This window comes from Kitasatospora sp. NPDC059146, assembly GCF_042786665.1.
In the GTDB taxonomy this organism is placed as follows: Bacteria; Actinomycetota; Actinomycetes; order Streptomycetales; family Streptomycetaceae; genus Kitasatospora.
In genome coordinates this window covers 1-57425 of record NZ_JBHZCY010000027.1, presented here as the reverse complement: position 1 = coordinate 57425, position 57425 = coordinate 1, and the positions used below count along the sequence as shown (strand labels likewise).

At 73.2% G+C, this 57425-nt stretch carries 51 protein-coding genes and 1 pseudogene (1 of these 52 running past the window's edge); 47 read left to right on the top strand and 5 right to left on the bottom strand.

Annotation, left to right across the window (positions count from 1 at the left end; genetic code table 11):
- On the top strand, positions 1 to 908 hold the 3' portion of the coding sequence (locus tag ACFXPX_RS14935; RefSeq protein ID WP_380525278.1) for an ATP-dependent 6-phosphofructokinase. Its footprint begins 118 nt before the window's first position; 908 of the gene's 1026 nt are visible here — the last part of the coding sequence; its start codon lies off the left edge, out of view; the stop codon is at positions 906 to 908.
- Positions 909 to 946: 38 nt separating this feature from the next.
- Positions 947 to 1744: a bifunctional hydroxymethylpyrimidine kinase/phosphomethylpyrimidine kinase gene (thiD, locus tag ACFXPX_RS14930; protein WP_380641448.1), complete on the top strand. Its 798-nt coding sequence runs from the start codon at positions 947 to 949 to the stop codon at positions 1742 to 1744.
- Positions 1745 to 1901: 157 nt separating this feature from the next.
- Here thiD and rpmB read toward each other — a convergent pair whose 3' ends face one another.
- The gene (gene rpmB, locus ACFXPX_RS14925; RefSeq protein WP_014138233.1) at positions 1902 to 2087 is read right to left on the bottom strand and encodes a 50S ribosomal protein L28; all 186 of its coding nucleotides are present in this window, start codon (positions 2085 to 2087) and stop codon (positions 1902 to 1904) included.
- Between the two features lie 281 nt (positions 2088 to 2368).
- On the opposite strand from rpmB, the gene ACFXPX_RS14920 reads away from it, so the two are divergent.
- The 10 genes from ACFXPX_RS14920 (at position 2369) to mutM (ending at position 12327) form a co-directional block, all read left to right on the top strand.
- Positions 2369 to 4000 carry a DAK2 domain-containing protein gene (locus tag ACFXPX_RS14920; protein ID WP_380525276.1) on the top strand — a complete coding sequence of 544 codons (1632 nt, stop codon included), beginning with the start codon at positions 2369 to 2371 and terminating at the stop codon, positions 3998 to 4000.
- A 49-nt stretch (positions 4001 to 4049) separates the two neighbouring features.
- Complete coding sequence (recG, locus tag ACFXPX_RS14915) at positions 4050 to 6281, top strand: ATP-dependent DNA helicase RecG (RefSeq protein ID WP_380641446.1); 2232 nt, start codon at positions 4050 to 4052, stop codon at positions 6279 to 6281.
- Positions 6282 to 6385: 104 nt separating this feature from the next.
- Positions 6386 to 6919: a hypothetical protein gene (locus tag ACFXPX_RS14910; protein WP_380641444.1), complete on the top strand. Its 534-nt coding sequence runs from the start codon at positions 6386 to 6388 to the stop codon at positions 6917 to 6919.
- Positions 6920 to 7051: 132 nt separating this feature from the next.
- Positions 7052 to 7636 (top strand): 16S rRNA (guanine(966)-N(2))-methyltransferase RsmD, encoded by a 585-nt coding sequence (gene rsmD, locus ACFXPX_RS14905; protein ID WP_375891739.1) that lies wholly within the window; start codon positions 7052 to 7054, stop codon positions 7634 to 7636.
- 49 nt (positions 7637 to 7685) lie between these two features.
- On the top strand, positions 7686 to 8177 hold the full coding sequence (gene coaD / locus ACFXPX_RS14900; RefSeq protein ID WP_380641442.1) for a pantetheine-phosphate adenylyltransferase: 492 nt from the start codon (positions 7686 to 7688) through the stop codon (positions 8175 to 8177).
- Between the two features lie 195 nt (positions 8178 to 8372).
- Complete coding sequence (locus ACFXPX_RS14895; RefSeq protein WP_380641440.1) at positions 8373 to 9605, top strand: cell division initiation protein; 1233 nt, start codon at positions 8373 to 8375, stop codon at positions 9603 to 9605.
- 162 nt (positions 9606 to 9767) lie between these two features.
- Entirely contained in the window at positions 9768 to 10412 is a 645-nt protein-coding gene (locus tag ACFXPX_RS14890; protein WP_375891745.1) for a DUF177 domain-containing protein, read from the top strand.
- A 2-nt stretch (positions 10413 to 10414) separates the two neighbouring features.
- The gene (rpmF, locus tag ACFXPX_RS14885; protein ID WP_030056747.1) at positions 10415 to 10588 is read left to right on the top strand and encodes a 50S ribosomal protein L32; all 174 of its coding nucleotides are present in this window, start codon (positions 10415 to 10417) and stop codon (positions 10586 to 10588) included.
- Between the two features lie 20 nt (positions 10589 to 10608).
- Positions 10609 to 11397, top strand: coding sequence for a ribonuclease III (gene rnc / locus ACFXPX_RS14880; RefSeq protein WP_350508254.1), 789 nt, complete (start codon positions 10609 to 10611; stop codon positions 11395 to 11397).
- A 54-nt stretch (positions 11398 to 11451) separates the two neighbouring features.
- On the top strand, positions 11452 to 12327 hold the full coding sequence (gene mutM, locus ACFXPX_RS14875) for a bifunctional DNA-formamidopyrimidine glycosylase/DNA-(apurinic or apyrimidinic site) lyase (protein WP_380591568.1): 876 nt from the start codon (positions 11452 to 11454) through the stop codon (positions 12325 to 12327).
- Positions 12328 to 12363: 36 nt separating this feature from the next.
- Here the strand turns inward: mutM and ACFXPX_RS14870 are convergent, their stop codons facing one another.
- Positions 12364 to 13284 carry a hypothetical protein gene (locus ACFXPX_RS14870; RefSeq protein ID WP_380591566.1) on the bottom strand — a complete coding sequence of 307 codons (921 nt, stop codon included), beginning with the start codon at positions 13282 to 13284 and terminating at the stop codon, positions 12364 to 12366.
- Between the two features lie 318 nt (positions 13285 to 13602).
- Between ACFXPX_RS14870 and ACFXPX_RS14865 the strand changes: the two genes are divergently transcribed.
- The 5 genes from ACFXPX_RS14865 (at position 13603) to ftsY (ending at position 21232) form a co-directional block, all read left to right on the top strand.
- Positions 13603 to 14952, top strand: coding sequence for a hypothetical protein (locus ACFXPX_RS14865; protein WP_380525270.1), 1350 nt, complete (start codon positions 13603 to 13605; stop codon positions 14950 to 14952).
- Between the two features lie 124 nt (positions 14953 to 15076).
- Positions 15077 to 15376 (top strand): acylphosphatase, encoded by a 300-nt coding sequence (locus tag ACFXPX_RS14860; protein ID WP_380525269.1) that lies wholly within the window; start codon positions 15077 to 15079, stop codon positions 15374 to 15376.
- Between the two features lie 411 nt (positions 15377 to 15787).
- Positions 15788 to 15991 (top strand): hypothetical protein, encoded by a 204-nt coding sequence (locus ACFXPX_RS14855; protein ID WP_030243474.1) that lies wholly within the window; start codon positions 15788 to 15790, stop codon positions 15989 to 15991.
- A 157-nt stretch (positions 15992 to 16148) separates the two neighbouring features.
- Positions 16149 to 19772, top strand: coding sequence for a chromosome segregation protein SMC (gene smc, locus ACFXPX_RS14850; protein ID WP_380641438.1), 3624 nt, complete (start codon positions 16149 to 16151; stop codon positions 19770 to 19772).
- A gap of 239 nt (positions 19773 to 20011) precedes the next feature.
- Positions 20012 to 21232: a signal recognition particle-docking protein FtsY gene (gene ftsY / locus ACFXPX_RS14845; protein ID WP_380641436.1), complete on the top strand. Its 1221-nt coding sequence runs from the start codon at positions 20012 to 20014 to the stop codon at positions 21230 to 21232.
- A 125-nt stretch (positions 21233 to 21357) separates the two neighbouring features.
- On the opposite strand, the gene ACFXPX_RS14840 is transcribed toward ftsY, so the two are convergent.
- Positions 21358 to 22035, bottom strand: coding sequence for a bifunctional DNA primase/polymerase (locus tag ACFXPX_RS14840; RefSeq protein WP_380641434.1), 678 nt, complete (start codon positions 22033 to 22035; stop codon positions 21358 to 21360).
- Between the two features lie 595 nt (positions 22036 to 22630).
- Here ACFXPX_RS14840 and ACFXPX_RS14835 point away from each other — a divergent pair.
- The 7 genes from ACFXPX_RS14835 to ftsH all read left to right on the top strand — a co-directional run bounded on the left by ACFXPX_RS14835 (position 22631) and on the right by ftsH (position 33221).
- Positions 22631 to 24127 (top strand): hypothetical protein, encoded by a 1497-nt coding sequence (locus ACFXPX_RS14835; RefSeq protein ID WP_375891824.1) that lies wholly within the window; start codon positions 22631 to 22633, stop codon positions 24125 to 24127.
- Positions 24128 to 24463: 336 nt separating this feature from the next.
- Positions 24464 to 25861, top strand: a complete 1398-nt coding sequence (locus ACFXPX_RS14830; RefSeq protein ID WP_375891760.1) for an ammonium transporter — start codon at positions 24464 to 24466, stop codon at positions 25859 to 25861.
- On the top strand, positions 25861 to 26199 hold the full coding sequence (locus tag ACFXPX_RS14825; RefSeq protein WP_350508264.1) for a P-II family nitrogen regulator: 339 nt from the start codon (positions 25861 to 25863) through the stop codon (positions 26197 to 26199). The genes ACFXPX_RS14830 and ACFXPX_RS14825 overlap by 1 nt, the downstream gene beginning before the upstream one ends.
- Before the next feature lie 160 nt (positions 26200 to 26359).
- Positions 26360 to 28795: a [protein-PII] uridylyltransferase gene (locus ACFXPX_RS14820; protein ID WP_380641432.1), complete on the top strand. Its 2436-nt coding sequence runs from the start codon at positions 26360 to 26362 to the stop codon at positions 28793 to 28795.
- Between the two features lie 145 nt (positions 28796 to 28940).
- On the top strand, positions 28941 to 30509 hold the full coding sequence (gene ffh, locus ACFXPX_RS14815; RefSeq protein ID WP_380525289.1) for a signal recognition particle protein: 1569 nt from the start codon (positions 28941 to 28943) through the stop codon (positions 30507 to 30509).
- A gap of 136 nt (positions 30510 to 30645) precedes the next feature.
- Entirely contained in the window at positions 30646 to 31188 is a 543-nt protein-coding gene (locus ACFXPX_RS14810; protein WP_380525265.1) for a GNAT family N-acetyltransferase, read from the top strand.
- Between the two features lie 113 nt (positions 31189 to 31301).
- Positions 31302 to 33221 (top strand): ATP-dependent zinc metalloprotease FtsH, encoded by a 1920-nt coding sequence (gene ftsH / locus ACFXPX_RS14805; RefSeq protein ID WP_375891766.1) that lies wholly within the window; start codon positions 31302 to 31304, stop codon positions 33219 to 33221.
- Positions 33222 to 33285: 64 nt separating this feature from the next.
- Here the strand turns inward: ftsH and ACFXPX_RS14800 are convergent, their stop codons facing one another.
- Positions 33286 to 33990, bottom strand: a complete 705-nt coding sequence (locus tag ACFXPX_RS14800; protein ID WP_375891768.1) for a class I SAM-dependent methyltransferase — start codon at positions 33988 to 33990, stop codon at positions 33286 to 33288.
- A gap of 392 nt (positions 33991 to 34382) precedes the next feature.
- On the opposite strand from ACFXPX_RS14800, the gene proS reads away from it, so the two are divergent.
- The 18 genes and pseudogenes from proS (at position 34383) to ACFXPX_RS14710 (ending at position 50893) form a co-directional block, all read left to right on the top strand.
- On the top strand, positions 34383 to 35795 hold the full coding sequence (proS, locus tag ACFXPX_RS14795; protein WP_380525263.1) for a proline--tRNA ligase: 1413 nt from the start codon (positions 34383 to 34385) through the stop codon (positions 35793 to 35795).
- A 444-nt stretch (positions 35796 to 36239) separates the two neighbouring features.
- The gene (locus ACFXPX_RS14790) at positions 36240 to 36818 is read left to right on the top strand and encodes a hypothetical protein (protein WP_375891771.1); all 579 of its coding nucleotides are present in this window, start codon (positions 36240 to 36242) and stop codon (positions 36816 to 36818) included.
- 374 nt (positions 36819 to 37192) lie between these two features.
- A complete protein-coding gene (rpsP, locus tag ACFXPX_RS14785; protein ID WP_375891773.1) occupies positions 37193 to 37621 on the top strand; it encodes a 30S ribosomal protein S16 in 429 nt (142 codons plus the stop codon).
- 2 nt (positions 37622 to 37623) lie between these two features.
- Positions 37624 to 37863 carry an RNA-binding protein gene (locus ACFXPX_RS14780; RefSeq protein WP_030056773.1) on the top strand — a complete coding sequence of 80 codons (240 nt, stop codon included), beginning with the start codon at positions 37624 to 37626 and terminating at the stop codon, positions 37861 to 37863.
- Positions 37864 to 38052: 189 nt separating this feature from the next.
- Positions 38053 to 38613 carry a ribosome maturation factor RimM gene (gene rimM / locus ACFXPX_RS14775; protein ID WP_375891775.1) on the top strand — a complete coding sequence of 187 codons (561 nt, stop codon included), beginning with the start codon at positions 38053 to 38055 and terminating at the stop codon, positions 38611 to 38613.
- Positions 38614 to 38768: 155 nt separating this feature from the next.
- Positions 38769 to 39587 carry a tRNA (guanosine(37)-N1)-methyltransferase TrmD gene (trmD, locus tag ACFXPX_RS14770; RefSeq protein ID WP_380525288.1) on the top strand — a complete coding sequence of 273 codons (819 nt, stop codon included), beginning with the start codon at positions 38769 to 38771 and terminating at the stop codon, positions 39585 to 39587.
- A 154-nt stretch (positions 39588 to 39741) separates the two neighbouring features.
- A complete protein-coding gene (gene rplS, locus ACFXPX_RS14765) occupies positions 39742 to 40092 on the top strand; it encodes a 50S ribosomal protein L19 (RefSeq protein WP_030243502.1) in 351 nt (116 codons plus the stop codon).
- A 77-nt stretch (positions 40093 to 40169) separates the two neighbouring features.
- Positions 40170 to 41102 (top strand): signal peptidase I, encoded by a 933-nt coding sequence (lepB, locus tag ACFXPX_RS14760; protein ID WP_380591559.1) that lies wholly within the window; start codon positions 40170 to 40172, stop codon positions 41100 to 41102.
- 136 nt (positions 41103 to 41238) lie between these two features.
- Positions 41239 to 42045 carry a signal peptidase I gene (gene lepB, locus ACFXPX_RS14755; RefSeq protein ID WP_380527406.1) on the top strand — a complete coding sequence of 269 codons (807 nt, stop codon included), beginning with the start codon at positions 41239 to 41241 and terminating at the stop codon, positions 42043 to 42045.
- Positions 42046 to 42287: 242 nt separating this feature from the next.
- A complete protein-coding gene (gene lepB, locus ACFXPX_RS14750; RefSeq protein ID WP_380641429.1) occupies positions 42288 to 43292 on the top strand; it encodes a signal peptidase I in 1005 nt (334 codons plus the stop codon).
- 145 nt (positions 43293 to 43437) lie between these two features.
- Positions 43438 to 44193 carry a signal peptidase I gene (lepB, locus tag ACFXPX_RS14745; protein ID WP_375891784.1) on the top strand — a complete coding sequence of 252 codons (756 nt, stop codon included), beginning with the start codon at positions 43438 to 43440 and terminating at the stop codon, positions 44191 to 44193.
- Positions 44194 to 44305: 112 nt separating this feature from the next.
- Positions 44306 to 44779: an NUDIX hydrolase gene (locus tag ACFXPX_RS14740; RefSeq protein ID WP_375891786.1), complete on the top strand. Its 474-nt coding sequence runs from the start codon at positions 44306 to 44308 to the stop codon at positions 44777 to 44779.
- Positions 44780 to 44834: 55 nt separating this feature from the next.
- On the top strand, positions 44835 to 45161 hold the full coding sequence (locus tag ACFXPX_RS14735; protein ID WP_030056781.1) for a DUF2469 domain-containing protein: 327 nt from the start codon (positions 44835 to 44837) through the stop codon (positions 45159 to 45161).
- Between the two features lie 168 nt (positions 45162 to 45329).
- Positions 45330 to 45857, top strand: coding sequence for a YraN family protein (locus tag ACFXPX_RS14730; RefSeq protein ID WP_375891788.1), 528 nt, complete (start codon positions 45330 to 45332; stop codon positions 45855 to 45857).
- A gap of 1 nt (position 45858) precedes the next feature.
- Entirely contained in the window at positions 45859 to 47574 is a 1716-nt protein-coding gene (locus ACFXPX_RS14725; protein ID WP_380641427.1) for a YifB family Mg chelatase-like AAA ATPase, read from the top strand.
- Complete coding sequence (dprA, locus tag ACFXPX_RS14720; protein ID WP_380641425.1) at positions 47571 to 48755, top strand: DNA-processing protein DprA; 1185 nt, start codon at positions 47571 to 47573, stop codon at positions 48753 to 48755. Before ACFXPX_RS14725 ends, dprA begins: the two co-directional genes overlap by 4 nt.
- 670 nt (positions 48756 to 49425) lie before the next feature.
- Positions 49426 to 50196, top strand: a pseudogene (whiG, locus tag ACFXPX_RS14715) (RNA polymerase sigma factor WhiG); the annotation flags it as partial.
- A gap of 112 nt (positions 50197 to 50308) precedes the next feature.
- On the top strand, positions 50309 to 50893 hold the full coding sequence (locus tag ACFXPX_RS14710) for a TetR/AcrR family transcriptional regulator (RefSeq protein ID WP_380641456.1): 585 nt from the start codon (positions 50309 to 50311) through the stop codon (positions 50891 to 50893).
- A 106-nt stretch (positions 50894 to 50999) separates the two neighbouring features.
- On the opposite strand, the gene ACFXPX_RS14705 is transcribed toward ACFXPX_RS14710, so the two are convergent.
- Complete coding sequence (locus ACFXPX_RS14705; protein ID WP_380641423.1) at positions 51000 to 51740, bottom strand: peptidoglycan DD-metalloendopeptidase family protein; 741 nt, start codon at positions 51738 to 51740, stop codon at positions 51000 to 51002.
- A 597-nt stretch (positions 51741 to 52337) separates the two neighbouring features.
- Between ACFXPX_RS14705 and rpsB the strand changes: the two genes are divergently transcribed.
- From rpsB to ACFXPX_RS14680, 5 genes are all read left to right on the top strand, one after another.
- Complete coding sequence (gene rpsB / locus ACFXPX_RS14700) at positions 52338 to 53237, top strand: 30S ribosomal protein S2 (protein WP_380641421.1); 900 nt, start codon at positions 52338 to 52340, stop codon at positions 53235 to 53237.
- Between the two features lie 129 nt (positions 53238 to 53366).
- Entirely contained in the window at positions 53367 to 54206 is an 840-nt protein-coding gene (tsf, locus tag ACFXPX_RS14695; protein ID WP_380527420.1) for a translation elongation factor Ts, read from the top strand.
- Positions 54207 to 54468: 262 nt separating this feature from the next.
- Positions 54469 to 55233 (top strand): UMP kinase, encoded by a 765-nt coding sequence (gene pyrH, locus ACFXPX_RS14690; protein WP_030056790.1) that lies wholly within the window; start codon positions 54469 to 54471, stop codon positions 55231 to 55233.
- A 96-nt stretch (positions 55234 to 55329) separates the two neighbouring features.
- Entirely contained in the window at positions 55330 to 55887 is a 558-nt protein-coding gene (gene frr / locus ACFXPX_RS14685) for a ribosome recycling factor (protein ID WP_360233219.1), read from the top strand.
- Positions 55888 to 56138: 251 nt separating this feature from the next.
- A complete protein-coding gene (locus ACFXPX_RS14680; protein ID WP_380641419.1) occupies positions 56139 to 57353 on the top strand; it encodes a phosphatidate cytidylyltransferase in 1215 nt (404 codons plus the stop codon).
- Positions 57354 to 57425: the final 72 nt, after the last annotated feature.

Below are 57425 nucleotides of genomic sequence, written 5' to 3'. Positions count from 1 at the left end.
GCTTCCTCGGGCTGATCGAGGGCAGAACCCGGCCGGTCTCGCACGACGACGTCACCGGTCTGCTCACCCTCGGCGGCACCATCCTGGGCTCGGCCCGGGTGCAGCGCGAGCGGATCGCCTGGGCGGTGGAGAACGCCAAGACGCTGGCCCGGGACATCGGCATCGACGCGCTGGTCGCGATCGGCGGCGAGGGGACGCTGACCGCCGCCAAGCTGTTCAGCGACGCCGGACTCCCGGTGGTCGGGGTGCCCAAGACCATCGACAACGACATCGACGCCACCGACGTCACCTTCGGCTTCGACACCGCGGTGCACGTGGCGACCGAGGCGATCGACCGGCTCAAGACCACCGCCGAGTCCCACCAGCGCGTCATGGTGGTGGAGTTGATGGGCCGGCACACCGGCTGGATCACCCTCACCGCGGGCATGGCCGGCGGCGCCCACGGCATCCTCATCCCGGAGAAGCCCTTCGACATCGAGGCGGTGGCCCGGATGGTCGAGGACCGCTTCGCCCGCGGCAAGAAGTTCGCCATCATCGCCGTCGCCGAGGGCGCCGCCCCGACGCCCGGCACCATGCGCTTCGACCACGGCGAGGTCGACCAGTACGGCCACCGGACCTTCGGCGGGATCGGCAACCGGCTCGCCCACGAGCTGGAGAACCTGCTCGGCAAGGAGGCCCGCCCGGTCATCCTGGGCCACACCCAGCGCGGCGGCACCCCGACCGCCCGGGACCGGGTGCTCGCCACCCGCTTCGGCTGGCACGCGGTGGAGGCCGTCCACCGGGGTGCGTTCGGGCACTTCACCGCGCTGCGCCGGACCGGCATCGAGCTGCTGCCGATCGGCGACGCGGTGACCAGGTTGAAGACGGTGCCGCAGGACCGCTGGGCGGAATCGGAAGCGGTGCTCTGACGGCGGCGCCCCGAACGCGCGCGGGTAGGTTGGGGGCCATGGATTCGACCGCACCTCCCCGCGTCCTCACCGTCGCCGGTTCCGACTCCGGCGGCGGCGCCGGCATCCAGGCCGACCTCAAGGCGATGCTCGCCCTCGGCGTCCACGGCATGAGCGTGATCACCGCCGTCACCGCGCAGAACTCGCTCGGCGTCCAGGGCTACTGGGAACTGCCCGCCGAAGCCGTCCGGGCGCAGTTCCGCAGTGTGGTGGACGACATCGGGGTGCAGGCGGTGAAGACCGGCATGCTCGCCTCGATCGAACTGGTCGAGATCGTCGCGGAACTGCTCGCCGGGGTGGCCGCCCCGGTGGTGGTCGACCCGGTCGGCGTCTCCAAGCACGGGGACGCGCTGCTGGCCGCCGAGGCGGTCGCCACCGTCCGCGAGCGGCTGCTGCCGGTCGCCACCGTGGTCACCCCCAACCTGCACGAGGTGACGCAGCTCACCGGCCGGACCGTCGAGGACGAGTCGCAGATGCTGGCCGCCGCCGAGGCGCTGCTGGACCTCGGGCCGCGCTGGGTGCTGGTCAAGGGCGGGCACCTGGCCGGCGAGGCGGCCGACCTGCTGTACGGCGGGCCCGGCGAGGTGCACTGGTACCGGGCGCCGCGCTACGACAACCGGCACACCCACGGCACCGGCTGCACCCTGGCCAGCTCGATCGCGGCCGGCCTGGCCAAGGGGGAGTCGGTGCCCGGGGCGGTGGGCTCGGCCAAGGAGTACGTCACCGGCGCGATCGCCGGGGGCTTCGCCCTGGGCGCCGGGATCGGCCCGGTCGACCACGCCTGGCGCTGGCACTGACCCGCGGCCCCGGCCGGAACGCGGCGACGGGCGGACCCCCGAGGGGGTCCGCCCGTCACGTGTGCGTCCGGAAAGCCTGACCGGTCCCGGAAACAGCGAAGCCGGTCCATCCGGGGATGAACCGACTCACTGGAGGACCGGCATGCCGGTCTGCGCGTCAGCGCGAGACCTTACCGGCCTTGATGCACGAGGTGCAGACGTTGAGCCGCTTCGGCGTACGCCCAATCACAGCGCGCACCGTCTGAATGTTGGGGTTCCAACGACGGGGGGTACGGCGGTGAGAGTGGGAGATGCTGTTGCCGAAGCCCGGCCCCTTGCCGCAGACGTCGCAGTTGGCAGCCACAGGAGTCACTCCAAGACTTCAGATCAGATACTTTCGAAAACCCACTCACCCACCAGAACACTCGCGTGCACCGGACCGGACAAGGGGGTGAGCCTGGACGGTTCCAGGCAACCGGAAGAGCATACAACGCTTGCTTCCGTCCCACGAAACTACCATGACCGGCCGGGTGATCGCTCCGGTCAGGGGCCCCGGCGGCCCTCCCCGAGCCCCGATAACCTGCCGGTATCACCCCTCGCCGCGGCCCCCGGGCCGGTCCGGCGGCCCGTCCCGGAGGAGACCTGGTGCTGCACACGCTCGACGCCCCGGCCGTGCGCACCTGGTGCCAGCTCGCCCTGCGGGCGCTCGGCCAGGCCCGCGAGGAGATCGACGCGCTCAACGTGTACCCCGTCCCGGACGGCGACACCGGCACCAACCTCTACCTGACCGTCGAGTCCGCCGCCGCCGAGGTGGAGAGCCGCTTCGCCGACCCCGAGTCCGGGCCGGCGCCCGGGCTGGCCGACGCCGTCCGCGCGATGGCCCGCGGCGCGCTGATCGGCGCCCGCGGCAACTCCGGGGTGATCCTCGCCCAGTGGCTGCGCGGCACCGCCGAGACGCTGGCCGAGGGCGGCGGCGCCGACCAGCTTCGGGCCGCCTTGCTGCGCGCCGCCGACTCCGCCTACCAGGCCGTCGCGGAGCCCGTCGAGGGCACCCTGCTCACCGTCGCCCGGGTCGCCGCCCGCGAGGCGGTGCGGGCCGGGGACGGGCTCGCCCAGGTCGCCGACACCGCCCACCGGGCCGCCCGGGACGCCCTGCGGCACACCCCCGAGCAGCTCGCCGTGCTGGCCGAGAACGGGGTGGTGGACGCCGGCGGGCGCGGCCTGGTGGCCGTCCTCGGCGCGCTCGCCGACGCCGTCGCCGGGCAGCAGCCGATGGGGCCGGTCGCACTGCGCGGGGACGTCCGGGCGGTGGAGAGCTGCGAGCCGCACCGGCGGCCGCCCGGCCCGGGCCACCCCGCCTTCGAGGTCATCTACCTGCTGGACGCCGAGGACGAGGCGCTGCCCGCGCTGCGCGAGCGGCTCGGCGGGCTCGGCGACTCGCTGGTGATCGGCGGCGGCGACGGCCTGTGGAACGTGCACGTCCACGTGGACGACGCGGGCGCCGCCGTCGAGGCCGGGGTCCGGGCCGGGCGCCCGCACCAGATCCGGATCACCCACTTCGCCGAGGCCGCCGCCCGGTCCGGCACCGCGGCCGAGCGCGGCGAGCGCGAGCACCGGACCCGCGCGGTGCTCTCGGTGGTGTCCGGCGACGGGCTGGCCGACCTGTGCGAGCAGGCCGGCGCCGTCGTCCTGCACGCCGACCCGGACCGCCGCCCGGCCAGCGCCGAACTCGCCGACGCCGTCCGCGGCGCGGCCGCCCGCGAGGTGGTGCTGCTGCTCAACGACCCCGAACTGCGCGCCGCCGCCGGGGCCGCCGCCGACCAGCTGCGCGAGGAGGGCGTGCGGATCGCCGTCCTGCCCACCCGCTCGCCGGTGCAGGGCCTGGCCGCGCTCGCCGTGCACGAGGGCGGCCGCCGCTTCGACGAGGACGTGGTCGCCATGACCTCGGCCGCCGGGGCCACCCGGTACGCCGAACTCGCCGTCGCCGAGGGGGAGTCCTGGACCATGGCCGGGGTCTGCCAGGCCGGCGACGTGCTCGGCCTGATCGACGGGGACGTCGCGGTGATCGGCGCCGGACTGGCCGAGGTCGGCGAGAGCGTGCTCGACCGGATGCTCGGCGCGGGCGGCGAACTCGTCACCCTGATCCTCGGCGAGGGCGCCGACCGGGCGCTCGCCGACCGGCTGGTGGCGCACGTCCGCCAGCAGCGGCCGGAGGTGGACTCGGTGGTCTTCCACGGCGGCCAGGAGTTCACGCCGCTGCTCATCGGCGTGGAGTAGCGGTCCGTTCGTCGGTGTTCGTCGGTGCCTTGGTGTAAACAAGGGCCTGATGGGCGCTCTCGATGAACCACTGACCAAGCTCGTCGGCGACCGCACCGCGAAGGTGCTCGCCGACAGTCTCAAGCTGCGCACGGTCGGGGACCTGCTGCACCACTACCCCCGCCGCTACGTCGAGCGCGGCCAGCTCACCAGCCTGGACGAGCTGGAGGTCGACGAGCACGTCACCGTGCTGGCCCGGATCGAGAAGGTCACCCTGATCCCGTTCCGCGGCCGCAAGGGGGACCGGCTGGAGGTGGTCGTCACCGACGGCCGCAGCCGGCTCTCGCTGGTGTTCTTCAACCAGGGCTGGCGGCAGAAGGAGCTCAGGGCCGGTGCCCAGGGCCTGTTCGCGGGCAAGGTCGGGGTCTTCAACCGCAGCCGCCAGCTGGTCTCGCCCGACTACCAGCTGCTCGACGAGGAAGCGGGCTCCGATGCGGCGAAGCAGTTCGCCGGCCGGCTCATCCCGGTGTACGGCGCCAGCGCCCAGATGCCCAGCTGGAAGCTGTCCATCTGCATCGAGACCGCGCTCACCAAGCACCTCGGCGACGTCGGCGAACCGCTGCCCGCCGAACTGCGCGAGCGCCACGACCTGATCCCGCTGCCGGAGGCGCTGGAGCTGATCCACCGCCCGGGCAGCCAGGCCGACCGCGAGCGCGCCCAGGGCCGGCTGCGCTGGGACGAGGCCTTCGTCCTCCAGGTCGCCCTCGCCCAGCGCCGGGCCGCCGACTCCGCGCTGCCGGCCAAGCCCCGGGTGGCCCGGGCCGGCGGCCTGCTGGACGCCTTCGACGCCCGGCTGCCGTTCACCCTCACCGAGGGCCAGCGGAAGGTCTCCGCCGAGATCGCCGCCGACCTGGCCACCGAGCACCCGATGCACCGGCTGCTCCAGGGCGAGGTCGGCTCCGGCAAGACCTTGGTGGCGCTGCGGGCGATGCTCGCGGTGGTGGACGCCGGCGGCCAGGCCGTACTGCTGGCGCCCACCGAGGTGCTGGCCCAGCAGCACCACCGCTCGATCGTCGAGATGATGGGCGACCTCGCCCAGGGCGGGATGCTCGGCGGCTCCGAGCACGCCACCCGGGTGGTGCTGCTGACCGGCTCGATGGGTGACCCCGCCCGCCGCCGGGTGATGTCCGACATGGCGTGCGGGAACGCCGGGATCGCCATCGGCACCCACGCGCTGATCCAGGACAAGGTCCAGTTCCAGGACCTCGGCCTGGTCGTGGTGGACGAGCAGCACCGCTTCGGCGTCGAGCAGCGGGACGCGCTGCGCGCCAAGGGGCAGCAGCCGCCGCACCTGCTGGTGATGACCGCCACCCCGATCCCGCGCACCGTCGCGATGACCGTCTTCGGGGACTTGGAGACCTCCGTCCTGGACCAGCTCCCGGCCGGCCGCTCGCCGATCTCCACCCACGTCGTCCCCGCGCTGGAGAAGCCCAACTTCCTCACCCGGGCCTGGGAGCGGGTCCGCGAGGAGGTCGGCAAGGGCCACCAGGCGTACGTGGTCTGCCCCCGGATCGGCGACGAGGAGCCGGCCGCCGACCCGAAGGCCGCCAAGAGGAGGCGGAAGGCCGCCGAGGAGGACTTCGAGGAGGTCGGCGACGCCGACGCCGGCGCCGGGAGCGACGAACGGCGGCCCCCGCTCTCGGTGGTGGAGACCGCCGAGAAGCTGGTGAAGGGCCCGCTGGCCGGACTGCGGGTGGAGATCCTGCACGGCCGGCTCGCCCCCGACGCCAAGGACGACGTGATGCGCCGGTTCGCCGCCGGGGAGGTGGACGTGCTGGTCGCCACCACCGTCATCGAGGTCGGCGTCAACGTCCCCAACTCCACCGTGATGGTCATCATGGACGCCGACCGCTTCGGCGTCTCCCAGCTCCACCAGCTGCGCGGCCGGGTCGGCCGGGGCAGCGCGGCCGGACTGTGCCTGCTGGTCAGCGACATGCCGGCGGCCAGCCCCGCCCGGGCCCGGCTGGACGCGGTGGCCGGCACCCTGGACGGCTTCGAGCTCTCCCGGATCGACCTCGAACAGCGCCGCGAGGGCGACGTGCTGGGCCAGGCCCAGTCCGGGGTGAAGTCCTCGCTCAAGGTGCTGTCGGTGCTGGAGGACGAGGAGGTCATCCTGACCGCCCGGACGGAAGCCACCCGGCTGGTCGCCGAGGACCCGGAGCTGGCCGCCCACCCGGAGCTGCGCACCGCGCTGGAGAGCCTGCTCGACGAGGATCGCGCCGCTTACATGGAGAAGGGCTGAGCGGGCTCCGGCACCGCCCGACTGTCAGACCCCCGGGAGAGAATGTAGTTGTTCAGGGCGCACCCCCAAGGTGCGTTCCTGGCACGACACTTGGGGGTCCTGCCATGGCATTCCGTCATCTCAACGAGCTCCCGCTGGGCGACAAGGTCTTCCGGATCGAACTCGCCAGCGACGACGACCGCGAGGTCACCCTCACCCTCTCCGGCTGGCGTGAGGGGGCGGCCGCCGCGCCGCTGGCCTCGGGCAAGCTCCGCCTGCCGGTCGAGGACGTCGCCTCGCTGCGGATCGCGCTCAACCGCGCGCTGCGGGCGCTGGCGATCGTCGCGGACGTCGCCGAACCCATCCCCGACCGCGACGTGCTGCGCGAGCTGTACCCCGGACACGGCGCCCCGTGGGTGCCGCAGCACGAGGAGGAGCTGGTCCGGCGCTTCCACGACGGCGAGACCGTCGCCCGGATCGCCGCCCGCTTCGGCCGCACGCCCGACTCCGTCCGGACCAAGCTGCGCGAGCTCGGGCACGACCCGCGCCGCCCCGAGTTCTGCCCGCCCGACGGCTGCCTGTCCTGGTCCCGCTACGCCTCGCCGGCACTGCTCGGCGCGGCGGTCCCGAGCCAGGGGGCCGGCTCCGAGGCGAGCTAGCGAGTGTCCGCCGGGGCCCCGCCGACCCGTCGGCGGGGCCCCGGTCGTTATCCACCGCTCGCCGGCGTTTGCCCGCTCGCAGCCGGGGCGGGATAGCGTGGTCGGGCAGCGACGAAAGGACCTCCCACCACCATGACCCGCGTGATCGCCGGGGCGGCCGGCGGCCGCCGACTGGCCGTACCGCCCGGCCGGGGCACCCGCCCGACCTCCGACAAGGCCCGTGAGGCGATGTTCTCCACCCTGGAGGCGTTCCGCGGCACCCTGCACGGGGCTCGGATGCTGGACCTGTTCGGCGGATCGGGCGCGGTCGGCCTGGAGGCGCTCTCGCGCGGCGCCGAGCACGTCCTGCTGGTCGAGGCGGACGCCCAGGCGGCCCGGGTGATCCGGGAGAACGTCCGCACGATCGGCCTGCCGGGCACGGAGGTCCGGGCGGCCAGGGCGGAGAAGGTGATCGCCGGGCCGCCCCCGCAGACCCCGTACGACCTGGTGTTCCTCGACCCGCCCTACGTGGTGACGGACGACGAGGTGCGCGAGATGCTGATCACACTGTCGGCCGGGGGCTGGCTCGCGGAGGACGCACTCGTCACCGTGGAGCGCAGCACCCGCGGCGGCGAGTTCGGCTGGCCCGAGGGCTTCGAGGTGCTGCGCTCCCGCCGCTACGGCGAGGGCACGCTCTGGTACGGTCGCGCCGCCGCCGAGGCCAGCGATCAGGAGTAGCGGGCCGCGGCCCGCAGCAGCCGTCACCCCACGAGGGAGCACACACGCCATGCGCCGAGCCGTCTGCCCCGGTTCGTTCGACCCGATCCACAAGGGCCACCTGGAGATCATCGAGCGGGCCTCCAAGCTGTACGACGTGGTGCATGTCGCGGTCCTGATCAACCGCAACAAGCAGGGCATGTTCACCGTCGAGGAGCGGATCGGCCTGATCGAGGAGGTCACCGTCCCGTTCGGGAACGTGGTGGTCGAGTCGCACCACGGCCTGCTGGTGGACTACTGCCGGCAGCGCGGCATCCCGGCGATCATCAAGGGCCTGCGGGCGGTCAGCGACTTCGACTACGAGCTGCAGATGGCCCAGATGAACCACGGCCTGACCGGCGTCGAGACGCTCTTCGTGCCGACCTCGCCGACGTACAGCTTCCTCTCCTCGACGCTGGTCAAGGAGGTCGCCTCGTACGGCGGCGACGTCTCGCACCTGCTGCCGGAGACGGTGCACCGCCGGCTGGTGGAGCGGATCGCGGAGCGTAAGGCCGAGCAGTAGGGCCGGACGGCGGGCCGGGCCCCTTTCTGCCGGTTCGTCATGGCTTGTCCGGGGCGGTGGAGGCCGGTTCGGCGCAGGCGTTGTGAGCTCGCCGCGCGGGGGCCGTACAGTCTGTAGTCCTGCCCTGCGGTGAGGTCCACCGCGCCGGGCCTGCCTCCGCCGGACCGTCGGCGGCACACGGAAAGACGAAGCCCCGTGGACGTGCAGAACAAGGTCGACGAGATCGTGGCGGCGGTCGAGAACGCCCGCTCGATGCCGATGTCGGCCTCCTGCGTGGTGAACCGGGCCGAGCTGATCGGCCTGCTCAACGACCTCAAGGCGGCCATGCCCGCCGAACTCGCCCAGGCCCAGTCGGTGATGGCCGACCACGAGCAGGTGGTGGCCGACGCCCAGGCCGAGGCGGACCGGATCATCCAGGGCGCGCACTCCGAGCGCGGTTCGTTGATCTCCGACACCGAGGTGGTCCGCCGGGCCCAGAACGAGGCCGACCGGATCCTGGCCGAGGCCCGGGCCGACGTCGACACCCGGCGTGCCGAGGCCGACGACTACGTGGACAGCAAGCTCGCCAACTTCGAGGTGGTGCTGACCAAGACGCTCGGCGCGGTCGGCCGCGGCCGGACCAAGCTGCGCGGCGACGCCGGCTTCGAGGTCGAGGCCGAGAGCGATGGCGAGGAGTTCCAGCCGCAGCGGCACAGCCCGAGCCCCGAGGTCGACGAGTACGTCGACGTGAAGCTCGCCACGCTGGAGAACGTGCTCAGCGCGACCCTGGAGGCGGTCGGCAAGGGCCGGGACAAGCTGCTCGGCAAGAAGCCGATCGACGACCTGGGCGCCTACCTGGCCGCCGCCGACGAGGCCCAGCAGGCCAAGGAGCGCGCCGAGGCGGTGGCCGCCGGCTTCGCCGAGGACGCCGACGGCGCCGACCTCGCCTGGTACCGCGAGGACGTCCCGCAGCAGCAGACCTGGCCGGAGCAGACCCCGGCCGCGGCGGGCTGGCAGGCCCCCGGCGCGGACCAGTACGCGGCGACCGCCCAGCACCAGACCGGCCAGCACCAGGGCGACCAGCACCAGCAGCACCAGACCGGCCAGCACCAGGCCGGGCAGTACGCCGAGGTGTACGGGGGCGGCTTCGACCCGGCCGGCCAGGGCGACCCGTACAACACCCAGTGGGGCCAGCAGCAGGGCGGCTACCCCCAGCAGCAGCCCCACTACGACGGCCAGCAGCACCAGGTCCAGCACCAGGACGCCTACGGCTATCCCCAGCAGCAGGACGGCTACGCGGCCCAGCCGTACGACGGCTACGCCTACCCGCAGCAGCCCGCCCTGCCCCCGGCCGTGCCGCACCAGCAGCAGCAGAACCTGGACGAGACCAGCTTCTTCGACACCAGCATGATCGACATGACCAGGCTGAGGGAGCTCGGCGGCCGCTGAGCGGCCGCCCCGGAGCCTCCCGACGGGACCGAAGTTGGGCCTGGCGGGAGACTCCGGTAGTCTGACCACTCCGGCATCCCCATGTCCGGCTGTCGGCTTGCCCTCGCAACGCCGGCGCGTGACGGGGGGCACGGCGTTGATCCCTATGGAAGTCAGGACACCTTGAACCGCCTCGACCACCGCGACCCCCTCGTGTTCGACACGCACGAGCTCGGCCGTCGCCCGGGCTCGATGCGTAAGGTGAGCCGGACCCTGGAGGCCCCCGAGGGCTTCGGGATCATCGACGTGATCGGCGTCCCGGAGAAGAGCCCGATCGAGCTGGAGCTCCGCCTGGAGTCCGTGGTCGAGGGCGTGCTGGTCACCGGCACCGCCGACGCCCACGTCGAGGGCGAGTGCGTCCGGTGCCTGGAGCCCGTCGACTTCGACATCGACGTGGACTTCCAGGAGCTGTACTACTACCCGGAGTCCGACGAGCGTCACCGCGCCCGGACCACCGGGACCGAGGACCTCGACGAGGACTCGGAAGAAGAGACTTACCGCCTGGAGGGCGACCTGTTCGACCTCCAGCCGGTGCTGCGTGACGCGGTGGTGCTCGCACTGCCGCTGCAGCCGGTGTGCCAGGAAGACTGCCTGGGCCTGTGCTCCGAGTGCGGAGCACGCCTGAGCGACGACCCGGCGCACCACCACGACGCCGCCGACCCCCGGTGGGCGGCTCTGCAGGGACTCTCCGCCGCCCCCGGCGACGAGGGTGACGGGATCAAGAACAGCGACACCCGTGAGGGTGCCGCCGAGAACCAGGAGAAGTAGCCGTGGCTGTTCCGAAGCGGAAGATGTCGCGCAGCAACACGCGCCACCGTCGGTCCAACTGGAAGGCCGTTGTTCCGGCTCTCGTGGCGTGCGACCGCTGCCACGAGCCGAAGCTCGGCCACATCGCGTGCCCCAGCTGCGGCACGTACAACCGCCGCCAGGTCCTCTCGGTCTGATCGGCGGGGTGCACGGATCGATGTCGGACGGTAACTCCACCCGCAAGGCGTCCTCTGCCTCGAAGGGTTCTTCGGGCAGCGGCAAGGCCGGTGGGCCGGCTTCGACCGAATACGACGTCCTGGAAGGGCGCCTCGGGTACACGCTCGAGCGCGCCCTTCTGGTACGTGCCCTGACCCACCGCTCGTACGCGTACGAGAACGGGGGTCTGCCCACCAACGAACGCCTGGAATTCCTCGGCGACTCGGTGCTGGGCCTGGTGGTGACGGACACCCTCTACCGCGTCCACCCGGACGTCCCGGAGGGCACGCTCGCCAAGCTGCGCGCCGCGGTGGTCAACTCCCGCGCGCTCGCTGACGTCGGCCGGGGCCTTGAGCTCGGCACCTTCATCCGCCTCGGCAAGGGTGAGGAGGGAACCGGCGGCCGCGACAAGTCGTCGATCCTCGCCGACACCGTCGAGGCCGTGATCGGGGCCGTCTACCTGGACCAGGGCCTGGACGCGGCGACCGAGTTCGTCCACCGACTGTTCGACCCGCTGATCGAGGAGTCCTCTCAGCTGGGTGCCGGACTGGACTGGAAGACCAGCCTCCAGGAGCTCACCGCCTCGGTGGGCATCGGCGTGCCCGAGTACGTGGTCATGGAGTCCGGTCCGGACCACGAGAAGACCTTCACCGCGGCGGCCCGGGTGGCCGGCGAGGACTTCGGCAGCGGCGTCGGCCGCTCGAAGAAGGAAGCCGAGCAGAAGGCCGCCGAGAGCGCCTGGCGCGCGATCAAGGAGAAGTACGCCGACCGGCTGCCCGCCGGGGCCTGACCGGCGAGTAGCCTGGCCTCCTGCCGGATCGTCGTACGCAGGAGGCCTGTTCCCGTGCCCGAACTCCCCGAGGTCGAGGTCGTCCGCCGAGGTCTGGCGAACTGGGTCGCCGGGCGCACCGTCGCCGACGTCCAGGTGCTGCACCCGCGCGCGGTCCGCCGCCAGCCCGGCGGCGCGGCCGACTTCGCGGACCGGCTGACCGGCACCGTCCTCGGCGCCGCGCAGCGCCGCGGCAAGTACCTCTGGGTGCCGCTGGGCGGCCCCGGCGCCGGCTCCTCGCTGATCGGCCACCTCGGGATGAGCGGCCAACTCCTCGTCCAGGACCCGGCGGTGCCGGACGAGACCCACCTGCGGGTCCGGCTGCGCTTCGCCGACGGCGGGCGCGAGCTGCGCTTCGTCGACCAGCGCACCTTCGGGGGCCTGGCCGTCGAGGAGGCCGAGGAGGACGCCGAGGGCACCCCGCTCTCCATCGCGCACATCGCCCGCGACCCGCTCGACCCCCGCTTCGACGACGCGGCCTTCGTCGCCGCGCTGCGCGCCAAGCGCACCACCGTCAAGCGCGCCCTGCTCGACCAGACCCTGATCAGCGGCGTCGGCAACATCTACGCCGACGAGGCGCTGTGGCGCTCGAAGCTGCACTACGACCGGCCGACCGCGACCCTCACCCGCCCGCAGTCCGAACTGCTGCTGGCCAACGCCCGGGCCGTGATGACGGCCGCGCTGGCCGTGGGCGGCACCAGCTTCGACAGCCTCTACGTCAACGTGAACGGCGAGAGCGGCTACTTCTCCCGGGACCTCGACGCCTACGGCCGCGAGGACGAGCCCTGCCGCCGCTGCGGCACCGCGATCCGGCGGGCCGCCTGGATGAACCGGTCCAGCTACTTCTGCCCCCGCTGCCAGCGCGTGCCGCGGGACCGCAGCGGGGACTGACGCAGCGGGGACTGACGCAGCGGGGGCCGATCGCCGCTACTTGTGGGCGAGTTCGGGACGGTCGGCGGGCGTCCCGCCGGGGTTGCCGTGGGTGTCCTGGCCGAAGTAGGCGACACCGACCGCGGAGACCACCGCGAGCAGGAAGCCGGCCACCCCGAGCCAGCCCAGGCCCGCCTTCGACGAGTCGCCGAGCCAGAGCACGCCGATCGCGCCGGGCAGCACCGTCTCGCCGACCACCAGGGCGGCGGTGGCGCCGTTCACCGAGCCGATCTGCAGCGCCACGGTGTGCACGTACATGCCGCCGAGGCCGCCGACCAGGATCGCGTAGAGCGCCGGGTCGGAGATCAGCCGGACCAGGTCGAAGGGCTCCACGCCGTTCAGGACGCGCACCCCGACGCCCAGCGCGCCGAAGCCGAGGCCGGAGAGCAGACCGGCGACGATCGCCCCCTTGGAGCCCATCCGGCGCACCAGCAGACTGCCGCCGGCCAGCAGCACGGTGGTGACGATCAGCAGCCCCCAGTGGAAGGCCATCGACGCGTGGTGGCCGCCCTCCGGGCCGGCCGAGACCGCCAGCAGCACCAGGGCCGAGCAGAGCACGCCGATCGAGGCCCACTCCAACTGCTTGAGCCGGATGCCCAGCAGCTTGATGCTGAGCACCGCGGTGATCACCAGGTTGGCGCTGATGATGGTCTGGGAGAGGAACAGCGGCAGCAGCCGCGCGGCCAGCGCGCCGAGCCCGAAGCCGATCAGGTCGAGCACCGTGCCGGTGATGAACTCCCAGGTCACGGCGGCCTTGGCGGTGGAGGACAGACTCGGGCCACCGTGCTCGGTGGTCGAGCCGGCGGCGCCCTTGGCCGCCTCCTCCCGCGCCGAGCGGCGGGATCCGACGGCCTGGAGGACCGAGCCGGTGCCGTAGCAGGCGGATGCCGCCACAGCCGTGACGAGGCCGATGATCACCGAGCGCTCCGATCGGGAGTTGGGTCAAGAAGAAGTAATGGGACCGGCGGTCCGGGAACAGTCTGCCCCGTCGCGCGGTACGGTCGGGACGCCCCCTCGCACCGGGCCGGAGCGGCCCCCACGGTGCCCCCGGGCCCGCCGGGACGTACGTCCGGCCGCCTCATGTGGTTCCCGCGCCCCACCCGTATCGGGGTCGACTCGGGGAAATGTCATCCGCGAGAAGGGGAGCCGTCCGGCCGGACGGCGGGGAATCTTGTCATCACCAGTATGCGAAGGGTATGGCGTGCTCCGCCGCTGGTCACGGTAGCGTCGGGGGTTATGAGAACCCTTGCACGACGTTCCCGGGGCGCCGGGCCACTTGCCCTGGTGGCGGCGCTGCTCGGGGCGCTGCTCATGTTCGCCCCGGCGGCCTCGGCCGCCGGCGGTCTGAGCGACGCCGCAGCCACCCTCAAGAAGGGCCAGGTCTACGTCGCCCCGGCGATGCAGGACCGGTTCAGTCAGGCCCAGGCGGACGCCCTGACCAAGAAGATCGAGAAGGCCGACAAGCCGATCTTCGTCGCGGTCGTCCCCGAGGCGGCCAACAAGGCCACCATCGGCACCGACCTGCGCACCCTGGTGGGCATCGACGGCGTCTACGCCGTCTGGCACGGCAACGACGACTTCCTGGCCTACTCGGACCGCGGGGCGATGAGCGCCGGCGCGGCGAGCCGGATCGCGGGCGCCGTCCACCGTGCCGACAAGGGCGACATCAACGCCACCCTGAACGACTTCGTCGACCAGGCCGCCCCGCAGACCAAGGGCAGCGGGGTCAACAGCAGCACCTCGATCGCCTGGGTGATCATCCCGGTCCTGCTGCTGGCCCTGGCCGGCGCCGGTGTCTTCTTCCTCTTCCGCCGCGCCAAGAAGCGCAAGGAGGAGCAGGCCCGGGCCGAGCTGGAGCAGCTGCGCCGCGTCGTCGACGAGGACATCACCGCCTTCGGCGTCGAGCTGGAGCGGCTCGACTTCAACCCGCGTGCCGCCGACGCCGACGACGCCCAGCGCACCGACTACAGCCACGCCCTGGACTCGTACGAGAAGTCCAAGCGGCTGATGGAGGAGGCGAAGAAGCCCGAGGACGTCAAGCAGGTCACCGAGGCGATCGAGGAGGGCCGGTTCCAACTGGCCACCCTGGCCGCCCGGCGCGAGAAGCGCCCGCTGCCCGAGCGGCGCCCCCCGTGCTTCATGGACCCGCGGCACGGCCCGTCCGTCAAGGACGTCGACTGGGCCCCGGCCGGCGGCTCCGCCCGCCCCGTCCCGGTCTGCCAGGCCGACGCGGACCGCGTCGCGGCCGGCCTCGACCCGGCGGTGCGCACCGTCGACACCGAGCACGGCCCGCAGCCGTACTGGAACGCGGGCCCGGCCTACGCGCCGTACGCCGGCGGGTACTACAGCGGCTTCGGCGGCGGCAGCCTGCTGGGCGGCCTGCTGGTCGGCACCATGCTCGGCTCGATGATGAGCTCCCCGGCCTACGCGGCGGCCCCGATGATGGAGGGCGGCCACGGCGGTTACCAGGACCAGTACGAGGGCGGCGACTTCACCGGCGCCGACTTCAACGCCTCCGACTTCAGCGGCGGCGACTGGGGCGGTGGCAGCGGCGGCGACTTCGGCGGCGGTGGCGGGGACTGGTGACCCGCTGATCCGCTGATCCGTCCGCGATCCCCACGGCCCCGCCGGTTCCGACCGGCGGGGCCGTTCGCCGTCCCCGGCAGGCCTGGAGCGGTGACCTGCCCCGGGGCCCGTTAGGGTCGGGGGCATGCACGGTCGCGATGCCCACAGTGATGAACCGGTCCGGGTGACCGCCTGGGTCCGGGGGAAGGTCCAGCAGGTCGGGTTCCGCTGGTGGACCAGGGCGCGGGCGCTGGAGATCGGCCTGACCGGCTACGCGAGCAACCTCGGCGACGGCCGGGTGCAGGTGGTGGCCGAGGGCCTGGCCGCCGACTGCGAGCAGCTGCTGGCCCAGCTGCGCGGCCCCGACACGCCCGGCGCGGTGAGTGGTGTGACGGAGATCTGGACCGCCGTCGGCGCAGGTTACGAGGGTTTCGAGATCCGCTGAGCCGTCTCCCCGCGGGGCGCCGCCGTCGCGCCCCGGAAATGATCGGCAACCGTCGGTGTCATACGGTTGCCATTCGGGCAGACTCGTGGTTGACTCCGCATCGAACGATGATCCACGAGCACGTGGTGGACCCGGGCCCGAGACCCCCAGGCGTGACGACACCGCCGGGCAGGTGACAGGGGCGCGGTAGCGTGCGGTGATCGTGTTGACCCTTTCCGTCTTTGGTGAGACGCTTGAAGCCCGCGCACACGATCGCGTTCCCCGGCAGGCGCATGCTCTCGTGAGCCCAGCTCACGGCGGTTGTGCCGTAGTGCCCAGCCAGCACTTCCGGTGCGCGCCGCGCGTGCGTCCCCCTTCCCCCTAGACCTGTACCGTTCCGGTTCGGTCACTCAGCGTGGAGGACCATTCATCATGGCAAAGGCGCTTCTCGGGTACGTCGGCGGCCCCGACCCGCGAATGCTCTCCGAGATGCGACGGCTTCAGCAGCGCGTCCAGGATCTTGAGTCCGAGCTCCTTCGGATGCAGGCTGAGAACGACGCGCTCACCGCTGTCGCTGACGAGCACTCGCTGCTCAACAGCATCGATCTGGACCAGCGGGAGCCGGCGCTCACCTGAGCCCCGCCCCGGTCCTCCCAGATCGACGCCGCTGTGCACTGAGCCGCCCCGAAAGGGACGCAGCTTTGCAAGGGACGCCCGGATGTGGCGTCCCTTCGTCGTGTCGGACTGCGGATACAGTCGGTTCCCGTCGTGAGCGAATGAGGGGACCGGCCGCGTGCACCTGAAGAGTCTGACGCTGCGCGGGTTCAAGTCCTTCGCCTCCAGCACCACCCTGCGCTTCGAACCGGGCATCACCTGCGTGGTCGGCCCGAACGGCTCCGGCAAGTCCAACGTGGTGGACGCGCTGTCCTGGGTGATGGGCGAGCAGGGTGCCAAGTCCCTGCGCGGCGGCAAGATGGAGGACGTCATCTTCGCCGGGACCAGCGGGCGCGCCCCGCTGGGCCGCGCCGAGGTCAGCCTCACCATCGACAACGCCGACGGCGCCCTGCCGATCGACTACGCCGAGGTGACGATCACCCGGACCATGTTCCGCAACGGCGGCAGCGAGTACGCGCTCAACGGCGAGACCTGCCGCCTGCTGGACATCCAGGAACTGCTCTCCGACTCCGGCATCGGCCGCGAGATGCACGTCATCGTCGGGCAGGGCCGGCTCGACTCCGTCCTGCACGCCGACCCGATGGGCCGGCGCGCCTTCATCGAGGAGGCGGCCGGCGTCCTCAAGCACCGCAAGCGCAAGGAGAAGGCGCTGCGGAAGCTGGACGCGATGCAGGCCAACCTCAACCGGGTCCAGGACCTGGTCGCCGAACTGCGCCGCCAGCTCGGCCCGCTCGGCAAGCAGGCCAGGGTCGCCCGCCGGGCCGCCGGCATCCAGGCGGACCTGCGCGACGCCCGGCTGCGGCTGCTCGCCGACGACCTGCTGGCCCTGCGCCGGGCCGTCGAGGCCGAGGTCGCCGACGAGTTGGCCCTGCGGCTGCGCCGGACCACCGTCGAACAGGAACTGGCCCGGGCGGTGCAGCGCGAACGCGTGCTGGAGGCGCAGGTCCAGCAGCTCGGGCCGGGCCTGGAGGCCGCCCGGCAGACCTGGTACCGGCTCTCCGCGCTCGCCGAACGCACCCGCGGCACGATCGGACTGGCCGAGGCCCGGGCCCGGCACGCCGTCGCCGGGGGCACGGTCGAGGAACGCCGCGGCCGGGACCCGGAGGAACTGGAGCGGGAGGCCGAACGGGTCCGCGAGGAGGAGGCCGCACTCGCCGAGGCACTGGAGGAGGCCCAGTACGCGCTGGCCGAGGCGGTCGAGCACAAGAGCGGACTCGAATCCGCGCTGGCCGCCGAGGAACGTCGGCTGCGGGACGCCACCCGGGCCATCGCCGACCGCCGGGAGGGCCTGGCCCGGCTCCAGGGGCAGGCCGCCGCCGCCCGCTCCCGGGCCGGTTCGGCGCAGGCCGAACTCGGCCGGCTCACCGAGGCCAGGGACGAGGCCCTGCTGCGCGCCGGGGCCGCCCAGGGCGAACTGGACGAGCTCCAGCAGCAGGTGGACGGCTCGGCCGTCGAGGACGGACGGGCCGAGGACGGCTACCGGCGGGCCCGGGCCCGGCTGGCCGAGGTCGAACGGGAGCTGGCGGCGGCCCGGGAGGCGGCCGGAGCCGCCGAACGCGAGCGGGCCGCGCTGACCGCGCGGCACGAGGCGCTCTCGCTCGGACTGCGCCGCAAGGACGGCACCGGCGCGCTGCTGGACGCGGGGGAGCGACTGGCCGGCGTGCTCGGCCCGGCCGCCGCGCTGCTGCGGATCGAACCCGGCCACGAGGTGCCGCTCGCCGCCGCGCTCGGCGCGGCCGCCGACGCCGTGGCGGTCGACTCGCCCGGCGCCGCCGCCGGGGCGCTGCGGCTGCTGCGCGCCCAGGACGCCGGGCGGGCCGCACTGTTGGTCGCCGGTGCCGCCGAACTGCCCCGGACCGAGGGCGAGTTGCCCGAAGGGGCCCGCTGGGCCGCCGAACTGGTCGACGGGCCGCCCGAGTTGCTCGCCGCCGTACGCAACCGGCTGGCCGGGGTGGCCGTGGTCGCCGACCTGGACCAGGCGCTGCGCCTGGTCGCCGAACGCCCCGGACTGTCCGCCGTCACCGCCGAGGGCGACCGGCTGGGCGCCGGCTTCGCCCAGGGCGGCTCCGCCGGCGCGCCCAGCGAGCTGGAGACCCGGGCGGCGGTGGACCGGGCCGCCCGGGCGATCACGGAGGTCGACCTGCGCTGCGCCGAGTCGGCCGGGCGGCTGGCCGAACTCACCGCACTGCGCGGGGAGTCGGCCGCCGAACTGGAGCGGCTCGGCGAACAGCGACGGCAGGCCGAGCAGGAACGGGCCCGGGTGGCGGGCTCGCTCGGCCGGCTCGGCGGGCAGGCCCGGGCCGCCGTTGGGGAGGCCGAACGGCTCTCGGCCGCCGCCGCGCGGGCCGAACAGGGCCTGGCCGAACTGCTCGCCGCCACCGAGGAACTGGCCGAACGGCTGGCCGTCGCCGAGGAGTCGGCGGACGCGGGGGAGGACGAGCCGGACCGGGCCGAGCAGCAGCGGCTCACCGAGGCCGCCTCGGCCGCCCGGCAGGCCGAACTGGAGGCCCGGCTCTCGGTGCGCACCCACGAGGAGCGGGTCCGCGCCCTGACCGGCCGGGCCGACCAGCTGGACCGGGCCGCCCGCGCCGAGCGCGAGGCGCGCGCCCGGGCCGCCGAGCGCCGCCGGCGCGCCGAGCACGACGCCCGGGTGGCGAACGCCGTCGCGGCGGGCGCCCGGCAGCTGCTCGCCTGCCTGGAGGTCTCGCTGGCCCGCGCGGACGCCGGGCGGGCGGCCGTCGAACAGGCGCTCACCGAGCGGGAGCGCGAGCTCCGGGAGCACCGCGAACACGGGCGCGGGCTCAAGGAGGAGCTGGACAAGCTGGTCGACGCCGGGCACCGGGACGAGGTGCTGCGGGCCGAGAAGCGGCTGCGGATCGAGCAGTTGGAGGCCCGCGCGCTGGAGGAGTTCGGCATCGACGGCGGCGAGCTGCTGGCCTCGTACGGGCCGGACCGGCCCGTCCCGCCCTCGGCGGCGGCGGAGGACGGGCAGGAGCCGGGGGAGCCGTACCCGTACGTCCGGGCCGAGCAGGAGAAGCGGCTGCGGGCCGCCGAGAAGGCGTACCAGCAGCTGGGCAAGGTCAACCCGCTGGCGCTGGAGGAGTTCGCCGCGCTGGAGGAGCGCCACACCTTCCTCGGCGAGCAGCTGGACGACCTCAAGCGCGGCCGGCGCGACCTGCTGGACATCGTCCGGGACGTGGACCAGCGGGTCGAGCAGCTGTTCAGCGCCGCCTACCACGACACCGCCGCCCAGTTCGAGGGCGTCTTCGCCCGGCTCTTCCCCGGCGGCGAGGGGCGGCTGGTGCTGACCGACCCGGACGACATGCTCACCACCGGGGTCGAGGTGGAGGCCCGTCCGCCCGGCAAGAAGGTCAAGCGGCTGTCGCTGCTGTCCGGCGGCGAGCGCTCGCTGACCGCGGTGGCCCTGCTGGTGGCGATCTTCAAGGCCCGGCCCAGCCCGTTCTACGTGATGGACGAGGTGGAGGCGGCGCTGGACGAGACCAACCTGCGCCGGCTGGTCGGGATCATGGAGGAGCTCCGGGAGAGCTCCCAGCTGATCGTGATCACCCACCAGAAGCTGACCATGGAGTCCGCCGACGCCCTGTACGGCGTGACCATGAAGGGCGACGGGATCTCCCAGGTGATCAGCCAGCGGCTGCGCGAGGGGCACCGGGAGCGGAAAGCACTCTCGGTGCCTCCCCGGCAGCACGACGAGGCGATCACCTCAGGGCCGATGGTCTGATCCAACGGCCCACGCCGGGGCAGATGCTCCCGGACGACCCGATCACGGATACTGGTCGGGTTGTGACTCCTCCCCCTCGCGCGCGAGGGGGCTTCTCACTCAGCCGCTTGACGACCTCATGACGGCCAAGCCCTGACCGGTGCCGGGTGGCACGCGGCCAGCGTAAGGGAGGCGGCGGCGCCCCGTGCGTCGGTGACCGAAGGATCACTCTGTCGTGGGATCCAGTGAAGGAGATTGATGTGGAATACGTGATCCTTGCCGTAGTCATCGCCGTGGTCGCCGTCGGCGCGATCGCGGGCCTCGTCGTTTCCGGCAGACGACGCCAGCAGCTGCCCCCGAAGTCGCAGGCGCCGGTCATCACGGCGCCGAAGACCACCCCGCAGGAGCCCCAGGTCGGCGAGGAGGCCGCGCCGCCGACCGAGGAGCCCCGCCGTACCGTCGAGGAGGTGCCGCTCCCCGAGGCCGTCGAGCCCGCCGAGGAGGTGGCGGTCGAGGCCCCGGCCGAGGCCGAGGCGGCGCCCGCCGTCGAGGTCCCCGAGCCCACCGCCGGCCGGCTGGTCCGGCTGCGCTCCCGGCTCTCCCGCTCGCAGAACTCGCTGGGCAAGGGCCTGCTCTCGCTGCTCTCCCGCGAGCACCTGGACGAGGACACCTGGGAGGAGATCGAGGAGACCCTGCTCACCGCGGACGTCGGCGTCGCCCCGACCCAGGAGCTGGTCGAGCGGCTGCGCACCCGGGTGAAGGTGCTCGGCACCCGTACCCCCGACGAGCTGCGCGCCCTGCTGCGCGAGGAGCTGGTCGAGCTGGTCGGCAAGGACGCCGACCGCACCGTCCGCTCCACCAAGCACGAGGAGGGCCCGGCCGTGGTCCTGGTCGTCGGCGTCAACGGCGTCGGCAAGACCACCACCACCGGCAAGCTGGCGCGCGTGCTGGTCGCCGACGGCCGCACCGTGGTGCTCGGCGCGGCCGACACCTTCCGCGCCGCCGCCGCGGACCAGCTGCAGACCTGGGGCGAGCGGGTCGGTGCGCGCACCGTGCGCGGCCCGGAGGGCGGCGACCCGGCCTCCATCGCGTTCGACGCGGTCAAGGAGGGCATCGCCGAGGGCGTCGACACGGTGCTGATCGACACCGCCGGCCGGCTGCACACCAAGACCGGCCTGATGGACGAGCTGGGCAAGGTCAAGCGGGTCGTCGAGAAGCACGGCCCGGTGGACGAGGTGCTGCTGGTGCTGGACGCCACCACCGGTCAGAACGGCCTGATCCAGGCCCGGGTGTTCGCCGAGGTGGTGGACATCACCGGCATCGTGCTGACCAAGCTGGACGGCACCGCCAAGGGCGGCATCGTGGTCGCGGTCCAGCGCGAGCTGGGCGTGCCGGTCAAGCTGATCGGTCTGGGCGAGGGCGCGGACGATCTGGCGCCGTTCGAGCCGGGTGCGTTCGTGGACGCGCTGATCGGGGACTGACCGGGACTTCCCGTCGGTCGGGGTCCGCTCCTTCGGGGGCGGGCCCTTTCGCCTGTCCGGGGTCCGGGGAGGCCGGGGGCGGGTGCCGGCGTCCGGCGTCCGACGTTCGGCGTCCGAGAGGAGTCCTACGAGGCGATCCAGGCGGGCTCGGCGGTGCGCTCGCGGCTGCGGTGGCAGGCGTACGCGAGGGTGCCGAGCAGCAGCCGGGCCTCGGGCGGGCAGCCGGCGTTGTCGCGGGTGGGGCGGCGCAGCCAGCGGACCGGGCCGAGCTCGCCGAGCACGGTGGGCGGGGCGGCGACGTAGCTGCCCTCGCCGTGGCAGGTGAGGTCGAGCGCGGCGTCGTCCCAGCCCATCCGGTACAGCAGGTCGGGCAGTCGGCGGGCGGTGCCGGCGGAGACCAGGAACTGCAGTCGGCCGGTGGGCGGGGCCAGTACCGGGCCGACCTGGGTGCCCATCCGCTCCAGCCGGACCAGGGCCTGGAGGCCGGCCGGCTCGGGGACGTCCAGCACGTCGAAGGCGCGGCCGGTGGGGAACAGCACCGAGCCCTCGGAGTCGGCGGCGTCGGCCGGCCCGGTGGTGCCGGGCACGGGGTGCAGGCCGGGGGCGGCGCAGCGGCGGGAGCCGCAGGGACAGCGGGTCGGGGCGGTGGCGCCGGCGGCCGGTTCGCCGGTGGCGACGGTCCAGCCCCAGCGGCCGGTGTACTCCGCGGCGGCCCGGGACGCGGTGACCTTGGTGCGGCGGCGCGCGCCCAGCGGTGCCAGCCGCAGGTGCCCCAGTCGAAGTTCGCCGAACAGGTTGTCCATGCCTCCCCCAACAGGTTCTCGTTGCCGATGGTTACGGGACGGTGACTGTGTGTTGATTGTCCGGTGTGTGGTGCGTGGTGCGGTGGCGGCGCGCAGCGCTTGGCGTGCGCCTGTTGTGGCGGTGTGCCTCGGGCGCCGCCTTGTGGGGGCGGCGCCGATGCCGGATCGTCGTGTGCGCGGGACGGTTGCCGTCCCGAGTGGGCGCCGAACTCGCCTGGGACTGCGATGGATTGCGGGGTCTGCCGGGTCTGCCGGGGTTGGCCGGGGGACTTGGCGGCCCGCATATGCCGGACCGTCGCGACTACCCAGTCAAGCGTGTGCCCCCGGGGTTCGGTTCACTCCTGGGGGTGGCGAAAGGTGGCGTTTCGCCAGGGGCGCTCCCACGGGTGCCTCACGGGGCACTACGTTCAGCACACGGACGTCGTCGAAGCGCCTGCTCCGAGCCGTCGGGGAACGGGAGTTGGGGATCTGACGGACCGTCCGGGACGATGGCACACCAGTACGACGAGCGGTACCGCGAGGACAGGACGGGCGGCACCGCGACACCTCAGGCACGGCACGTCTGGCAAGAGCCCGCAACCGTCGGGCGGTCACGATCGGGGGCCCCGCAGGGGCCGGGCGGGATGGGGACGTTCCCATGGCAGAGAAGCAACCCAACGAGAAGCTGACCACGTGGTTCGCCCGCAGCGGCTGGTCCAAGGGTGAGTTGGCCCGCCAGGTCAACCGCCGGGCCCGGCAGATCGGCGCCCACCACGTGTCCACCGACACCTCCCGGGTGCGTCGTTGGCTCGACGGGGAACAGCCGCGCGAGCCGATCCCCAAGATCATGTCCGAGCTGTTCTCGGAGCGCTTCGGCTCGGTGGTCTCGGTCGAGGACCTCGGCCTGCGCGCCGCCGTCCCGGTCTCCACGGTCGGCGGCGGCGTCGACCTGCCGTGGAGCGCCCCGCAGACCGTCCAGCTGATCAGCGACTACTCCCGCAGCGACCTGATGCTCAACCGCCGGGGCTTCCTCGGCACCTCCCTCGCGCTGACCGCCGGCGCCGCGCTGATCGAGCCGATGCAGCGCTGGCTCACGCCCGGCCCGACCGGCGTCCCCACCCCGATCCTCACCGCGGCCAACGGCGGCGAGGCGTTCACCGGCCGGCTCTCCGAGCCGGAGCTGGAACTGCTGGAGCAGACCACGGTCATGTTCCGTCAGTGGGACGCCCAGAACGGCGGCGGGCTGCGCCGCAAGGCCGTGGTCGGCCAACTCCACGAGGTCACCGACCTGCTGCAGGAGACGTACAGCGAGGACACCACCAAGCGGCTGTTCCGGCTCACCGCCGAACTCGCCCACCTGGCCGGATGGATGTCGTACGACGTCGGGATGCACCCGAGCGCGCAGAAGTACTACGTGCTGGCGCTGCACGCGGCCAAGGAGGCCGGCGACCGCCCCTTCGGCGCGCTGATCCTCACCGACATGAGCCGCCAGATGATCCACCTCAACCGGGGCGAGGACGCCCTGGAGCTGATCCACCTGGCGCAGTACGGCAGCCGGGACACCGCCACCCCGCGCCAGCAGTCCCTGCTGTACGCGATGGAGGCGCGCGCCTACGCCACCATCGGCGAGATCAACCGCTGCGCCCGGGCGATCCGGCTGTCCGAGGACACCTTCACCGACATCCGTGACGGTGACGGCGACCCGGACTGGCTGAAGTTCTTCTCGCCGGCCGAGCTGAACGCCGAGAACGCCCACTCCTACCGGGACCTCGCGTACCACTCGGACAACGCCCAGCTGTACGCCTCGCTGTCGGCGCCGGTGATGGAGCGCGCGGTCGACCTGTTCCGGCAGGACGACGACCACGTGCGGTCGTACGCCTTCAACCTGATCGGCATGGCCAGCGTGCACCTGCTGCAGCGGGAGGCCGAGGAGGCGGCGAGGTACGCCGAGCAGGCGGTCGACATCGCGACCAAGGTGCGTTCGGAGCGGCTGAACTCCCGGGTGCGAAAGACCACGGAGGCCGCGGCGGCCCGGTTCCAGGGCGTGGACGCGGTGAGCCGGCTCAAGGAGCGGGTGGTCCAGGACATCCCGGAGTTCGTCTCGGTGGTCTGAGCGACTCCGGCGGGGCTCCACCGACCGTGACGGCCGCCGCCGTCACGGTCGGTGGCACGTCCGGGGCGGCCCGGGCGCTGCGGTGAGGCGGTACCGGGCAGTGCGGTGAGGCGGTACCGGACGGTGCGGTGAGGCGGCACGGTAACCCATCCGGCCCCGCGTCCGGGCCGCGGTTCACGTGCCCGTAACCCGCGCGACGCACGCGTCACGGCCGCGAAACAACCGGTCGCACTGGCCGAAACCAGCCTTCGGCACTCTCCTCTTCATCGCCGCCACCCCGGGTGGCACGGGACAGGTACCCGGGGGTGGAGCGGCACTCACGCAGAGGAGACGCCGATGCCGGACGGCTTCAGCGCGGGCGACACCGCCTTCGTACTCATCAGTGCGGCCCTGGTCATGGTGATGACCCCGGGCCTGGCCTTCTTCTACGGGGGCATGGTCAGGGCCAAGAGCACACTGAACATGCTGGCGATGAGCTTCCTCTCGCTCGGCATCGTCAGCGTGCTCTGGGTGCTCTACGGCTACTCGCTCAGCTTCGGGCCCGACTCCTTCGCCGGTCTGATCGGCAACCTGGACTTCCTCGGGATGCGCAACATCGGGCTGAACGAACTCACCGGATCGATCCCGGTCACGGCGTTCGCGGTCTTCCAGCTGATGTTCGCGATCATCACCCCGGCGCTGATCAGCGGTGCGATCGCGGACCGGGCCAAGTTCTCCGCCTGGGGCCTGTTCATCGCGCTCTGGGTGACGGTGGTCTACTTCCCGGTCGCGCACTGGGTGTTCTTCTTCGACAACGGCAACGGCGGCTGGCTGGGCGACCGCAACGGCGTGATCGACTTCGCCGGCGGCACGGCCGTGCACATCAACGCCGGTGTCGCGGGCCTCGCGCTCTGCCTGGTGCTGGGCAAGCGGGTCGGCTTCAAGAAGGACCCGATGCGCCCGCACAGCCTGCCGCTGGTGATGCTCGGCTCCGGGCTGCTCTGGTTCGGCTGGTTCGGCTTCAACGCGGGCTCGGCGCTGGCCGCCAACGGCGTGGCCGCGATGGCGATGGTGAACACCCAGGTCGCCACCGGTGCGGCGCTGGTCGGCTGGCTGGTCTTCGAGAAGCTCAAGCACGGCGCGTTCACCACGCTGGGCGCCGCCTCCGGCGCGGTGGCCGGGCTGGTCGCGATCACCCCGGCCTGCGGCTCGGTCAGCCCGCTCGGCGCGGTGGCGATCGGCCTGGTCGCGGGCGCCGTCTGCGCCGCCGCCGTCTCGCTCAAGTACCGCTGGGGCTTCGACGACTCGCTCGACGTGGTCGGCGTGCACGCGGTGGGCGGGGCGATCGGCTCGCTGCTGATCGGCCTGTTCGCCACCGGCGGGGTCGGCCAGACCGCCAAGGGCCTGTTCTACGGCGGCGGGCTCGGCCAGCTCGGCAAGCAGGCGATGGGCGTGGCGGTGGTCGCCGCGTACTCCTTCGTGCTGTCCTGGCTGCTGGCCAAGGCGGTCGACAAGCTGGTCGGCTTCCGGGTCCCCGAGGAGGTCGAGGTGGCCGGCATCGACCAGGCCGAACACGCCGAGTCCGCCTACGATTTCAGCGCCGTCGGCGCGGGGCTGGCCCGGGCACTCCCGACCGTGGGCGCCGGTGCCGCGTCCGGTGGGAAGCCCGCCGGGAAGCCCGCCGACCCGCCCGCCGGAAAGTCCGCCGACACGTCCGTCGGGACGTCCGTTGAGAAGACCGAGGTCGACGCCTGATGAAGCTCATCACCGCCGTGATCAAGCCCTACCGCCTGGACGAGGTGAAGGCCGCGCTGCAGGCCTTCGGGGTCCACGGCCTGACCGTCACCGAGGCCAGCGGCTACGGCCGCCAGCGCGGCCACACCGAGGTCTACCGGGGCGCCGAGTACACCGTCGACCTGGTACCGAAGGTCAGGATCGAGGTCCTGGTCGAGGACGAGGACGCCGACGACCTGATCGACGTCCTGGTGAAGGCCGCCCGCACCGGCAAGATCGGCGACGGGAAGGTGTGGAGCGTCCCGGTCGACACCGCCGTCCGGGTCCGCACCGGCGAACGCGGCCCGGACGCCCTGTGAGGCACTGACCGATCCGGCGGATCCGCCCCCTGCCCGGGGCGCGGGTCCGCCCGTCGGCGCATCCCCGCTCAGCCGTACGACGGCTCGGCCCCGCGACGGCCCAGCCCCACCGGCCGGCCCCCACGACGGCTCATCCGCACCACGGACGGGACCCACGCGCATGACCACCGAGACCAGCCCCTCCGACCCCCTCGGCCACGCGGCGGCAAGGACCGCGCTGCTGGAGCGGCCCGGGCTGACCGGCCGCCCGCGCCGGGCCGCGCTCGCCCGGCTCACCGACGACTGGCTGGCCGCGCTGCTCGCCGACGCCGGGGCGCCGGCGTCCGGCGTCGCGCTGGTCGCCGTCGGCGGCTACGGCCGGGGCGAGCTGTCCCCGCGCAGCGACCTGGACGTCCTGCTGCTGCACTCCGGCCCGGTCCCGCGCGAGCTGCCGGAGCGGATCTGGTACCCGGTCTGGGACACGGGTGCCAAGCTCGACCACTCGGTGCGCACCGTCGCCGAGGCCCGGGCGGTGGCCGCCGCCGACCTCAAGGCCCAGCTCGGCCTGCTGGACGCCCGGCACCTGGCCGGGGACCGGGACCTCACCGCCGCGCTGCGGTCCGCGGTGTTCACCGACTGGCGCGCGAGTGCCCCCGTGCGGCTGCCCGAACTGCGCGAGCTGGGCCGGGAGCGGGCCGAGCGGCACGGCGAACTGTCCTTCCTGCTGGAGCCCGACCTCAAGGAGGCCCGGGGCGGTCTGCGCGACCTGGTCGCGCTGGACGCCGTCGCCGCCACCTGGCTGGCCGACGCGCCCCGGGACGGCCTGGACACCGCCGCCCTGCGCCTCGCCGACGTCCGCGACGCGCTGCACCTGGTCACCGGCCGGGCCACCGAGCGGCTCGGCCTCCAGGACCAGGACCAGGTCGCCGAGCGGCTCGGCGTGCTGGACGCCGACACCCTGCTGCGCCAGGTCTACGAGGCCGCCCGGACCATCGCCTACGCGAGCGACGTCACCTGGCGGGCGGTCGACCGGGTGCTCGCCGCCCGCTCCGGCCGCGGCCGCCGGGCGGTCCGGCTGGGCTTCCCGTTCACCGGCGCCGGGCGGGGCGCCGGCGCGGTGGCCCGGGGCGCCGTCGCCCGCCGCCCGCTCGCCGAGGGCGTGGTCGAGCAGGACGGCGAGGCGGTGCTCGCCCAGGCCGCCCGTCCGGCCGCCGACCCGGTGCTGCCGCTGCGCGCCGCGGCCGCCGCCGCGCAGAACGGGCTGACCGTCTCGTACGCGACGGTGCGCCGACTGGCCGCCGAGTGCCGCCCGCTGCCGGTGCCCTGGCCGGACGAGGCGCGCGAGCAGCTGGTGACCCTGCTGGGGGCGGGGGAGGCGGCCGTCCCGGTCTGGGAGGCGCTGGAGGCGGAGGGGCTGGTGACCAGGCTGCTGCCGGACTGGGAGCGGGTCCGCTGCCGTCCGCAGCGCAACGCGGTGCACCGCTGGACGGTGGACCGGCACCTGGTCGAGACCGCGGTCCGGGCCGCCGCGATGACCCGCCGGGTGGCCCGACCGGACCTGCTGCTGGTGGCCGCGCTGCTGCACGACCTCGGCAAGGGCTGGCCCGGCGACCACAGCGAGGCCGGCGAGGTGATCGTCCGCGACCTGGCCGTGCGGATGGGCTTCCCCGCCGAGGACACCGAGACCCTGGCGGTGCTGGTCCGCCACCACCTGACGCTGGTGGACACCGCCACCCGGCGCGACCCGGACGACCCGGCCACCGTCGAGACGATCACCAAGGCGGTCGGCACCCTGCCGGAGCTGGAACTGCTGCACGCCCTCACCGAGGCCGACGCGCTGGCCACCGGCCCGGCCGCGTGGAGCAGTTGGCGGGCCTCCCTGGTGGACGGCCTGGTGGCCCGGGTCGCCGTGCAGTTGGCCGGCGGCGGGGCCGCGCCGGTGGAGGCGGAGCCCGGCGCGGAGCAGGAGCGGCTGGCGGTCGAGGCCGCCCGCACCGGCGCCCCCGCGCTGTCGCTGCTGGCCCAGGCCGAGGGGGCGGACCCGGGCACCGAGCCGATGGGCGTCGAGCTGAACCTGGCCGTCCCGGACCGGCCCGGGCTGCTCGGCACGGTCGCCGGGGTGCTGGCGCTGCACCGGCTGACCGTCCGCTCGGCGGGCCTGCGCGAGCTGGACCCGATCGGCGCCGGCCCGGTGCTGCTGCTGTCCTGGCGGGTGGCGGCCGAGTTCGGCGAGCTGCCGGAGGCGGCCCGGCTGCGCGCGGACCTGCGCCGGGCGCTGGACGGCACGCTGGACGTCTCCCGCCGGCTCGCCGAGCGGGACGCCGCCGCCCCGCGCCGCAAGGGCATCCCGACCCCGCCGCCGCTGGTCACGGTGGCGCCCGCGGTGGCCTCGGCGACCGCGACCGTGCTGGAGGTCCGGGCGCACGACGCCCCCGGGCTGCTGCACCGGATCGGCCGGGCGCTGGACGGGGCGGGGGTGCGGGTGCGCACCGCGCACGTCTCCACGCTGGGGGCGGAGGCCGTCGACTCCTTCTACCTGACCGATCCGGCCGGCCTGCCGCTGGCCGCCGAGCGGGCCCGGGAGGTGGCGGCGGCGGTCCGCTCGGCGCTGGGCTGAGGGCCTCCCGCACGGGCGGCCGAGGGCCTCCCGCACGGGCGGCGGAGGGCCGCTCGCCCGGGGGTGGAGACCGTACCCGGGGCGGCCGGATACCCTGGGGACGACGACCGTACCGATACCGATGCCGCAGAGGACCCGCGACGACGTGTTCGACACCCTTTCCGATCGCCTCGCAGCGACGTTCAAGAACCTCCGGGGCAAGGGCCGCCTGAGCGAGGCGGACATCGACGCCACCGCCCGCGAGATCCGCATCGCGCTGCTGGAGGCGGACGTCGCGCTGCCGGTCGTCCGGGCCTTCATCAAGCAGGTCAAGGAGCGTGCGGCCGGCGTCGAGGTCTCCGGTGCGCTGAACCCGGCACAGCAGATCATCAAGATCGTCAACGAGGAGCTCATCGCCATCCTCGGTGGCGAGACCCGCCGGGTGCGGTTCGCCAAGAACGGCCCGACGGTCATCATGCTCGCCGGTCTGCAGGGTGCCGGTAAGACCACCCTGGCGGGCAAGCTCGGCCACTGGCTGAAGCAGCAGAAGCACACCCCGCTGCTGGTCGCCTGCGACCTCCAGCGCCCCAACGCGGTCAACCAGCTCCAGGTGGTCGCCGACCGCGCCGGCGTGGCCTTCTACGGTCCGCAGCCGGGCAACGGCGTCGGCGACCCGGTGCAGGTCGCCCGGGACTCGATCGAGTACGCCAAGCAGAAGCAGTACGACGTCGTCGTCGTCGACACCGCCGGCCGCCTGGGCATCGACGCCGAGCTGATGCAGCAGGCCGCCGACATCCGCGCCGCGGTGAACCCGGACGAGGTCCTGTTCGTCGTCGACGCGATGATCGGCCAGGACGCGGTCACCACCGCGCAGGCCTTCCTCGAAGGCGTCGACTTCACCGGTGTCGTGCTCTCCAAGCTCGACGGCGACGCCCGCGGTGGCGCCGCCCTGTCGGTCGCGCACGTCACCGGCCGCCAGATCATGTTCGCCTCCAACGGCGAGAAGGTCGACGACTTCGACGCCTTCCACCCGGACCGGATGGCCTCGCGCATCCTGGGCATGGGCGACGTCCTCTCGCTGATCGAGAAGGCCGAGCAGACCTTCTCGCAGGCCGAGGCCGAGAAGATCGCCGCCAAGCTGCGCGGCGGCCCGAAGGCCTTCACGCTGGACGACTTCCTGTCCCAGCTGGAGCAGGTCCAGAAGATGGGCTCGATCTCCAAGCTGCTCGGCATGCTGCCCGGCATGGGCCAGATCCGCGAGCAGATCAACAACATCGACGACAAGGACGTCAACCGGGTCGGCGCGATCATCAAGTCGATGACCCCGACCGAGCGCGCCGAGCCGGAGCTGATCAACGGCTCCCGCCGGGCCCGCATCGCCAAGGGCGCGGGCGTCCAGGTCGGCGAGGTCAAGAACCTGGTCGAGCGGTTCTTCGACGCCCGCAAGATGATGTCCGCGATGGCCTCCGGCAAGGGCATGCCCGGCATGCCGGGGATCCCGGGCATGGGCGGCGGCGCCAAGAAGTCCGGCAAGAAGGCCCCGCAGGCCAAGGGCAAGCGCAAGAGCGGCAACCCGTTGAAGCGGGCTCAGGAGGAGGCCGCGGCCGCCGAGCGCCGCGCGCTCGGCCCGGGCGCCGACCAGGGCCCGGCCGACGGCGGCGGCGCGTTCGGTCTCGGCGCGGGCAAGGGCCCGGCCGACTTCGAACTGCCCAAGGAGTTCAAGGACCTGCTGTAGTCCTCGGTTTCCCGCTGTTGCGGCCCGTCGTCCGGAGTCCTCCGGGCGGCGGGCCGCACGCGTGTCCGGGGCGACGCCGGTGGGACGGTGGGTGCCGCCGTGTCCGACGGGCTTCGCGGTGCCGGATGATGTCGGCATGCCAGATGATGTCGCCGTGCGAGTGATGATCAGGGCCCCGAGGGCCGAGGACGAGGTTGTGTACGCGGAGGCGGTCCGCCGGTCCGCCGATCACATCGGACGGTGGAACCCGGTCGAGCCGGACGGGCTGCCCGAGCTGCTGGGACGCCAGGGCGCCGGCCTGCGCACGTTCCTGATCCTCGACCGGGAGAGCGGCGGGCTGGTCGGCAAGGTGAACGTCGCCAACATCGTGATGGGCCGGTTCTGCAACGCCTCGCTGGGCTACGACTCGTACCTGCCGTACGCCGGCACCGGGCGGATGACGGAGGGCCTGCGGCTGGTCCTGGACCGCTGCTTCGCCCCGCAGTCGGCCGACGGGCTGGGCCTGCACCGGCTGGAGATCAACGTGCAGCCGGAGAACGAGCGCTCGATCGCGCTGGCCAAGCGGCTGGGCTTCCGGCACGAGGGCTACACCCCGCGGATGCTGTTCCTCCAGGGGGACTGGCGCGACCACGAGCGGTTCGCGCTGACCGCGGAGGAGTGGCCGGGCGGCGCGGCGTAGCCCACTGACAGGAGGTCATATCCGCTGGTCGGAGGCGTCGGTGCGGCCGTACGGACGGTCCGGCGCGGCGTTGCGGTTGGCCCGCCCCAGTGGCTGTCCGTATCGTCCGGTGGGTGACCGAACCCGTGCCGCCGCGCCAGACCCCCGACCAGCCCTGGCGGTCCGAGGGCGCCCCGCCCCCGCCGCCGCCCCGCCGCCGGATGCCCGGCGGCTGGGCGGGCCTCGTCCTGACCGCACTCGTGGTGTTCCTGATCTCCGACCTGCTGCTGTCGTTCTTCGGCAACGAGGGCGCCACCACGATCTCCTACACCGAGTTCAACAACCAGCTGAACAAGGGCAACATCACCAAGATCTACTCCAAGGGCGACGCGATCGAGGGCACCCTCAAGAGCGCCCAGCCCAAACCCGACGGCGGCAAGGGCGACTACACCGACTTCGACACCCAGCGCCCCTCCTTCGCGGGCGACAACCTGTGGACCACCCTGCAGCAGCAGGGCGTCGAGGTCACCGCCACCTCCCCGGTCCAGCAGCGCAGCTTCCTGACCAACCTGCTGCTCTCGCTCGCCCCGATGCTGCTGCTGGTCTTCATCTGGGTGCTGCTGGCCCGTCGGATGGCCGGCGGGCTCGGCGGCGGACCGCTCGGCCGCAAGGCCCCGCCCAAGCCGGTCACCGCCGACCAGGGCAAGCGCACCACCTTCGCCGACGTGGCCGGCATCGACGAGGTCGAGGCCGAACTCACCGAAGTGGTCGACTACTTGAAGCACCCCGAGCGCTACCGCAAGCTCGGTGCCAAGATGCCGCGCGGGGTGCTGCTCAGCGGCCCGCCCGGCACCGGCAAGACCCTGCTGGCCCGGGCCGTGGCCGGCGAGGCGGACGTGCCGTTCTTCTCCGCCTCCGCCTCCGAGTTCATCGAGATGATCGTCGGCGTCGGCGCCAGCCGGGTCCGCGAACTGTTCGCCGAGGCCCGCAAGGTCGCCCCGGCGATCATCTTCATCGACGAGATCGACACCATCGGCCGCCAGCGCGGCGCCGGCGGCGGCATGGGCGGGCACGACGAGCGCGAGCAGACGCTCAACCAGATCCTCACCGAGATGGACGGCTTCACCGGCTCCGAGGGCGTCATCGTGATCGCCGCGACCAACCGGGCCGACGTGCTCGACCCGGCGCTGCTGCGCCCCGGCCGCTTCGACCGCCGGATCACCGTCAGCCCGCCCGACCGGGAGGGGCGCGCCGCGATCCTGCGCATCCACACCCGGACCGTCCCGCTGGCCGGCGACACCGACCTCACCCAGCTGGCCAAGGTCACCCCCGGGATGACCGGCGCCGAACTCGCCAACCTGGTCAACGAGGCCGCCCTGCTGGCCGTCAAGCGGGAGCAGGACGCGGTCAACGAGCGGGACCTCTCGGACGCCCTGGAGAAGGTCCAACTCGGCGCCGTGCGACCGCTGGTGATGCCGCAGGAGGAGCGCGAGCGGACGGCGTACCACGAGAGCGGCCACGCGCTGCTGGGCATGCTCCAGCCGGGCGCGGACCCGGTCCGCAAGATCACCATCGTGCCGCGCGGCCGGGCCCTCGGCGTCACCCTCTCCACCCCGGAGAACGACCGCTACTCGTACACCGAGCCCTACCTGCGCGGCCGGATCATCGGCGCGCTCGGCGGGATGGCCGCCGAGCAGGTGGTCTACGGGGTGATCACCACCGGCGCGGAGAGCGACCTGGAGCAGGTCACCAATATCGCCCGCGGGATGGCCGGGCGCTGGGGGATGAGCGAGCGGGTCGGGCGGCTCACCGCCGTGCCCGCGGACGCCCAGGGCGCGTACGGGCTCTCGGCGGCGCCGACCACGCTGGACGCGGTGGACGAGGAGGCCCGGCGGATCGTCGCCGAGTGCTACGAGGACGCGGTGCGGATCCTGAACGAGGAGCGGCAGCGGCTGGACGCGCTGGCGGCGGCGCTGCTGGAGGCGGAGACCCTCGACGAGGAGGCGGCCTACCGGGCCGCCGGGGTGCCGCGGAAGGCCTCCGAGGAGGCGTGAGCCGGGGAGCCGGGGGCGCCCGCCGTGGTGGCGGGCGCCCCCGGTTTCCGTTGCTCGGGGGCTTTCAGCGCGGCCGCTCGGCGATCAGGTAGCGGAAGACGTTCTCCATCCGGACCGAGCCGTCCGGGCGCAGGTACGGCTGCAGCGCCTCCTCCAGCTCCTTGGCCACCAGCGGGGCGCCGGAGAACTCCTCGGCCGCCTCGAACAGTCCGGTGGAGAGCAGGCCGCGCACCGCGCTGTCGAGGTCCGGGTAGGCGAACGGGCAGCTCACCCGGCCGCTGCCGGCCGGGCGCAGGCCGGCCGGGGCCAGCAGGTCCTCCAGCGTTCCCGGCGCGCTCAGTTCGAACGGGTCGCGGGCGGTGGTCCGCCCGGCCATCCGGCGGGCCGCGTCCAGCACCGGGGCGCTCTCGCAGCGCTCCGGCGGGCCCCAGGCGGCGAGCACCACGTGCCCGCCCGGGAGGGTGTGCCGGGCCGCCTCGGCGACCACCGGCCCGGGCTCGGCGGAACCGGGCAACTGGTCGAAGACCGTCACCAGCGAATGGGCCGAGCGGGGGACGGCGGCGGCCGGCCGGGCCCCCGCGCACACCCGCAGCCGACGCCCCCGGGCCAGCTCGCGCAGCTCGTCCCGCGGCTCCTGCCCGGCGACCTGGGCGCCCCGTCCGGCGGCCAGCAGCAGGGCCAGTCCGGACCGGCAGCCCAGTCCCAGCACGCTGCTCGCCGGGCCGACCTCCAGGCGGTCGTGCACCGCCTCGTAGAGCGGCACCAGCATGCGCTCCTGGATCTCCGCCCAGTCGCGCGCCCGCGCGGGCCCCGCGGCCTCCTGCGGGGGGTGGTGCGGTCGTGCGCCGGTCGGTCGTGCGCCCGCCGGTCGTGCGGTCCCTGGTCGTGCGGTCGTGCCGGTCGTCCGAGCTGAAGCCATCGCGGCCTCCCATCCGGTCCTTCGGTGTGCAGCTACGGCTCCCCCAAAGTCCCGCCCCACTCCAGCGAACAGCGGGTCGGGCCCGGCGTCCAGAGGGGTGCAGGGTGGTGCGCGCGTGTCGCGGTCGTGCGCCCCCTGCGGACGGACCGCGGTCGGCGTGCCACGACTGAGGGTGTCCTCACCCCCTCATCGGTGTGATACCGATTCGAAGTGAGGGGGCCGATCCCCGTACCATTCCGCCCATGGCTAAGGCACCCGTTCTCACCCCTCAGGCGGAAGACTTCCCGCGCTGGTACCAGGACCTCATCAACAAGGCCGAGCTGGCCGACAACGGTCCGGTGCGCGGCACCATGGTCATCCGACCGTACGGCTACGGGCTGTGGGAGCGGATGCAGCAGGAGATGGACGCGCGCATCAAGAAGGCGGGCGCCCAGAACGCCTACTTCCCGATGTTCATCCCGCAGTCCTACCTGACGAAGGAAGCCGAGCACGTCGAGGGCTTCGCACCCGAGCTCGCGGTCGTCACCCACGGCGGCGGCAAGCAGCTGGAGGAGCCGGTCGTCGTCCGGCCGACCTCCGAGACCATCATCAACGAGTACTTCTCGAAGTGGGTGCAGAGCCACCGCGACCTGCCCCTGCTGATCAACCAGTGGGCCAACGTGGTCCGTTGGGAGCTCCGCCCGCGCGTCTTCCTGCGCACCACCGAGTTCCTCTGGCAGGAGGGCCACACCGCCCACGCCACCTACGAGGACGCCCGCGCGTACGCGTCGATGATCCACACCCAGGTCTACGGCGACTTCATGACCAACGTGCTCGGCATCGACGTCGTGCTCGGCCGCAAGACCGCCAAGGAGCGCTTCGCCGGCGCCATCAACACCCTCACCCTCGAAGGCATGATGGGTGACGGCAAGGCGCTGCAGATGGGCACCAGCCACGAGCTGGGCCAGAACTTCGCCAAGGCGTTCAACACCACCTACCAGCTGCAGGGCGCCGAGCGCGAGCACGTCTGGCAGACCTCCTGGGGCGTCTCGACCCGCATGGTCGGCGGCCTGATCATGTCCCACGGCGACGACAACGGCCTGCGGGTGCCCCCGCGCCTGGCCGCGGTCCAGGCCGTGGTGCTGGCCATCAAGGGCGACGACGCCGTCATCGCCAAGGTCCGAGAGATCGGCGCCCAGCTGGAGGCCGTCGGCATCCGGGTCGTGGTCGACGACCGCACCGACACCCCGTTCGGCCGCCGCGCCGTCGACTGGGAGCTCAAGGGCGTTCCGGTGCGCATCGAGGTCGGCCCGCGCGACCTGGAGAACGGCACCGCGATGCTGGCCCGCCGCATCCCGGGCGGCAAGGAGCCGGTCTCCATCGACGCGCTGGCCGCCCTGCTGCCGGGCCTCCTGGAGGAGGACCAGGCGCTGCTGCTGCGCCAGTCCCGCGAGCGCCGCGAGTCCCGCACCGTCGACGTCAAGACCCTCGACGAGGCCGTGGAGGCCGCCGCGACCGGCTGGGCCCGGATCTCCTGGGCCGACCTCGGCCCGGCGGGCGAGGCCAAGCTGGCCGAGCAGGGCGTCACGGTGCGCTGCATCGTCGCGGCCGACGGTTCGGTGCCGCAGGCGGACGACCAGGACGGCAATATCGCGATCGTCGCGCGTTCGTACTGACGTCATCGCGGCGTGCGCGTACTGATCGCGTGCCGCCCACCGATGTCGGCGGTCGTCGGGTAATGACCGGTGGCGGCGACATTTGCCCGAAATGCGGGCGGGTAAGAATCCGGTAACTCTGCCGGAGGGGGCCGAGTAGGTGACATCCCTACTGGCCGGTCAACTGCCGGTATTAACGGAATAGCGGTACGGTGTACGGCCCGTGGCCCTGTCAACTTCGACGGGTCCACGGGCCGTACGTCCAGGGGGCGACAGCCCGCTCCCCGGACGGAATTCACGAGGCCCGCCGACGTTGCGACGGGCCGAAACCCGCAGGGGGTTGGTCTTGCCTCAGATCCGGAACGCGCAATTCGCGCGCAGTCGTGCATTCCTGGGAGTTCCCTGGGAATTCCCGGAGAACGGGAACATGCGGAACATCGGCGCACTCTGCATCGTTGGTCTAGCGTGAGCACGACACAGCCCCTCGTCCTCGCGGCCGAACTGGCCGCCGCCTGGAGCGACATCCAGGCCTACCACCAGGACCTCCCCGACCTGGCCTCGCCCGAGGCACTGATCGGCGAGTCCTCCTCGGCCTGTGGCACGCGGCTCGGTTTCGAGCGGCTCCTCCACGAGGCTGCCCACGGTCTGGCCGCGGCCCGGGACATCCGGGACACCTCGCGGGCCGGCCGCTACCACAACCGGCGCTTCCTGATGCTCGCCTCCGAGCTGGGCCTGGCGCACCCGGTCGAGCCGCACGCCAGCAGCGGCTTCTCCCAGGTGACCATGCTCAAGGAGACGCAGGAGCGCTACGCCGACACCATCGAGCGATTGGACCGCGCCCTCGGCGCGCACCAGGAGGCGGTGGCCGGCGACGGCGCCAACCGCGCGTTCCGCGGCCCGGCCGCCCGGCACGGCTCCTCCGGGGGCGGCGTCCGGGTCAAGGCGGTGTGCGGCTGCGGGCGCAACGTCCGCGTCGTGCCGTCGGTGCTCGCCCAGGCGTCCATCGTCTGCGGCGCGTGCCAGCAGCCGTTCAAGATCGCGTAATCCGGGGTCGGGACCGGTCGGCGACTGTGCGGGCAGTCGGCTCGGCCGGGATGATCGACACCGGTGGCATCGGTGAGTCTGTGGGCTGACCGGGAGCGGGGGCTCCCGGTCGAGCCCTGAACCGTCCCCCCTGAAACCGTCCCCCTGCTCCGGCCCGGTCGCCCCGGCCGCGGCACAGGTGCTCCCCGGCTCCGTCTGCGAAGGCCGGGTGAAGAGCCCTGCCGCCGATATGGCAGAATGGACAGCTGAGTACTCGGCAGCCGAGCAGGACCCCTCTCTCCTACGGCTGGCGTGTCCCTTGAGCGGACCGCCCCGCAACCCCACGCGGACGGCGAGACCGCTCACCCACGTCAACACCAGGAGAATCCACTCCCGTGGCAGTCAAGATCAAGCTCAAGCGTCTCGGCAAGATTCGCGCCCCGCACTACCGCATCGTCGTCGCCGACTCGCGCACCAAGCGTGACGGCCGCGCGATCGAGGAGATCGGCATCTACCAGCCGACCTACAACCCCTCGAAGATCGAGGTCGACACCGACCGCGCCCAGTACTGGCTGTCCGTCGGCGCCCAGCCGACCGAGCCGGTGCTCGCCATCCTCAAGCTGACCGGTGACTGGCAGAAGTTCAAGGGCCTGCCGGCCCCGGCGCCGCTGCTGGTCGCCGAGCCCAAGGTCGAGGACTTCTCGCACCTGTTCGCGAAGGCCGTCGCCGGCTTCGAGGACGCCACCACCGGTGTTGCCATCACCCCGAAGGCCAAGAAGTCGGACAAGGCCGAGGCTGAGGCCGACGCCGGCGCCGAGGCCTGATCGTGATCGAGGACGCCCTCGACCATTTGGTGAAGGGCATCGTCGAGCACCCCGACGAGGTGCAGGTGCGCTCGCGCAACCTGCGTCGGGGGAACACCATCGAGGTGCGGGTGCACCCCGATGACCTCGGCAAGGTGATCGGCCGGGGTGGCCGCACGGCGCGCGCACTGCGCACCGTGGTCGGCGCCCTCGGCGGTCGCAACGTCCGGGTCGACCTGGTCGACGTGGACAACATTCGCTGACGCAGCTGCTCGTTCAGCCGTCGGGCTTGAGGCCGACCGGGACGCATGTCGTCCCGGTCGGCCTTTTTCTGTCTCCGGCTTTCTGCCTCCGGCCGCTGTCCTCGGCTGTCGTCACCGGTCTTCGTGACCGCTTCTGTCTCTGCCTTTGTCTCTGCCTTCTCGCCCAGCAACTTCAGGAGAACGATCACCGTGCAGCTCGTCGTCGGCAGGATCGGCCGTGCCCACGGCATCCGGGGGGACGTCAGTGTCGAGGTCCGCACCGACGAGCCGGAACTCCGGCTCGGCCCCGGTGCCGTCCTGCTCACCGACCCGGCCTCGGCCGGGCCCCTGACCGTCGAGTCCGGCCGGGTGCACAGCGGCCGGCTGCTGCTGCGCTTCGCCGGCGTCAAGGACCGCAACGCGGCGGAGGCGCTGCGGGGCACCGTGCTGATCTCCGAGGTCGACCCGGAGGAGCGTCCGGACGATCCGGAGGAGTACTACGACCACCAGCTGGTCGGCCTCGACGTGGTGCTGCTCGACGGCACCCCGGTCGGCGAGCTGACCGCGGTCGTCCACCTGCCGTACCAGGACCTGCTCACGGTGGAGAAGGCCGACGGCACGGAGGTGCTGGTGCCCTTCGTCACCCAGATCGTGCCGACCATCGACCTGGAGAACCAGCGGGCCGTGATCACCCCGCCGCCCGGGCTGATCGACCTCGACGAGGCCGAGGTCGTCGGCAGCGCCTCGGAGGAGCCGGAGGAGTCGGAGTGAGCGCCGAGCAGGACCTCGCGTCGACGGCCGCTCCCGAGCCCGCTCCCGTGCCCGCCCCGGAGAGTGCCTCGGAGAGTGCTTCGGCGGCTGCCCCCGGTGGGCAGTCGGGGATGGTGCAGCCGGGGACCGTGCAGTCGGGGGCCGTCCAGTCGGGGATGCGGATCGACGTCGTCTCGATCTTCCCGGAGTACCTGGAGCCGCTGAACATCTCGCTGGTCGGCAAGGCCCGGGCCCGCGGCCAGCTGGACGTGCACGTCCACGACCTGCGCGGATGGACCCACGACGTGCACCGCACGGTGGACGACAGCCCGTACGGCGGCGGCCCCGGCATGGTGATGAAGCCCGAGCCGTGGGGCGAGGCGCTGGACGCGGTGGTGGCCGGCGGCCCCGAGGGCGAGCTGCCCACCCTGGTCGTTCCCACGCCCAGCGGGCGGCCGTTCACCCAGGAGCTCGCCCAGGAGCTCGCCGGGCGCCCCTGGCTGGCGTTCACCCCCGCGCGTTACGAGGGCATCGACCGCCGGGTCATCGAGGAGGCGGCCACCCGGATGCCGGTGGTCGAGGCCTCGATCGGTGACTACGTGCTGGCCGGCGGCGAGGTCGCGGTGCTGGTGATGGTCGAGGCGATCGCCCGGCTGCTGCCCGGCGTGCTCGGCAACGCCGAGTCGCACCGGGACGACTCCTTCGCGCCCGGCGCGATGGCCGACCTGCTGGAGGGCCCGGTCTACACCAAGCCCGCCGAGTGGCGAGGCCGGACCGTCCCGGACGTCCTGCTCAGCGGCAACCACGGCAAGATCGCCCGCTGGCGGCGGGAGCAGGCCTTCGCCCGCACCCTGGCCAACCGGCCCGACCTGGTCGGGCGCTGGCAGTACGGAGCCTTCGACAAGAAGGACCGGGCGGCGCTCGACGTCCTGGGCCTGGCCTGGGACGAGGAGCTCGGCCGATTTCGGTCCACGGCCGTCGATGTGGAAGAATAGGCCGCTGCTGTCTGTCGCTGGCCCCCTTCCGTAGGGGGCACGTGGACCGGCGCCCTCGCCACGGGGGGATCGCCGTCAGCCGATGCGGCCCGCAGCTCACCCCATTGTGACGAACTTCCGTGGGCGGCCCGTGGCGCCTGCGATGGAGAGCAACATGAGCAACAAGCTCGCTGCTGTCGACGCGGCCTCGCTGCGCACCGACATCCCGGCCTTCCGCGCCGGTGACACCCTGAAGGTTCACGTCCGGGTCATCGAGGGCAACCGCTCCCGTGTCCAGGTCTTCCAGGGCGTCGTCATCCGCCGCCACGGCGCCGGCGTCGGTGAGACCTTCACCGTCCGCAAGGTCAGCTTCAACGTCGGCGTGGAGCGCACCTTCCCGGTGCACACCCCGGTCGTCGAGAAGATCGAGGTCGTGACCCGCGGTGCGGTTCGCCGCGCCAAGCTGTACTACCTGCGTGACCTCCGCGGCAAGGCCGCGAAGATCAAGGAGAAGCGCGACCGCTGATCCACCGCCCCCCGGCCGCGCCGGGGGACCGGAGCGCTCCGAGGGGCCGGGCCACCGCAAGGTAAGCTCTGCGCCCGATGAGCACGCACGAACCACCCGCGGACCGCGACGGCAGTCCCGCACCCACCGGTGCGGACTCGCTGTCGCGGTCCGCGGTCGTTTCCGAGCCGGATCGGGCTGCGCGGCCGGAGCGGCTCGGACAGCCGGAGCGGCTCGAAGGGCCGGAGCGGCTCGAAGGGCCGGGGGCCTCGGGGGCCGCGGAGGGGTCCGAGGCCTCGGGGGTCGCGCGGGCGGAGCCCGAGCCGGGGGCCGAGGACGAGGCCGAGGAGCCCGGGCGGTCCCGCTCGCGGGACCTGCTGCTGTTGGCCGGGATCTGTCTGGCGGCCCTGCTCCTGGTGAACGCCTTCGTGGCCCGTCCGTTCACGGTGCCCTCGGGCTCGATGGAGGACACCCTGCGGCCGGGCGACCGGTTGATCGCCAACCAGCTCGCCTACGCCTTCGGCGGGCACCCCCAGCGCGGTGACGTGGTGGTCTTCGACGGGACGGGCTCCTTTCTCCGCGATTCGGCCGAGCCGCCGGGGTTCTGGGACGACCTCCGCTCGGTCGGCCGGGACCTGGGGCTGGTCCCGGCCGGCGACACGGTCTACGTCAAGCGCGTGATCGGCGTCGCCGGGGACCGGGTGCGGAGCACCGGCCCGGGGGCGCCGCTCACCGTCAACGGCGTGCCGGTGGACGAGAGCGCCTACCTGGCCCCGGGCGACCAGCCGTCCGCCGTGGCCTTCGACGTCCTGGTGCCGAACGGCAAGCTCTTCGTGCTGGGCGACCACCGGAGTGCCTCCCGGGACTCCCGGGACCACCTCGGGGAGCCCGGTGGCGGCTTCGTGCCCGAGGACAAGGTGATCGGCCGGGCGGACTGGGTGGTCTACCCGTTCTCGCGCCTGACCGGACTGGACCGGCCCGCGGCCTTCACCGCGGTCCCGGGGACGGGTGGCCGTGGGGACCAGGGGTAGGGGCCGGGTCGCCGACCGGCCGGCTCCCGAACCGGGCGGGGACGGGGGCGGGAGCGGGGGCGAAGCGGCGGAGTCCGGGGCGGAACCGGTCGCGCCGGTCCGCGGCCGCGCCGATCGTCGGCGCAGTGCCCGCCGCGTGGCCCGGCGGCGCAAGCGCTCGCTGCTGCGCGAGTTCCCGCTGATCATCCTGGTGGCCCTGCTGGTGGCACTGGTGATGAAGACCTTCATGATCCAGGTGTTCGTGATCCCCTCGGGCTCGATGGAGCAGACCATCCAGGTCGGGGACCGGGTGCTGGTGGACAAGTTGACCCCCTGGTTCGGCAGTGAGCCGCAGCGCGGCGACGTGGTGGTGTTCAAGGACCCGGGCGGCTGGCTGGAGAGCGACCACAAGGCGGCCGACGACGGTCCGGTCCTGGCCCCGGCGAAGCACGTGCTGACCTTCGTCGGGCTGCTGCCGTCCGACAACGAGCAGGACCTGATCAAGCGCGTGATCGGTGTCGGCGGGGACACCGTCGAGTGCTGCGACCCGCAGGGGCGGCTCAGCGTCAACGGCCGTGCGGTGGACGAGCCGTACCTCGCGGCGGGCAACCCGCCGTCCCGCCAGCCGTTCAAGGTGACGGTGCCGAAGGGGCGGCTGTGGGTGATGGGGGACCACCGCGACGTCTCCGCCGACTCCCGCTTCCACATGGGCAACCCCGGGCAGGGCACCGTGCCGCTGAGCGACGTGGTCGGTCGCGCCTTCATGATCGGGTGGCCGCTGGGCCGGCTCCATCAACTCGACGAGCCCGGTTCACTCTCCTCTCTCGCCGCGACCTCGCGGCCCGGCGGAACTGCGCCGCAATCGATGGGCATTGGGCCGGTTCCATTGGAACCACCGCTCGTTATGGGTGTGTTGGGCATCCTTCCGTTCGTCGTTCGCCGGTCGGGGCGGCCTCCGCGGTGAGCCGCTCCGGTCGTCGGACGGCCGGACGGCGCGTGTGGAACCGCGGGCCGGATGCCCTGGAGTGATAGAGAAGTGCAGGTGCGGCCGGGAGCGGTCCCGGTCGTGAGCCGGGGTCGGGTTGGTGTCAGGAGAGCCTGCTGTGGGCAATCCTGATGCGTTCACGGTCGTGGTGAGCGTGGTGCCCGCTGTGCGGCACTCTGAGCGCGGGCGCGCAGGCGTCCGCACAGCAGGGAGGAGACGTTGTGGGGGATTTGGTGATCGGCGCCCGCTCAGGCGCCGGGGAACCCGAGGGCCCGGGCGGTCGGGTGACCCGGTCCGCCGAGTCCTCGGCGCCGTCCGCCGCGGTCGAGGACACGGCCGCCCAGACCGCCGACGAGCACGGGAGCGGGGCCGACGGCCCGGCGGAGCCCGGGCGGCCGGAGAGCGGGCCGACCGACGAGTCGGAGTCGGAGGCTCCGGCCAAGCCGCGCAAGCAGCGCTCCTTCCTGAAGGAGTTGCCGATCCTGGTCGGCATCGCACTGATCCTGGCGTTGGTGATCAAGACTTTCTTCGTCCAGGCGTTCTCCATTCCGTCCGAGTCGATGCAGAACACGCTGCAGGTCGGCGACCGGGTGCTGGTGGACAAGCTGACCCCGTGGTTCGGCGCCGAGCCCGAGCGCGGGGACGTCGTGGTGTTCCACGACCCGGGCGGCTGGTTGGGCGACGAGCCGACCCAGCAGAGCAGCAACTCCTTCGTCCGCGGTATCCAGGACGTGCTCAGCTTCGTCGGGCTGATGCCCTCCGCCAACGAGAAGGACCTGATCAAGCGGGTCATCGCGGTCGGCGGCGACACCGTCGAGTGCGCGGACGACGGTCCGGTCAAGGTCAACGGCGTCGCGCTCAACGAGCCGTACATCTACCCGGGCAACACTCCTTGTGGGACCCACCCCTTCGCTCCGGTGAAGGTGCCGAACGGCCGGATCTGGGTGATGGGCGACCACCGCGCGGACTCGCTGGACTCCCGCTTCCACATGGACCAGCCGGGCGGCGGGACCGTACCGGTGGACAACGTGATCGGGCGTGCCTTCGTGGTGGCCTGGCCGGTCGGCCACTGGTCCACGCTCCCGGTGCCGGGCACCTTCGACCAGAAGGGCCTGGCGGCGGCCTTGCCGGCCGCGCCTCCCGTGGCCGGTGCGGTGGGTGCCGTCGCCCTGCTTCCGCTGGTGCGTCGGGCGCGGGCCCGAACGGAGCGCCGGAAGGAGTCCTGAGCTCCACCTGCTCCTCCCCGACCCTTGCGCGGGCCGTGGTACCGACGAGTAATCTGCTCGGACGTGCCACGGCCCGCCGGCGTTCGCCCCCGAGCCACCGGCGTGCCAGTGGTGTTCTCCGGTCGGCCAAAGGTGGACGGTGTCGATGAGCAGTGTCGTGGAACAGCCGGCCGACCACTCGGCCGCGCCCGCCCGGTCCGGCCGCCGGCCCGCCGCGGTGCTGCAGGGGGTCGCGATCGCGCTCGGGCTGGTGTTGATGATCGGCGGATTCGCCCTCATCGCGGTCGACTACCGGCCGTACAAGATCCCCACCGCCTCGATGCACCCGACGCTCCGGATCGGCGACACCGTGCTCGCCCGCAAGGTCGACGGCGGCGCCGTCGGCCGGGGCGACGTGGTGGTCTTCCGCGACCAGGCCTGGGGCGGGGAGCTCATGGTCAAGCGGGTGGTCGCGGTCGGCGGCGACACCGTCGCCACCACCGCCGCGGACCACCGGCTGACGGTCGACGGGCAGCCCGTGGACGAGCCGTACCTCGCGACCCAGGGCCGCCAGGGCGATGCGTTCAGCGTGACGGTGCCGCAGGGCCGGCTGTTCCTGCTCGGTGACAACCGGGTCGGCTCGCTGGACTCCCGCACCCACCTGGAGGTCGACGGCGGGACCGTCCCGGCCACCGCCGTCGAGGCGAGGGTCGAGGCCACCCTGCTGCCCCTCGGCCGGACCGCCCTGCTGGAGCGGACCTCGGCCTTCGACGGCTTCGCGGGCCCCCGGGCCGCGGAGCCGGGCCCGCTGGAGCCCGCCGCCTACGCCAGCGTCGCGGGCGCGGCGCTGATCGTGCTGACCTCGGCGGTGGGCGGGGTGGCCGGCCTGGCGCGCCGGCTCGGCCGGGGGCGCAGCTCCTGAGCACGGCCGTCGCGGGTCGGGCCGCTCTGCCGAACATCGCCCCGGACGGCCGCGCCGGGTGGCAGGATCGGTAGCACCACCGATGCGAACCGAAGGAGCGTGGAGCGCCGCGATGACTGCACAGCGTCGCCGGGCGGCGCGGATCCTGCTGCTGGACGGGCTGGACCGCATCCTCCTGTTCCTGGGCGTCGATCCCGCGGTGCCCGACGAGACGTGGTGGTTCACGCCCGGGGGCGGCTTGGAGCCGGGGGAGGACGTGCGGGCGGCCGCCGAGCGGGAGCTCGCGGAGGAGACCGGCTTGCGGGGTGTGGCCCTGGGGCCCTTGGTGGCGTACGGCACGGTGTCGTTCTCCTTTCGGGGACAGCGTTACGAGCAGGAGCAGTGGTTCCACCTGGCCCGGACCACGGAGACGGGCCTGGACCACTCGGGCATGGGCGAGGACGAGCACGCCCAGCTGCTCGCGGCGCGCTGGTGGACGGTCGAGGAACTGCGTGGGACCGCCGAGACGGTCCATCCGGCCGGACTGGCGGACTTCCTGGAGCGACTGCTCGCAGAGGGCCCACCGGTCGATCCGGTACGGCTCTGAGCGTGGGTGCGGTGGTCCACAATGGGTGGACGTGACAAGTTGAGGGGACGCCTGGATGAGTGCCGAAGATCTCGAGAAGTACGAGACCGAGATGGAGCTCAAGCTCTACCGGGAGTACCGGGACGTCGTCGGCCTGTTCAAGTACGTGATCGAGACCGAGCGACGGTTCTACCTCACCAACGACTACGAGCTGCAGGTGCACTCGGTCCAGGGCGAGGTGTTCTTCGAGGTGTCGATGGCGGATGCGTGGGTCTGGGACATGTACCGGCCGGCCCGGTTCGTCCGTAAGGTCCGGGTGCTGACCTTCAAGGACGTGAACATCGAGGAACTCGCGAAGAGCGACCTGGAGCTGCCCTCGGACGAGTCCGGCTTCGGGAACTGACGTTGGACGACTCCGTCCCGCGTTGTCCAGCCGAATTTCGCGTGACGGGGGCTTCTCACTCCTGCGGGTGACAAGAGTTGTCCACAGGCCCGGGTTATCCACAGGGGAACGGAATTTCCCGGCATCGGTGTGCACGGTGGTGCAGCCTCCTCGGCGGAGGTGGTCACCGTGCAGAACACCATCGAGCAGGACCAGACCGTGCAGGACCTGGCCGTACCGAACGCGGCCGCGACCGGGGCGGACGGCGGGGCCGGGGAGGCCGGGGAGGACCGCAGCACCAGGAACGGGCTCGGCCGCTACGGCGAGCGGGTCGCCGCCCGGCACCTCACGGACGCCGGGCTCCGCATCCTCGACCGCAACTGGCGCTGCGTCGAGGGTGAGCTGGACATCGTCGCCCTCGACGGCGACACCGTCGCGGTCTGCGAGGTGAAGACCCGCTCCGAGCGGGGCTTCCAACAACCCAGCGAGGCCATCGACCGGGCCAAGGCCGCCCGGCTGCGGCGGCTCGCCGAGCGCTGGCTGGCCGAACGCTGGCCCGAGCACTTCGCCCGGCTGGCCGGGCCCGGGTACGACCCCGGGCCGTCCGATCCGCAGTGGCCGCCCGCCCCACCGGGCGGGGTGCGGATCGACCTGGTGGCCGTGGTCAACCGGGCACGGGGTGCGGCCCTGGTCGACCACCTGCGGGGGGTGGTCTGAGATGGCCTTCGCCCGTACCTGTTCCGTCGCGCTGGTCGGGGTCGACGGAGTGATCGTCGAGGTCCAGGCCGATCTGGAGCCCGGGGTGGCCGCGTTCACCCTGGTCGGCCTGCCCGACAAGGCACTCACCGAGGCCCGCGACCGGGTCCGCGCCGCGGTCTGCAACAGCGGGGAGGCCTGGCCGCAGCGCAAGCTGACCGTCGGGCTCAGCCCCGCCTCGGTGCCCAAGAGCGGCAGCGGCTTCGACCTCGCGGTGGCCTGCGCCGTGCTGGCCGCCGCCGAACGGCTGGACCCGTCCGCCATCGCCGACCTGCTGTTGATCGGCGAGCTGGGGCTGGACGGCCGGGTGCGGCCGGTCCGCGGGGTGCTGCCCTCGGTGCTGGCCGCGGCCGACGCCGGGTACGAACGGGTCGTGGTCGCCGAGCAGACGGCGCCCGAGGCCTCGCTCGTGCCGGGCGTGACGGTGATCGGGGTGCGCAGCCTGCGCCAGCTGGTCGCCGTCCTGACCGGGGCGGAGGCGCCGGAGGAGCCGCCGGATCTGCTCGGCGGCCGGCCGGATCCGCTGATGGCCGGGCTGATGCTGCCCAGCGCGGGCGTCCGGGGCCTGCCCGACGAGCGGGCCCTGCGCCTGGACATGGCGGACGTGGCCGGTCAGTACGAGGCCCGGCGGGCTCTGGAGATCGCCGCCGCCGGAGGCCACCACCTCTACCTCAAGGGGCCGCCGGGCGCGGGCAAGACGATGCTGGCGGAGCGGCTGCCCGCGCTGCTCCCGCCGCTGACCCAGAAGGAGTCGCTGGAGGTCACGGCCGTCCACTCGGTGGCGGGCCTGCTCCCGGTCGGGCGCCCGCTGATCGACACCGCGCCCTACTGCGCCCCGCACCACTCCACCACGATGCCCGCGATCGTCGGCGGCGGCAGCGGCCTGCCGAGGCCGGGCGCGGTCTCCCTCGCCCACCGGGGCGTGCTCTTCCTGGACGAGGCGCCCGAGTTCCCCGTGCGGGTGCTCGACGCGCTGCGCCAGCCGCTGGAGTCGGGCGAGGTGGTGATCGCCCGTTCGGCCGGTTCGCTGCGGCTCCCGGCGCGGTTCCTGCTCTGCCTGGCCGCCAACCCCTGTCCGTGCGGCCGGTACTCACGGCGGGGCGAGGGCTGCGAGTGCACTCCGGTGATGGTCAGCAGGTACCAGGGGAGGCTCTCCGGGCCGCTGCTGGACCGGGTCGACCTCCAGGTCCAGGTCGCCCCGGTGACCAGGATCGAGTTGATGGAGCGGGACACCACGGCGGAGACCACCGCGACCGTCGCCGCCCGGGTGCTGGAGGCGCGGGAGCGGGCCGCCGCGCGGCTGGCGCACACCCCGTGGCGGACCAACGCGGAGGTGCCGGGCCACGAACTGCGCACCCGTTGGCAGCTCTCGGCCGGAGCGCTCAACGACGTCGCCCGCCAGCTGGAGCGCGGGCTGCTGACGGCCCGCGGCCTGGACCGGGTGCTCCGGGTCGCCTGGACGGTCGCGGACCTGGCCGGCCGCGACCGGCCGGACCAGCGGGACGTGCGCACCGCCCTGGTCCTGCGCACCGGTGTCGAGCAGGGGCTGCCGCTGCCCGAGCGCGGGCACGGCCGCCTCGGCGGCATCCCGGCCCAGCGCCGGAGCGGCCCCGACGACCGGCCCGGACCACGGTCGGAGCCCGAGGGGCTCCCGGCGAAGGACGAGGAGGCGGCATGAACCAGCTGTTGCGGTACTCCCGGGCAGCCCACGCGGACGAAGCCGGTCCGGCGGCCGCGCCCGAGGCGGAGCGCCTCGCCCGGGTGCTGCTCAACCGGCTCAGCGAACCGGGCGACGCCGTGGTCGGCCGCTGGCTCGACGGACTCCCCGCCGTGGACGTGGTGCGGGCGATCGGGGAGGGCGCCGTCCCCGACCACCCCGGGCTGGACCAGGCCCGGCTGGCCGCCTACCAGGCCCGACTCCCCGGGCTCGACCCGGTGGCCGACCTGAAACGGGTGCGGGACGTCGGTGGACGCTTCATCATTCCGGGGGACACGGAATGGCCCAGTCAACTGGACGACCTGGGCGACGGACGCCCGATCGGGCTGTGGACGACCGGTACCGGTTCACTGCGGCTGCTCGCCCTGCGCTCGGTGGCGGTGGTGGGCTCCCGGGCCTGCACGGCCTACGGCGCCCACGTCGCGGGCGAGCTCGCGGCCCAACTGGCCGAGCGCGGTTGGGTGGTGGTGTCCGGGGCCGCGTACGGGATCGACGCGGCGGCCCACCGCGGGGCACTGGCCGTCGGCGGGATGACGGTCGCGGTGCTCGCCTGCGGGGTCGACGTGGCCTACCCGAAGGGGAACGCCGAACTGATCCGGCGGATCGGCGAACAGGGCCTGCTGGTCAGCGAACTCCCGCCCGGCGAGCACCCGAACCGGTTCCGCTTCGTGCTCCGCAACCGGGTCATCGCGGCGCTGACCCGGGGCACGGTGGTGGTCGAGGCGGCCGTGCGCAGCGGCGCCCTGAGTACGGCCAGACGGGCGCGGGACCTCAACCGCCACACCATGGGCGTCGCGGGGCCCGTCACCTCCGAGCTCTCCGCCGGGGTGCACGCGCTGATCCGCAGCGGCGGCGCCACGCTGGTCACCGACGCGGCCGAGATCACCGAGCTGGTCGGGGCGATCGGGGACGACCTGGCCCCGCAGCGCGGCGGACCGGTGCTGCCGCGGGATTTGCTGGAGCCACCGGTGGCCCGGGTGCTGGAGGCCGTACCGGCCACGGCCGAAGGCGCTCCGGTCGAGCGACTGGCCCGGCAGTCCGGCCTCCCGCCGGACGAAGTCCTGCAACGGCTCTACGAGTTGGCCTCGCTCGGCTTCGTGGAGCGGCACGGCGCGCACTGGCGCGTGGTGCGGAGGAGGTGAGCGCCCGGGGGTACGAACACGGGTGCGCCCGCGGGAAGCGGGTCGGGACGGCCCGGCTGACCTGCTGATCCGGGTCTTCCGCTCGTCTGCCCGGATCCGATGGGTGAACGCCACCGGATCGGGGGACGACCGAGTGGCGGTAGCGCTTTGCAGTGAGTCGGTCACGCTACGCTCCACATGCCTTCCCTATCAGCACATGACTCGGCAGAACGGCGCAGACCTACGTATGCCCACACACATTCCCGGACACAGAGTGACCGGTGGCGCTCGGTCCGCGGGAGGGCCGCGGACCGAGCGGCGACCCGCGACCGAGTTCCCGTCCAAGGCGGCGGGGACGAAGGGGGGCCTGTCGCGTCAGGGCGGCCGGCCGACGGTGGTGCCGGGCCAGCCCGCGGACACGACCAGGGACGTCGACCCGGCCCAGCGTGCCGACGCCGCGTGCGGTGTCGAGACGGTCCACGGCACCGGGGCGCTCGGCGAGGCGGACGCGCCGGGGGGTGCGGCCGTACCCCGCGCCCCCCGGTTGCCTTCGAGCGCCCCGGCGCCGGACGCCACCTCCCCACCCGGGCCCCGGCCCCGCCGGGAGCAGCCCGGGGCGGGGCGGGGGGCGCAGGTCAGGGACGCCCGGAGCGCCCGGGAGGCCCGGAGCGCCCGGGACGCTCGGGAGCCCGGTGCCCAGGGGCGCAGCGCGCTCGAAGAGCTCTGGCGCTCCTACAAGGAGACCGGCGACCAGCGGCTGCGCGAGCAGCTGATCCTCCACTACTCACCACTCGTCAAGTACGTGGCGGGGCGGGTCGGGGTCGGCCTGCCCTCCAACGTCGAACAGGCCGACTTCGTCTCCTCCGGGGTCTTCGGGCTGATCGACGCGATCGAGAAGTTCGACATCGACCGCGCCATCAAGTTCGAGACCTACGCGATCAGCCGCATCCGCGGCGCGATCATCGACGAGCTGCGTGCTCTGGACTGGATCCCCCGCTCGGTGCGGCAGAAGGCGAAGGCCGTCGAGCGGACGTACGCGACGCTGGAGGCCCGGCTGCGCCGGACGCCGCACGAGCCCGAGGTCGCGGCCGAGATGGGCATCGCGATCGAGGACCTGCACGCGATCTTCAGCCAGCTGTCACTCGCCAACGTGGTGGCCCTGGACGAACTGCTGCACCCGGTGGGGGAGGGCGGCGACCGGCTCAGTCTGGTGGACACCCTGGAGGACCACGGCGCGGACGACCCGGTCGAGGTGGCCGAGGACCGCGAGCTGCGCAGACTGCTGGCCCAGGCGGTCAACACCCTCCCCGAGCGGGAGAAGACCGTGGTCACGCTCTACTACTACGAGGGCCTCACCCTCGCCGAGATCGGCCAGGTGCTGGGGGTGACGGAGAGCCGGGTGAGTCAGATCCACACCAAGTCCGTCCTCCAGTTGCGGGCCAAGCTCTCGGACGTCCGGTAGCGGGCGCCGGAGCCGCCCGCCGGGCCGGCTCCTCCTTCGAATGCGCGGCGCCGTTCCGGCCGCGCGCGCGGCTCCGTACAGTGGGTCCGTGCCGAAGATCCGAGCGGCCACGGTGGCCGAGCATCGCCAGCTGCAGCGGGCAGCCCTCCTGGACGCTGCCCGCGCCCTGCTCACCGAGGGCGGCATGGAGGCCCTGACCTTCCCCTCGCTCGCCGCCCGTACCGGGCTGGCGCGTTCCTCCGTCTACGAGTACTTCCGCTCCCGTGCCGCCGTGGTCGAGGCACTGTGCGAGGTGGACTTCCCGCTCTGGGCGGCCGAGATCGAGGCCGGGATAGCGAGCTGCGAGACCGCCGCCGAGCGGATCGAGGCGTACGTCCGGGGCCAGCTGGCGCTGGCCGGGGACCCCAGGCACCGGGCGGTCACGGCCATTTCGGCGCTGGAGTTGGACGAGGCCGCGCGCGAGCGCATCCGGGCGGCGCACGGCGGGCTCGTCGGCCTGGTCGTCCGGGCGCTGGAGGAACTGGGCCACGACCAGCCCCGACTCGCCGCGGCACTGCTGCAGGGGATCGTGGAGGCGGCCGTCCGCCGGACCGAGCAGTTCGCCGGCGGGGACCGTACGGGCTGCCCGGTGGAGTCCCCGGAGGCGGTCGCGGACGCGGCGGTGGCCCTGGCGTTGCACGGCCTCGACCGGACCTGACCCGCCCCCGCCCGTTCCTCGTCCCGTCCTGCCGCGAGCCCGCCCCTGCCCCGCCGCGAGCCTCTGCCCCGTCCGTTCCGCCCTGCCGCGCCGCCGTTGCGCGCGTTCACGTTCCGCCCAGCGGCAGCAGACGGGCCCGTCCCGTGCCCAGCAGGGCCAGTGGATCGAGGTAGCGGCCCCCGCGCAGCAATCCCCAGTGCAGGCAGTCCCGTGCGCCGCAGTGCCGTCCGTCGGGGGCGAGCCGTCCGACGACCTGCCCGGCGGCCACCCCGGTGCCGACCGGGACGGTGCCGGTGACGGGGAGGTAGGTGGTCCGCAGCGGGGGAGTCCCGGAGCCCGGATGGACGACGGTCACCACCGGCCGTCCCGCCACCAGCCCGGAGAACGCGACCACCCCGGCGGCCGCCGACCGCACCTCCGCCCCGGGCGCGGCGGCGAGGTCCACGCCCCGGTGCCCGGCCGCCCACGGCTTGGCCGGCGGCACGAAGCGTCCCAGCACCCCGCCGGGCCCGCCCACCGGCCAGGCCCGCACCGGCCCCCGGCCGGTGGAACCCCCGCCCGCGCCTCCCGCGCCCGTGCCACCCGCGTCCATGCCTGTACCCACGCCACCCGCACCCGCGCCGCCCTCGCCCGCCGCGGCGGCCCGCGCCACCCCCGCACCCGCCATCAGGGCGAGCACCACCCCCAGTGCGATCCCCCGCACCACCCGCGTGACCACCGCACCGGCCACCCCGCCCACCCCCACCGGTCGGCCACGCGCCCACCCGGCCATCCACCTGGCCACCCACCCGGCCATCCATCCGATCGCCTCCGCGACCGCCCCTCGAACCCCGCTGCGCCCAGTCATGCCCCGAGGCTGGCCGGGCCCCGCTGCCCAGACCACCCCCTTCCGGATTCCTGTGGACAAACCGCCCCCACCGCCGGTCGCCGTCCCTCCGACGGGTGTACGGGTGCCGCCGTCCGGTGGACAAACGGCATACGAGGACCGGTCGGTGGGCAGGGAGCCGACCAGCCGGCGCCCGTTCGCCGGTCGCCGCGGCCCCGTCCGCCGCGGTCGTTTCCCGGGCTTCCCCCAGGCCATCCGCCGCTCGGGCGCGGTCCGCCCGGGGGCCCCCGGGCGCCCGAGAAGTCGCTCGCCGCTCGGCGCTTCCCGTACACTTCACACGCGACCCGGTCCACCGGGTCGACTTCGCACGCCCCGCCACCGGTGGTCGGACACGGTTCTTCCGCGGCCTCCGCCAGGTGCGAGTGCCGCTCGGTCCGCCGAGCCCGACCGGTCCCCGGACCGAGCGGGTGGAAGCGGCTCGGCACGATCGGGGCGTCAGGCGTGGCTGTCACCTGGCCGCCACGGACAACCGAGACTGACCCGGCCGTAGGCATTTCGCCCGAGGGGAACCCCCCGAGGGCGGCCACAGTCGGGCCGTAACACCTGAGGAGCACGGCAATGGCCGTCGTCACGATGCGGGAGCTGCTGGAGAGCGGCGTCCACTTCGGTCACCAGACCCGCCGCTGGAACCCGAAGATGAAGCGCTTCATCATCACCGAGCGCAACGGCATCTACATCATCGACCTGCTGCAGTCGCTGAACTACATCGACCGCGCCTTCGAGTTCATCAAGGAGACCGTTGCCCACGGCGGCAGCGTCCTCTTCGTCGGCACGAAGAAGCAGGCCCAGGAGGCCATCGCCGAGCAGGCCACCCGCGTGGGCATGCCCTACGTGAACCAGCGCTGGCTCGGCGGCATGCTGACCAACTTCTCGACCGTCTACAAGCGCCTGCAGCGCCTCAAGGAGCTCGGCGAGCTGGACTTCTCGGACGTGGCCGGTTCCGGCCTCACCAAGAAGGAGCTCCTGGTCCTCCAGCGCGAGCACGACAAGCTGGAGAAGACCCTCGGCGGTATCCGCGACATGCAGCGCGTTCCCAGCGCTGTCTGGATCGTGGACACCAAGAAGGAGCACATCGCGGTCGGCGAGGCCCGGAAGCTCAACATCCCGGTCGTCGCCATCCTCGACACCAACTGTGACCCGGACGAGGTCGACTACAAGATCCCGGGCAACGACGACGCGATCCGCTCCGTCACCCTGCTGACCCGCGTGATCGCCGACGCCGTCGCCGAGGGCCTGAAGTCCCGCGCCGGTGTCGCCAAGGGCGACACCAAGGCCGAGCCGGGCGCCGACCAGCCGCTGGCCGACTGGGAGAAGGACCTCATCGAGGGCGAGAAGAAGGCCGAGGAGGCTCCGGCCGCTGAGGCCCCCGCCGCCGAGGCTCCGGTTGCCGAGACCCCGGCCGTCGAGGCCCCGGTCGCCGAGGCTCCGGCCACCGACGCGCCGGCCGAGCAGGCCTGACGTACCACGGGTGAGGGGCACTCGCCGGTACGACACCGGCGGGTGCCCCTCTCTCCCGCGCCGGGACCGAACCATCGGTCCCGGCGCCACTCCACGCAGACACGCGAGACGCGAGAAGAGATTCACACCATGGCGAACTTCACCGCCGCGGACGTCAAGAAGCTCCGTGAGCTCACCGGCGCCGGCATGATGGACTGCAAGAAGGCCCTGGACGAGGCCGAGGGCAACGTCGAGAAGGCCGTCGAGCTCCTGCGCATCAAGGGCCAGAAGGGCGTTGCGAAGCGCGAGGGCCGTGACGCCTCCAACGGCGCCGTCGCCGCGCTGATCGCCGAGGACAAGAAGTCCGGCGTCCTGGTCGAGCTGAACTGCGAGACCGACTTCGTCGCCAAGGGTGACAACTTCGTCAAGGTCGCCGACGCGATCGCCGCCCACCTCGCCAAGAGCGCCCCGGCCGACCTGGACGCCGCCCTGGCGTCCGAGATCGAGGCCGGCAAGACCGTCCAGCAGTTCGTGGACGAGGCCAACGCGACCCTGGGCGAGAAGATCGTCCTCCGTCGCTTCGCCCAGTTCGACGGTGACGGTTTCGTCGCGGTCTACCTCCACAAGACCAGCCCCGACCTGCCGCCGGCCGTCGGCGTCCTGGTCGAGCTGGACAAGGAGAACGCCGAGGTCGCCAAGGACGTCGCGCAGCACATCGCCGCCTTCGCGCCGAAGTACCTGTCCCGCGAGGAGATCCCGGCCGAGGCCCTCGAGAACGAGCGCCGCGTCGCCGAGGCCACCGCCCGCGAGGAGGGCAAGCCCGAGGCCGCCCTGCCGAAGATCGTCGAGGGTCGCGTCACCGGCTTCGTGAAGGAGAACTCCGTCCTGGAGCAGGCCTTCGCCAAGGACAACAAGAAGACCGTCGCCAAGGTCCTCGAGGAGGCCGGCGTCTCCCTCAAGCGCTTCGCCCGCTTCCGCGTCGGCGCCTGAGCCACGTTCCACCCGGTCCCCGGCCCCTCTAGGCTGGGAACCGCCCCCGCCCACTGACCGGGGCGGGCGGATCGCCGAACGGGCTCACCCGGCGCCAGCCGTCCATGGGTGGGCCGTGTCGGCACCATGAACGACGAGGAGGCCATTGCCGTGCAGGACACCGAACCGGTTCCCGCGGCAGTGGCCTCCTCTCGTGTACGCGCAGGCCGGGCATCCGCACGCCCAGGCCTGTGAGCCAGCAGGTGCACTAAAGGAGAAGTCCATGCAGGAGACGCAGGAGACCGCGCAGGACCCCAAGGCGGGCTCGCGCCGCCGGGTGCTGCTCAAGCTGTCCGGTGAAGCCTTCGCCGGTGGTGGCGGGCTCGGCGTCGACCCGGACGTCGTGCACGCGATCGCCCGTGAGATCGCCACGGTCGTGCGCGCCGGCACCGAGGTCGCGGTGGTCATCGGCGGCGGCAACTTCTTCCGGGGTGCCGAGCTGCAGGTCCGCGGCATGGACCGGGCCCGCTCCGACTACATGGGCATGCTGGGCACCGTCATGAACTGCCTGGCGCTGCAGGACTTCCTGGTCAAGGAGGGCATCGAGACCCGGGTCCAGACCGCCATCACCATGGGCCAGGTCGCCGAGCCGTACCTGCCGCTGCGGGCCGTCCGGCACCTGGAGAAGGGCCGTGTGGTGATCTTCGGTGCCGGTATGGGCATGCCGTACTTCTCCACCGACACCACGGCCGTCCAGCGCGCGCTGGAGATCCACGCCGACGTCCTGCTGATGGGCAAGAACGGCGTGGACGGCGTCTACGACTCCGACCCCCGGACCAACCCGGACGCGGTCAAGTTCGACGCACTGGAGTACTCCGAGGTCATCGCGCGCGACCTCAAGGTCGCGGACCTCACCGCGATCACCCTGTGCAAGGACAACAACCTCCCGATGCTGGTCTTCGAACTGCTGGCGGAGGGCAATATCGCGCGTGCGGTGAAGAGTGAGAAGATCGGCACACTCATCAGCCAGGATTCTGTCCGGGCCTGAGCAGCAACCCGCCGTACGGGACGGCGTCCGCCGCGACCGGCCCCGATGCCGACACCGGTCGGGACAACAGCAGATGAACCGGACAGGGAGTTCACAGTGATCGAAGAGACCCTCCTCGAGGCCGAGGAAAAGATGGAGAAGGCCGTCGCCGTCTCCAAGGACGACCTCGCGGCCATCCGTACCGGCCGTGCGCACCCGGCGATGTTCGCCAAGATCGTCGCCGAGTACTACGGCGCCATCACGCCGATCAACCAGCTGGCCTCGTTCTCGGTGCCGGAGCCGCGCATGGCGGTCGTCTCGCCGTTCGACAAGACCGCGCTGAAGGCCATCGAGCAGGCGATCCGCGACTCCGACCTGGGCGTCAACCCCTCGAACGACGGTTCCATCATCCGAGTGGTGCTGCCGGAGCTGACCGAGGAGCGCCGCCGGGAGTTCATCAAGATCGCCCGGACCAAGGGCGAGGACGCCAAGGTCTCGATCCGCGCCGTCCGCCGCAAGGCCAAGGACGCCATCGACAAGCTGGTCAAGGACGGCGAGGTCGGCGAGGACGACGGCCGCCGCGCCGAGAAGGAGCTCGACGACACCACGGCCAAGTACGTGGCCCAGGTCGACGAGCTGCTCAAGCACAAGGAAGCCGAGCTGCTCGAGGTCTGATGAACGACGCCCCTGACGCCCCTGGCTACTGGGGCCCGTCCGACCAGCAGTTCCAGCCCTACCGCCCGGCGCCGCAGCCGCAGGCACCCCGGCCGCCGGCCAGTCCGGCGCCGGGGCACCCCGGCCACCCGGAGCCCCGGGCCGCCCACCAGGGCGGGCCGGGTGCCGTCCCGGGGGGCCAGGACCTCCGTTCGGATCACTCGCAGCAGCCTCCGGTGTACTGGGGCGGCGACGCGGAGGAGACTCAGGTCATGCCTCCCGTACCGGCCGATCCCGGCCCGCACCCCGGTGCGCCCGACCACGGGCCGGCGAACGGTGCCGCGAGCGGACCCTCCGACGGCTCCTCGAACGGCGCCGGGGACGGCTCCTCGAACGGCGCTGCGAGCGGGCCCTCGAACGGCGCCGCGAACGGCCGGGCCGAGCAGCCCGGGACGCCGCCGGGTGTGACGGAGACGGTCGTGCTGCGCGCGATAACCGACGACGCCACCCCCGCCCCCGGCCACGGCGCCCCGCCGTACCCGGGGGCTCCGGTGCATCCCGCGCCGCCGCAGCGCCACTGGGCGGCCGGGCAGCCCCCCTTCGTGCCGTCGTCCCATCCAGGGCAGGAGACACCCGTGGCCGCCCAGCCCGCCCCGCAGCCGGAGCCGCGCAAGCAGCGCGGCGGCCGTAACCTCCAGGCCGCCATAGGCGTGGGCGTCGGCCTCGGCGTGGTGATCATCGCCTCGCTGTTCGTGGTGAAGGCGCTGTTCCTGTTCGTCGTGATGGCCGCGGCCTCGGTCGGCGTCTGGGAGCTGACCAGTCGGCTGTCCGAGCGCAAGCAGATCAAGGCGCCGCTGATCCCGTTGGTCGTGGGCGGCATCGCCATGATCGCCACCGGCTACTGGGCCGGCGTCGAGTGGGCCGCGGCCTCGCTCGCGCTGACCGGGCTGGCGGTGATGGTCTGGCGGATGGCCGAGCCGCCGGAGAACTACCTGCGGGACATAACGGCCGGGGTGTTCACCGCCTTCTACGTGCCGTTCCTGGCGACCTTCGTGGCGATGATGCTGGCGGCCGACGACGGCCCCCAGCGGATCGTGCTCTTCCTGATCGTCACGATCTGCAGCGACACCGGCGCCTACGCGGTGGGCTACAAGTTCGGTCGGACCAAGCTGGCCCCGACGATCAGCCCCGGCAAGACCCGCGAGGGCCTGGCCGGCGGCATCGGCCTGTCGATGCTGGCGGGCGCCGTGCTGATGCAGCTGATCATCGACGGCGGTAGCTGGTGGCAGGGCCTGATCCTGGGCGGCTGCGCGGCGGTCACCGCGACCCTGGGCGACCTGGGCGAGTCGATGATCAAGCGCGACCTCGGGATCAAGGACATGGGCACCCTGCTGCCCGGCCACGGCGGCATCATGGACCGGCTGGACTCGCTGCTGCCGACCGCCCCGGTGGTCTGGCTGCTGCTGGCGGCCTTCGTCGGGAGCTGACCCGCCCACCGACCGTTCCGCGACGGGGGCCCCGCTCCCCCGGCGGCCCGGGCCCCCCCGCGGCGGCGTCAC

Bases quoted from the DNA above. Each gene is read 5' to 3' on its own strand.
- thiD (WP_380641448.1), top strand. From the start codon at position 947: ATGGATTCGACCGCACCTCCCCGCGTCCTCACCGTCGCCGGTTCCGAC.
- recG (WP_380641446.1), top strand. From the start codon at position 4,050: ATGGGCGCTCTCGATGAACCACTGACCAAGCTCGTCGGCGACCGCACC.
- ACFXPX_RS14910 (WP_380641444.1), top strand. From the start codon at position 6,386: ATGGCATTCCGTCATCTCAACGAGCTCCCGCTGGGCGACAAGGTCTTC.
- rsmD (WP_375891739.1), top strand. From the start codon at position 7,052: ATGACCCGCGTGATCGCCGGGGCGGCCGGCGGCCGCCGACTGGCCGTA.
- coaD (WP_380641442.1), top strand. From the start codon at position 7,686: ATGCGCCGAGCCGTCTGCCCCGGTTCGTTCGACCCGATCCACAAGGGC.
- rnc (WP_350508254.1), top strand. From the start codon at position 10,609: ATGTCGGACGGTAACTCCACCCGCAAGGCGTCCTCTGCCTCGAAGGGT.
- ACFXPX_RS14865 (WP_380525270.1), top strand. From the start codon at position 13,603: ATGAGAACCCTTGCACGACGTTCCCGGGGCGCCGGGCCACTTGCCCTG.
- ACFXPX_RS14860 (WP_380525269.1), top strand. From the start codon at position 15,077: ATGCACGGTCGCGATGCCCACAGTGATGAACCGGTCCGGGTGACCGCC.
- ACFXPX_RS14855 (WP_030243474.1), top strand. From the start codon at position 15,788: ATGGCAAAGGCGCTTCTCGGGTACGTCGGCGGCCCCGACCCGCGAATG.
- ACFXPX_RS14840 (WP_380641434.1), bottom strand. From the start codon at position 22,035: ATGGACAACCTGTTCGGCGAACTTCGACTGGGGCACCTGCGGCTGGCA.
- ACFXPX_RS14830 (WP_375891760.1), top strand. From the start codon at position 24,464: ATGCCGGACGGCTTCAGCGCGGGCGACACCGCCTTCGTACTCATCAGT.
- ACFXPX_RS14825 (WP_350508264.1), top strand. From the start codon at position 25,861: ATGAAGCTCATCACCGCCGTGATCAAGCCCTACCGCCTGGACGAGGTG.
- ACFXPX_RS14820 (WP_380641432.1), top strand. From the start codon at position 26,360: ATGACCACCGAGACCAGCCCCTCCGACCCCCTCGGCCACGCGGCGGCA.
- ACFXPX_RS14810 (WP_380525265.1), top strand. From the start codon at position 30,646: ATGCCAGATGATGTCGCCGTGCGAGTGATGATCAGGGCCCCGAGGGCC.
- ACFXPX_RS14800 (WP_375891768.1), bottom strand. From the start codon at position 33,990: ATGCTGGTGCCGCTCTACGAGGCGGTGCACGACCGCCTGGAGGTCGGC.
- proS (WP_380525263.1), top strand. From the start codon at position 34,383: ATGGCTAAGGCACCCGTTCTCACCCCTCAGGCGGAAGACTTCCCGCGC.
- trmD (WP_380525288.1), top strand. From the start codon at position 38,769: ATGCGGATCGACGTCGTCTCGATCTTCCCGGAGTACCTGGAGCCGCTG.
- rplS (WP_030243502.1), top strand. From the start codon at position 39,742: ATGAGCAACAAGCTCGCTGCTGTCGACGCGGCCTCGCTGCGCACCGAC.
- lepB (WP_380591559.1), top strand. From the start codon at position 40,170: ATGAGCACGCACGAACCACCCGCGGACCGCGACGGCAGTCCCGCACCC.
- lepB (WP_375891784.1), top strand. From the start codon at position 43,438: ATGAGCAGTGTCGTGGAACAGCCGGCCGACCACTCGGCCGCGCCCGCC.
- ACFXPX_RS14740 (WP_375891786.1), top strand. From the start codon at position 44,306: ATGACTGCACAGCGTCGCCGGGCGGCGCGGATCCTGCTGCTGGACGGG.
- ACFXPX_RS14735 (WP_030056781.1), top strand. From the start codon at position 44,835: ATGAGTGCCGAAGATCTCGAGAAGTACGAGACCGAGATGGAGCTCAAG.
- ACFXPX_RS14725 (WP_380641427.1), top strand. From the start codon at position 45,859: ATGGCCTTCGCCCGTACCTGTTCCGTCGCGCTGGTCGGGGTCGACGGA.
- dprA (WP_380641425.1), top strand. From the start codon at position 47,571: ATGAACCAGCTGTTGCGGTACTCCCGGGCAGCCCACGCGGACGAAGCC.
- ACFXPX_RS14705 (WP_380641423.1), bottom strand. From the start codon at position 51,740: ATGACTGGGCGCAGCGGGGTTCGAGGGGCGGTCGCGGAGGCGATCGGA.
- rpsB (WP_380641421.1), top strand. From the start codon at position 52,338: ATGGCCGTCGTCACGATGCGGGAGCTGCTGGAGAGCGGCGTCCACTTC.
- tsf (WP_380527420.1), top strand. From the start codon at position 53,367: ATGGCGAACTTCACCGCCGCGGACGTCAAGAAGCTCCGTGAGCTCACC.
- pyrH (WP_030056790.1), top strand. From the start codon at position 54,469: ATGCAGGAGACGCAGGAGACCGCGCAGGACCCCAAGGCGGGCTCGCGC.
- ACFXPX_RS14680 (WP_380641419.1), top strand. From the start codon at position 56,139: ATGCCTCCCGTACCGGCCGATCCCGGCCCGCACCCCGGTGCGCCCGAC.